Source organism: Actinoplanes cyaneus, assembly GCF_016862095.1.
GTDB lineage: Bacteria > Actinomycetota > Actinomycetes > Mycobacteriales > Micromonosporaceae > Actinoplanes > Actinoplanes cyaneus.
Genome location: NZ_BOMH01000068.1, coordinates 55,953 through 112,608 on the forward strand (window position 1 = coordinate 55,953; position 56,656 = coordinate 112,608).

Annotated in this window: 52 protein-coding genes and 1 pseudogene (2 of these 53 only partly in view); 25 read left to right on the forward strand and 28 right to left on the reverse strand. The window is 71.6% G+C overall.

All coding sequences use genetic code 11. The features are described 5' to 3' along the window. The 8 genes in view from Acy02nite_RS38355 to Acy02nite_RS38390 are tightly spaced (at most 11 nt apart) and all read left to right on the forward strand, a layout consistent with a single transcriptional unit that may run on beyond the window. Positions 1-36, forward strand: the end of a protein-coding gene (locus Acy02nite_RS38355) for a chemotaxis protein CheW (RefSeq protein WP_239175581.1). 504 nt of this gene lie to the left of the window's left edge; 36 of the gene's 540 nt are visible here — the last part of the coding sequence; its start codon lies beyond the left edge, outside the window; its stop codon occupies positions 34-36. Then, positions 33-881 (forward strand): CheR family methyltransferase, encoded by an 849-nt coding sequence (locus Acy02nite_RS38360; RefSeq protein ID WP_239175583.1) that lies wholly within the window; start codon positions 33-35, stop codon positions 879-881. Before Acy02nite_RS38355 ends, Acy02nite_RS38360 begins: the two co-directional genes overlap by 4 nt. Next, positions 874-1,341 carry a hypothetical protein gene (locus tag Acy02nite_RS38365; protein WP_203752833.1) on the forward strand — a complete coding sequence of 156 codons (468 nt, stop codon included), beginning with the start codon at positions 874-876 and terminating at the stop codon, positions 1,339-1,341. Before Acy02nite_RS38360 ends, Acy02nite_RS38365 begins: the two co-directional genes overlap by 8 nt. Further along, a complete protein-coding gene (locus Acy02nite_RS38370) occupies positions 1,338-2,387 on the forward strand; it encodes a protein-glutamate methylesterase/protein-glutamine glutaminase (RefSeq protein ID WP_203752835.1) in 1,050 nt (349 codons plus the stop codon). Before Acy02nite_RS38365 ends, Acy02nite_RS38370 begins: the two co-directional genes overlap by 4 nt. Then, positions 2,380-3,414 (forward strand): methyl-accepting chemotaxis protein, encoded by a 1,035-nt coding sequence (locus tag Acy02nite_RS38375; RefSeq protein ID WP_203752838.1) that lies wholly within the window; start codon positions 2,380-2,382, stop codon positions 3,412-3,414. Before Acy02nite_RS38370 ends, Acy02nite_RS38375 begins: the two co-directional genes overlap by 8 nt. Positions 3,415-3,425: 11 nt before the next feature. Then, complete coding sequence (locus Acy02nite_RS38380) at positions 3,426-3,794, forward strand: response regulator (protein WP_203752841.1); 369 nt, start codon at positions 3,426-3,428, stop codon at positions 3,792-3,794. Then, positions 3,791-4,060, forward strand: a complete 270-nt coding sequence (locus Acy02nite_RS38385) for an STAS domain-containing protein (RefSeq protein ID WP_203752844.1) — start codon at positions 3,791-3,793, stop codon at positions 4,058-4,060. The genes Acy02nite_RS38380 and Acy02nite_RS38385 overlap by 4 nt, the downstream gene beginning before the upstream one ends. Beyond that, the gene (locus Acy02nite_RS38390) at positions 4,061-6,193 is read left to right on the forward strand and encodes a chemotaxis protein CheA (protein WP_239175585.1); all 2,133 of its coding nucleotides are present in this window, start codon (positions 4,061-4,063) and stop codon (positions 6,191-6,193) included. It abuts the gene before it with no gap. Positions 6,194-6,367: 174 nt separating this feature from the next. Here Acy02nite_RS38390 and Acy02nite_RS38395 read toward each other — a convergent pair whose 3' ends face one another. After that, on the reverse strand, positions 6,368-6,586 hold the full coding sequence (locus Acy02nite_RS38395; RefSeq protein WP_203752847.1) for a DUF5999 family protein: 219 nt from the start codon (positions 6,584-6,586) through the stop codon (positions 6,368-6,370). A gap of 107 nt (positions 6,587-6,693) precedes the next feature. On the opposite strand from Acy02nite_RS38395, the gene Acy02nite_RS38400 reads away from it, so the two are divergent. Continuing rightward, complete coding sequence (locus Acy02nite_RS38400; RefSeq protein WP_203752850.1) at positions 6,694-7,338, forward strand: response regulator; 645 nt, start codon at positions 6,694-6,696, stop codon at positions 7,336-7,338. Here the strand turns inward: Acy02nite_RS38400 and Acy02nite_RS38405 are convergent. From Acy02nite_RS38405 to Acy02nite_RS38415, 3 genes are all read right to left on the reverse strand, one after another. Continuing rightward, positions 7,306-7,668, reverse strand: a complete 363-nt coding sequence (locus Acy02nite_RS38405; RefSeq protein ID WP_203752853.1) for a response regulator — start codon at positions 7,666-7,668, stop codon at positions 7,306-7,308. The genes Acy02nite_RS38400 and Acy02nite_RS38405 overlap by 33 nt on opposite strands. A 40-nt stretch (positions 7,669-7,708) precedes the next feature. Beyond that, positions 7,709-8,668 carry an ATP-binding protein gene (locus tag Acy02nite_RS38410; RefSeq protein WP_239175587.1) on the reverse strand — a complete coding sequence of 320 codons (960 nt, stop codon included), beginning with the start codon at positions 8,666-8,668 and terminating at the stop codon, positions 7,709-7,711. A gap of 115 nt (positions 8,669-8,783) precedes the next feature. After that, on the reverse strand, positions 8,784-10,814 hold the full coding sequence (locus Acy02nite_RS38415; protein ID WP_239175589.1) for a serine/threonine protein kinase: 2,031 nt from the start codon (positions 10,812-10,814) through the stop codon (positions 8,784-8,786). 133 nt (positions 10,815-10,947) lie between these two features. On the opposite strand from Acy02nite_RS38415, the gene Acy02nite_RS38420 reads away from it, so the two are divergent. Further along, on the forward strand, positions 10,948-11,517 hold the full coding sequence (locus Acy02nite_RS38420) for a TIGR03086 family metal-binding protein (RefSeq protein ID WP_203752859.1): 570 nt from the start codon (positions 10,948-10,950) through the stop codon (positions 11,515-11,517). Between the two features lie 363 nt (positions 11,518-11,880). Here the strand turns inward: Acy02nite_RS38420 and Acy02nite_RS38425 are convergent, their stop codons facing one another. Next, positions 11,881-12,825 (reverse strand): cation diffusion facilitator family transporter, encoded by a 945-nt coding sequence (locus Acy02nite_RS38425; protein WP_203752862.1) that lies wholly within the window; start codon positions 12,823-12,825, stop codon positions 11,881-11,883. A 214-nt stretch (positions 12,826-13,039) separates the two neighbouring features. Then, positions 13,040-13,612 (reverse strand): TetR/AcrR family transcriptional regulator, encoded by a 573-nt coding sequence (locus Acy02nite_RS38430; RefSeq protein WP_203752864.1) that lies wholly within the window; start codon positions 13,610-13,612, stop codon positions 13,040-13,042. Between the two features lie 100 nt (positions 13,613-13,712). Between Acy02nite_RS38430 and Acy02nite_RS38435 the strand changes: the two genes are divergently transcribed. Beyond that, positions 13,713-14,414, forward strand: a complete 702-nt coding sequence (locus Acy02nite_RS38435; protein ID WP_203752866.1) for an SDR family oxidoreductase — start codon at positions 13,713-13,715, stop codon at positions 14,412-14,414. Here the strand turns inward: Acy02nite_RS38435 and Acy02nite_RS38440 are convergent. Both Acy02nite_RS38440 and Acy02nite_RS38445 read right to left on the reverse strand, forming a co-directional pair. Beyond that, the gene (locus tag Acy02nite_RS38440) at positions 14,358-15,437 is read right to left on the reverse strand and encodes an adenosine deaminase (protein ID WP_203752868.1); all 1,080 of its coding nucleotides are present in this window, start codon (positions 15,435-15,437) and stop codon (positions 14,358-14,360) included. The two genes, Acy02nite_RS38435 and Acy02nite_RS38440, sit on opposite strands and share 57 nt — an antisense overlap. A gap of 142 nt (positions 15,438-15,579) precedes the next feature. Beyond that, positions 15,580-15,948, reverse strand: a complete 369-nt coding sequence (locus Acy02nite_RS38445) for an FAD-dependent oxidoreductase (protein ID WP_203752870.1) — start codon at positions 15,946-15,948, stop codon at positions 15,580-15,582. A gap of 420 nt (positions 15,949-16,368) precedes the next feature. Here Acy02nite_RS38445 and Acy02nite_RS38450 point away from each other — a divergent pair, with 420 nt between their 5' ends. The 3 genes from Acy02nite_RS38450 (at position 16,369) to Acy02nite_RS38460 (ending at position 22,974) form a co-directional block, all read left to right on the forward strand. Next, on the forward strand, positions 16,369-16,731 hold the full coding sequence (locus tag Acy02nite_RS38450; protein WP_203752872.1) for a hypothetical protein: 363 nt from the start codon (positions 16,369-16,371) through the stop codon (positions 16,729-16,731). A gap of 159 nt (positions 16,732-16,890) precedes the next feature. Next, positions 16,891-20,061 (forward strand): LamG-like jellyroll fold domain-containing protein, encoded by a 3,171-nt coding sequence (locus Acy02nite_RS38455; protein ID WP_203752873.1) that lies wholly within the window; start codon positions 16,891-16,893, stop codon positions 20,059-20,061. A 114-nt stretch (positions 20,062-20,175) separates the two neighbouring features. Further along, positions 20,176-22,974, forward strand: a complete 2,799-nt coding sequence (locus Acy02nite_RS38460) for a PAS domain-containing sensor histidine kinase (protein ID WP_203752874.1) — start codon at positions 20,176-20,178, stop codon at positions 22,972-22,974. Between the two features lie 16 nt (positions 22,975-22,990). Here the strand turns inward: Acy02nite_RS38460 and Acy02nite_RS38465 are convergent, their stop codons facing one another. Then, positions 22,991-23,962 (reverse strand): DUF2867 domain-containing protein, encoded by a 972-nt coding sequence (locus Acy02nite_RS38465; protein WP_203752876.1) that lies wholly within the window; start codon positions 23,960-23,962, stop codon positions 22,991-22,993. 54 nt (positions 23,963-24,016) lie between these two features. Here Acy02nite_RS38465 and Acy02nite_RS38470 point away from each other — a divergent pair, with 54 nt between their 5' ends. Then, positions 24,017-24,589, forward strand: coding sequence for a TetR/AcrR family transcriptional regulator (locus Acy02nite_RS38470; protein ID WP_239175591.1), 573 nt, complete (start codon positions 24,017-24,019; stop codon positions 24,587-24,589). Between the two features lie 596 nt (positions 24,590-25,185). On the opposite strand, the gene Acy02nite_RS38475 is transcribed toward Acy02nite_RS38470, so the two are convergent. Together Acy02nite_RS38475 and Acy02nite_RS38480 are read right to left on the reverse strand one after the other, a co-directional pair. Then, the gene (locus Acy02nite_RS38475; RefSeq protein WP_203752882.1) at positions 25,186-26,439 is read right to left on the reverse strand and encodes a L,D-transpeptidase; all 1,254 of its coding nucleotides are present in this window, start codon (positions 26,437-26,439) and stop codon (positions 25,186-25,188) included. A gap of 125 nt (positions 26,440-26,564) precedes the next feature. Next, positions 26,565-28,652, reverse strand: a complete 2,088-nt coding sequence (locus tag Acy02nite_RS38480; RefSeq protein ID WP_203752885.1) for a serine/threonine protein kinase — start codon at positions 28,650-28,652, stop codon at positions 26,565-26,567. A gap of 171 nt (positions 28,653-28,823) precedes the next feature. On the opposite strand from Acy02nite_RS38480, the gene Acy02nite_RS46820 reads away from it, so the two are divergent. After that, the gene (locus Acy02nite_RS46820) at positions 28,824-29,249 is read left to right on the forward strand and encodes a DUF6069 family protein (protein ID WP_239175593.1); all 426 of its coding nucleotides are present in this window, start codon (positions 28,824-28,826) and stop codon (positions 29,247-29,249) included. 5 nt (positions 29,250-29,254) lie between these two features. Continuing rightward, positions 29,255-29,878 carry a DsbA family oxidoreductase gene (locus Acy02nite_RS38490; RefSeq protein WP_203752888.1) on the forward strand — a complete coding sequence of 208 codons (624 nt, stop codon included), beginning with the start codon at positions 29,255-29,257 and terminating at the stop codon, positions 29,876-29,878. A 126-nt stretch (positions 29,879-30,004) separates the two neighbouring features. Here Acy02nite_RS38490 and Acy02nite_RS38495 read toward each other — a convergent pair whose 3' ends face one another. From Acy02nite_RS38495 to Acy02nite_RS38565, 15 genes and pseudogenes are all read right to left on the reverse strand, one after another. Continuing rightward, positions 30,005-30,889: an NmrA/HSCARG family protein gene (locus tag Acy02nite_RS38495; RefSeq protein WP_239175595.1), complete on the reverse strand. Its 885-nt coding sequence runs from the start codon at positions 30,887-30,889 to the stop codon at positions 30,005-30,007. A 436-nt stretch (positions 30,890-31,325) separates the two neighbouring features. Then, positions 31,326-31,775, reverse strand: a pseudogene (gene soxR, locus Acy02nite_RS46825) (redox-sensitive transcriptional activator SoxR); the annotation flags it as partial. Between the two features lie 85 nt (positions 31,776-31,860). Beyond that, on the reverse strand, positions 31,861-32,775 hold the full coding sequence (locus tag Acy02nite_RS38505) for an NADP-dependent oxidoreductase (protein WP_203752891.1): 915 nt from the start codon (positions 32,773-32,775) through the stop codon (positions 31,861-31,863). A gap of 269 nt (positions 32,776-33,044) precedes the next feature. Next, on the reverse strand, positions 33,045-33,878 hold the full coding sequence (locus Acy02nite_RS38510) for an AfsR/SARP family transcriptional regulator (RefSeq protein ID WP_203752893.1): 834 nt from the start codon (positions 33,876-33,878) through the stop codon (positions 33,045-33,047). 535 nt (positions 33,879-34,413) lie between these two features. After that, positions 34,414-36,219 (reverse strand): DHA2 family efflux MFS transporter permease subunit, encoded by a 1,806-nt coding sequence (locus Acy02nite_RS38515; protein WP_264653296.1) that lies wholly within the window; start codon positions 36,217-36,219, stop codon positions 34,414-34,416. Between the two features lie 40 nt (positions 36,220-36,259). Continuing rightward, the gene (locus Acy02nite_RS38520; RefSeq protein ID WP_275407307.1) at positions 36,260-36,790 is read right to left on the reverse strand and encodes a flavin reductase family protein; all 531 of its coding nucleotides are present in this window, start codon (positions 36,788-36,790) and stop codon (positions 36,260-36,262) included. A gap of 139 nt (positions 36,791-36,929) precedes the next feature. Further along, entirely contained in the window at positions 36,930-37,964 is a 1,035-nt protein-coding gene (locus tag Acy02nite_RS38525) for an LLM class flavin-dependent oxidoreductase (protein WP_203752895.1), read from the reverse strand. A 63-nt stretch (positions 37,965-38,027) separates the two neighbouring features. Then, positions 38,028-38,756, reverse strand: coding sequence for an SDR family NAD(P)-dependent oxidoreductase (locus Acy02nite_RS38530; protein ID WP_203752897.1), 729 nt, complete (start codon positions 38,754-38,756; stop codon positions 38,028-38,030). 22 nt (positions 38,757-38,778) lie between these two features. Further along, complete coding sequence (locus Acy02nite_RS38535) at positions 38,779-39,165, reverse strand: PPOX class F420-dependent oxidoreductase (RefSeq protein WP_203752899.1); 387 nt, start codon at positions 39,163-39,165, stop codon at positions 38,779-38,781. Then, the gene (locus tag Acy02nite_RS38540) at positions 39,162-40,091 is read right to left on the reverse strand and encodes an MBL fold metallo-hydrolase (protein ID WP_239175596.1); all 930 of its coding nucleotides are present in this window, start codon (positions 40,089-40,091) and stop codon (positions 39,162-39,164) included. Before Acy02nite_RS38540 ends, Acy02nite_RS38535 begins: the two co-directional genes overlap by 4 nt. After that, entirely contained in the window at positions 40,088-41,044 is a 957-nt protein-coding gene (locus Acy02nite_RS38545; protein WP_203752902.1) for an aromatase/cyclase, read from the reverse strand. The genes Acy02nite_RS38540 and Acy02nite_RS38545 overlap by 4 nt, the downstream gene beginning before the upstream one ends. Then, entirely contained in the window at positions 41,041-41,295 is a 255-nt protein-coding gene (locus Acy02nite_RS38550) for an acyl carrier protein (RefSeq protein ID WP_203752905.1), read from the reverse strand. The genes Acy02nite_RS38545 and Acy02nite_RS38550 overlap by 4 nt, the downstream gene beginning before the upstream one ends. A gap of 25 nt (positions 41,296-41,320) precedes the next feature. Next, positions 41,321-42,556: a ketosynthase chain-length factor gene (locus Acy02nite_RS38555; protein ID WP_203752908.1), complete on the reverse strand. Its 1,236-nt coding sequence runs from the start codon at positions 42,554-42,556 to the stop codon at positions 41,321-41,323. Further along, complete coding sequence (locus Acy02nite_RS38560) at positions 42,553-43,821, reverse strand: beta-ketoacyl-[acyl-carrier-protein] synthase family protein (RefSeq protein WP_203752911.1); 1,269 nt, start codon at positions 43,819-43,821, stop codon at positions 42,553-42,555. The genes Acy02nite_RS38555 and Acy02nite_RS38560 overlap by 4 nt, the downstream gene beginning before the upstream one ends. A gap of 205 nt (positions 43,822-44,026) precedes the next feature. Then, a complete protein-coding gene (locus Acy02nite_RS38565; protein ID WP_203752914.1) occupies positions 44,027-44,683 on the reverse strand; it encodes a hypothetical protein in 657 nt (218 codons plus the stop codon). 249 nt (positions 44,684-44,932) lie between these two features. On the opposite strand from Acy02nite_RS38565, the gene Acy02nite_RS38570 reads away from it, so the two are divergent. The 4 genes from Acy02nite_RS38570 to Acy02nite_RS38585 are packed head-to-tail and all read left to right on the forward strand — an operon-like array spanning position 44,933 to position 49,523. Continuing rightward, positions 44,933-46,072 (forward strand): acyl-CoA dehydrogenase family protein, encoded by a 1,140-nt coding sequence (locus Acy02nite_RS38570; RefSeq protein WP_203752917.1) that lies wholly within the window; start codon positions 44,933-44,935, stop codon positions 46,070-46,072. 27 nt (positions 46,073-46,099) lie between these two features. Beyond that, entirely contained in the window at positions 46,100-46,462 is a 363-nt protein-coding gene (locus Acy02nite_RS38575; protein WP_239175597.1) for an antibiotic biosynthesis monooxygenase, read from the forward strand. A 2-nt stretch (positions 46,463-46,464) separates the two neighbouring features. Continuing rightward, positions 46,465-48,159 (forward strand): acetyl-CoA carboxylase, carboxyltransferase subunit beta, encoded by a 1,695-nt coding sequence (gene accD / locus Acy02nite_RS38580; protein ID WP_203752919.1) that lies wholly within the window; start codon positions 46,465-46,467, stop codon positions 48,157-48,159. A gap of 17 nt (positions 48,160-48,176) precedes the next feature. Beyond that, positions 48,177-49,523 carry an acetyl-CoA carboxylase biotin carboxylase subunit gene (locus Acy02nite_RS38585; protein WP_203753056.1) on the forward strand — a complete coding sequence of 449 codons (1,347 nt, stop codon included), beginning with the start codon at positions 48,177-48,179 and terminating at the stop codon, positions 49,521-49,523. Between the two features lie 57 nt (positions 49,524-49,580). Here the strand turns inward: Acy02nite_RS38585 and Acy02nite_RS38590 are convergent, their stop codons facing one another. Then, on the reverse strand, positions 49,581-50,015 hold the full coding sequence (locus Acy02nite_RS38590) for a nuclear transport factor 2 family protein (protein ID WP_203752922.1): 435 nt from the start codon (positions 50,013-50,015) through the stop codon (positions 49,581-49,583). 165 nt (positions 50,016-50,180) lie between these two features. Here Acy02nite_RS38590 and Acy02nite_RS38595 point away from each other — a divergent pair, with 165 nt between their 5' ends. The 4 genes from Acy02nite_RS38595 to Acy02nite_RS38610 all read left to right on the forward strand — a co-directional run bounded on the left by Acy02nite_RS38595 (position 50,181) and on the right by Acy02nite_RS38610 (position 56,237). Further along, the gene (locus Acy02nite_RS38595) at positions 50,181-50,966 is read left to right on the forward strand and encodes an SDR family NAD(P)-dependent oxidoreductase (protein WP_203752924.1); all 786 of its coding nucleotides are present in this window, start codon (positions 50,181-50,183) and stop codon (positions 50,964-50,966) included. A gap of 11 nt (positions 50,967-50,977) precedes the next feature. After that, positions 50,978-52,279 (forward strand): DUF6081 family protein, encoded by a 1,302-nt coding sequence (locus tag Acy02nite_RS38600; RefSeq protein ID WP_203752926.1) that lies wholly within the window; start codon positions 50,978-50,980, stop codon positions 52,277-52,279. Positions 52,280-52,479: 200 nt separating this feature from the next. Next, positions 52,480-53,472 carry an RNA polymerase subunit sigma-70 gene (locus tag Acy02nite_RS38605; RefSeq protein ID WP_203752928.1) on the forward strand — a complete coding sequence of 331 codons (993 nt, stop codon included), beginning with the start codon at positions 52,480-52,482 and terminating at the stop codon, positions 53,470-53,472. A gap of 107 nt (positions 53,473-53,579) precedes the next feature. Then, a complete protein-coding gene (locus Acy02nite_RS38610) occupies positions 53,580-56,237 on the forward strand; it encodes a helix-turn-helix transcriptional regulator (RefSeq protein ID WP_203752930.1) in 2,658 nt (885 codons plus the stop codon). Here the strand turns inward: Acy02nite_RS38610 and Acy02nite_RS38615 are convergent. Beyond that, positions 56,232-56,656 carry the 3' portion of an SDR family NAD(P)-dependent oxidoreductase gene (locus tag Acy02nite_RS38615; RefSeq protein WP_203752932.1) on the reverse strand. Its footprint extends 355 nt past the window's final position, so 425 of the gene's 780 nt are visible here — the last part of the coding sequence; its start codon lies beyond the right edge, outside the window — the gene reads right to left on this strand; it ends in the stop codon at positions 56,232-56,234. The two genes, Acy02nite_RS38610 and Acy02nite_RS38615, sit on opposite strands and share 6 nt — an antisense overlap.

Consider the following 56,656-nt stretch of genomic DNA (forward strand, 5'->3'; position numbering starts at 1 on the left):
CTCAGCGAGATGGCCCAGCAACCGGTCGAGCCGTGATCGCCCCGGAGGCCGGCTCGATGATGACGAGGCCGTCGATCAGCCGGGCGGACTTCCAGTACATCACCGGCGTCCTGCACAAGCACGCCGGCATCCGGCTCGCGGCGGGCAAGGAGGCGCTGGTCACGAGCCGGCTGGACAAGCGGATCCGGGCGCTGGGGCTCGGCGGGTACGCCGAGTACGTACGGCTGCTGCAGGACCGCGCGGGGGAGGCCGAGCTGCGGCAGATGATCGACCTGCTGACCACGAACGAGACGTTCTTCTTCCGCGAGGAGCAGCACTTCGACTTCCTGCGCCAGGTGGTGCTGCCGGCGCGGCGCGGCGGGCGGACGTTCCGGCTGTGGAGCGCGGCCAGCTCGACCGGGGAGGAGGCGTACACGGCGGCGATGGTGCTGGCCGACACGCTGCCGCCGGGGTCCTGGGAGATCGTCGGGACGGACATCTCGACCCGGGTCGTCGAGGGCGCGCGCACCGCCCTCTATCCGATCGCGGCCGCCGAGAAGATCCCGCGCCACCTGCTGCGCCGTTTCTGCCTCAAGGGCCGCGAGGAGTACGAGGGCTTGATGACGATCAGCCGCGAGCTGCGCGCCAAGGTCCACTTCCACTGCCAGAACCTGCACGAGGATCTGAGCCATCTCGGCCACTTCGACGTGATCATGCTGCGCAACGTGATGATCTACTTCGACGCCGACACCAAGCGCTCATTGATCGGGCGACTGCAGGGAATGCTGCACGAGGGCGGTCATCTCATCGTGGGAAGCTCTGAATCGCTCAACGCCATCCCGTCGCGCCTGCGCATGGTGCAGCCGTCGATCTACACGCTGGACGGCGCGGGCCGTGGCTGACGTCCACCTGAACCCCGGCGACTACCACTTCGGTGGCGCGGACACCCGCATCCACACGGTGCTGGGCTCCTGCGTCTCGATCACCCTGTGGCACGCCGGCCTGCGGATCGGCGGCATGTGCCACTACCTGCTGCCCGGCCCGTGCCCCGGCGACGAGCCGCTGAACGCGCGCTACGCCGACGGCGCGGTCCGCCGCTTCGTCCGGGACGTGCGCAGATCAAGAACGAGCCCTCCGCAGTACGAGGTGAAGATGTTCGGTGGTGGCCGTCAGTTCCCGCACCTGAGCGTGCCGGCCGCGCTCGACGTGGCCCAGCAGAACATCGCGGCCGGGATCACCCTGATGGAGGAAGAGAACTTCACGATTTCCGTACGGGAGTTGGGCGGCACCGGAGCCCGCCGCCTGATCTTCGACCTCGCCACCGGGACCGTGTGGCTGCGAGCCGCGGCGGCGACGGCGTGACGGGGCTGATCCGCGTGCTGATCGTGGACGACTCCGCGGTCGTGCGGCAGGTGCTGTCGGCGCGCTTGCGGGAGAACCCGGGCATCGACGTGGCAGGCGCGGTCGCCGACCCGATCTTCGCCATGGACCACATGAACAAGTCCTGGCCGGACGTGGTCGTCCTCGACCTGGAGATGCCCCGGATGGACGGCCTCACCTTCCTTCGCAAGATCATGGAGGTACGGCCGACGCCGGTCGTCATCTGCTCGACGCTGACCCAGCGCGGTGCGGAGAAGTCGGTGGAAGCGCTCGCCGCGGGCGCGGTCGCCGTGATCGAGAAGCCGCAGAGCGGGCTCAAGAAGTTCATGGAGACCGACAGCGGCGACATCGTCGCGGCGGTCCGGGCCGCGGCCGCCGCCGGACGACGCCCGCGCCGCACCACCCCGATCGCGACGGCGGCGCCTGCCCGGCCGGCCGTGGTCGCGTCGCCGAGGCCGAAGCCGATGGTCAACCTGGTCGCGATCGGCACGTCCACGGGCGGCACCCAGGCCCTGGAAGTGGTGCTGACCGCGCTGCAACCCGGGGTCCCCGGCGTGGTCGTCGTGCAGCACATGCCGGAGAAGTTCACCGCCGCGTTCGCCGCCCGGCTCGACACCATGTGCCGGGTGCACGTCAAGGAAGCCCGCGACGGCGACCAGGTCGTACCCGGTCAGGTCCTCGTCGCCCCCGGTGGCAAGCATCTGGAGGTGCAGCGGATGGACACCCGTTATCGCGTACGGGTCTTCGACGGCCAGCCCGTCAACCGGCATCGTCCGTCGGTCGACGTGCTGTTCCGCTCGGTCGCGAAGGTCGCCGGCCCGGACGCGCTCGGCGTGATCATGACCGGGATGGGCGACGACGGCGCCCGTGGACTGCTCGAGATGCACAAGGCAGGCGCCTACACGGTCGCGCAGGACGAGGCCACCTGCGTGGTGCACGGCATGCCCCGGGAGGCCGTCGCGCTCGGCGCCGTGGACCGTGAGGCGCCCCTCTCCTCGATCGCGGAGGTGATCCACCACCATGGCTGAGGTCCTCATCGCGGCGGTCGCGCTGGCCGTCGGCGCCGGAGCCGGTTACCTGCTGCGCGGCCGGCGTGACACCGCACGGCCGGGCACCGCCGCCGTCCCGCCACCGGAGGTCCAGTCGCAGGACCTGGCCCGCTTCGCCGGCGCGGTCACCCCGGTCTGGTCGGCACAGATCGATTCATCGCGTACCCAGATGGAAACGGCGGTCGGACAGCTCACCGAGACCTTCGCCGGCATCGTCGAGAACCTGGACACGGTCCTGTCGTCGACCGGGGTGCTCGGCGAGGGGCCGGGCGGTGTCTTCGATCGCAGCCGGGAGCGCCTCGGCGAGGTGGTCGGCACGCTGGACAGTGCGCTGACCGGCAAGCGGGAGGCCCTCGCCGAGCTGCACTCCCTGCTCAGCCTCAACGAGGAGCTGCGCGAGATGTCCGGCGAGGTCACCCGGATCGCGTCGCAGACCAACCTGCTGGCGCTCAACGCCGCGATCGAGGCGCAACGGATCGGTGAGGCCGGCGCCGCGTTCGGCGTGGTCGCCTCGGAGGTCCGCCAGCTCGCCGACCGGTCGCAGAACACCAGCGTGCGCATGGTCGAGAAGGTCGACAAGGTGGCCCAGGCGATCGCCGGGGTCCTGGCCACGCAGGAGGCCGGCGCCGAGACCGAGGGCACCGCTGTCGCCCACGCGCACGGCGAGGTGCAGGCCGTGCTCGACGACCTGATGAGCATGCTCGCGACGATGCGCCAGTCCTCGCAGGGCCTGGAACAGGCGGCCGTCGGCATCCGCGGCGAGATCAGCGACTCACTGGTCAACCTGCAGTTCCAGGACCGGGTCAACCAGATGCTGGAACACCTGCGGGACAACATCGGCCGGTTCCCGGACGTCGCGGCGGCCGCCGCCGCGGGCGCCGCGCCGCTGGACGCGCAGGTGCTGCTCGACGAGCTCGCCGCCCGCTACACGATGGCCGAGGAGCACGACGCGCACCAGTCCGGCTCGGCCGCCAAGGTGAACGAATCCGAGATCACGTTCTTCTGAGGAGTACGACCATGGCCAAGACGATTCTCATCGTGGACGACTCCGCGTCGGTGCGGCAGGTTGTCAGCATCGCCCTGAAAGGCGCCGGCTACGAGGTGATCACCGCCAACGACGGCAAGGACGCGCTCGGCAAGATGACCGGCCAGCGCATCCACCTGATCATCTCGGACGTGAACATGCCGAACATGGACGGGATCACGTTCGTGGCCGAGGCGAAGAAGCTGCCCGCCTACAAGTTCGTGCCGATCATCATGCTCACCACCGAGTCGCAGGACGAGAAGAAGAAACAGGCGCAGGCGGCCGGCGCGAAGGCGTGGGTCACCAAGCCGTTCCAGCCCGAGCAGATGCTCAGCGCCGTCGCGAAACTGGTGGCGCCGTGACCGATGCGCCGCTGCGGCGGTTCGCCTTCGACGACGAGCTGACGATCGTCACCGCGGCCGAGCACCGCGAGCGGCTGCTGGCCGCGCTGGGCGACTCCCACGGCGTACGGCTGGACCTGTCGGGTGTTTCTGATCTTGACACTGCCGGGTTGCAGGTGCTGCTCCTGGCGCGCGACGAGGGTGCCCGGCTGGGCCTGCCGGTCGAGTTCAGCGAGCCCAGCCCGGCCGTCGCCGAAGTTCTCGCTCTGACCCGCCTGGAGCTGTAGATGTCGCTCGACGACAGCATGCGCGAAGCGCTCGACATGTTCGTGACCGAGGCGCGCGACCTGGTGCAGCAGCTCGAGGAGGGGCTGCTGGAGATGGAGGGGCAGCCGCCCGGCGGGGACGCGGTCAACGCGATCTTCCGCGCGGCGCACACCATCAAGGGCTCGTCCGGGCTGTTCGGGCTGCGGCACCTGGTGTCGTTCACGCACGTCGTGGAGACCGTGCTCGGGTCGGTGCGCGAGGGGACCCTCCCGGTCACGCCCGGCCTGGTCAGCGCGCTGCTGCCGTGCGTCGACCACATCTCGTCGATGGTCGAGGGGATCCCCGAGGGGCGGCTCGCGCCGGACAGCTCCCAGGAGGCCGAGGGCGCTCGCCTGCTCAGCGGACTGGAGCCCTACCTGTCGGAGAGCGCGGCGCCGATCGCGGTGCCGGCCGAGGCCCCGCCGGTCACCGAGACCGCCTGGCACCTCGACCTGCGGTTCGGGCCGGACTGCCTGCGCAACGGGATGGACCCGCTGTCGTTCCTGCGCTACCTGTCGTCGCTCGGCGAGATCACGCACGTGGTGACCGAAACCGATCGGCTGCCCGAGGCCGCCGCCATGGACCCGGAGACGTGTTACCTCGCCTTCGCCGTGGACCTGACGACCGCCGCGCCCAAGAGCGAGATCGAGGCGGTCTTCGACTTCGTGCGCGAGGACAGCGACATCCGCATCACACCGGCGGAGAGCAGCCTCGACGCGTACGTCAGAGCCATCCGGGCCATGCCCGAGAACGACCGCATCGGCGACGTGCTGATCACCAGCGGCGCCGTCACCGAGCAGGAGATGGCCGAGGCGCTGCGCGTCCAGCAGGAACGCACGGCGAAACTCGGCCTCGCCCAGCCGGTGCCGATCGGCGAGATCCTTGTCGAGCAGGGCATCGTGCCCCGCGACATCGTCGACGCCGCGCTCTCCAAGCAGCGGCGCACCACCGAGTCGCGCTCGTCGCAGGACACCCGCACCATCCGGGTCGACGCCGCCCGCCTCGACAAGCTGATCGACCTGGTCGGCGAGCTGGTCATCGCGCAGTCCAGCACCGGCGTCGCGGGCGCGGTGGTCAGCGAGGCGCAGAGCGAGGTGATGCGCCTGGTCGACGAGGTGCGGCACAGCGCGCTGTCACTGCGGATGGTGCCGATCGGCACGACCCTGCGACGGTTCGAGCGCGTCGTCCGGGACGTCTGCATGGAACTGGGCAAAGAGGTCTCGCTGGTGATCACCGGCGGGGACACCGAGATGGACAAGGCTCTCGTCGAGCGGATCAGCGATCCGCTGCTCCACCTCGTACGCAATAGTCTTGATCATGGGGTGGAACCGGCCGCCGAACGCCGTCGCCACGGCAAGTCCCCGCAGGGCACGTTGAAGCTGAACGCCTATCACGACGCCGGGAACATCGTGATCGAGGTGACCGACGACGGGCGCGGCCTCGACCGGGAACGGATCCTCGCCAAGGCCGTCGAGCGGGAACTGATCAGCCCGGAAGCGGTCCTGACCGATGCCGAGGTCTACAACCTGATCTTCGAGCCGGGGTTCTCGACCGCCGCGACCGTCTCCAACCTCTCCGGCCGCGGCGTCGGCATGGACGTCGTCAAACGCAACGTCGGCGCGCTGCGCGGCAGCATCGAGGTCGAGACCACCCGGGGGATCGGGACCACCATCCGGATCCGGCTGCCACTGACCCTGGCGATCATCGACGGATTCCTGGTCGGGGTCGGGCCGTCGTCGTTCATCGTGCCGCTGGACCGGGTCACCGAATGCGTCGAACTGCCGCCCGGGCAGCTCGGCCGCGAGTGCATGAACCTGCGCGGGGAGGTCCTGCCGTTCATCAGGCTGCGGCAGTTGTTCCACATCCCCGGGACGGAGGCGCGCCGGCAGAGCGTCGTGATCGTGGAGCAGTCCGGGCAGCGGACCGGCCTGGTCGTGGACAGCCTGCTGGGCGAGTTGCAGACCGTGATCAAGCCGCTCGGGGTGCTGTTCAGCCGGATCAAATGCATCAGCGGATCGACGATCCTGGGCAACGGGGAGATCGCGCTGATCCTCGACGTGGGACCGCTGATCGCCGACCACTCCGAGCGCGAGGTCGCCGCCCTGGGCGTCTGACCCAGGATTCTGAACCCGACCGTCCCGTAGTAGCGCTGTGCCGTTGCGGGCGGAACGTCCGGTCCGGAAAAGCCCGGCTCTTCTGGCCGGTCCGGACCGCTCCGGCTCGTCATCGGTCTTCCTGGCGGCCGGTCCGGACCGCTCCGGCTCGTTCATCGGTCGGCGGCGGCACGGTCAGGCCGCGGCTCGCCGGAGGGCGGCCGTCGCGCCGCGGCTGCGGGCCGCCCTGCGTCTTTTGGCCAGCACTATCGGCATCTTGATGACGGCGGCGCCGATGACGACGGCGCCGTTGCAGAGCAGGCTCCACCCGAGGTCGTCGTGAGCGACGATGACCTGCGCAGACTCCCATCCGGGCTGGTCGATGGGCGGGCACGGGGGCTGGTGTTCGCACATGCCATCAGTCTCTGGAGAATGGCGGGCGCGCACATCGAGGCCAGCCTGACTCCTCGAATACCGGCTAGCCGGTAACAGCGTTGACCCGGGGGATGAGGATGGACGGCTTGAGAGTGGCTCTCGCGGAGGACGACGTCCTGCTGCGCGAGGGCATCGCCAGTCTGCTGGAGCGCAACGGCCTGATCGTTGTCGGTCAGGTCGGCACCGGCACCGAGCTGCTGGAGCTGGCCCGGCAGACGAAACCGGACGTGGCGGTGGTCGACGTGCGGATGCCGCCGACGCACACCACCGAAGGCCTGCAGGCGGCCCGCGAGCTGCGGCAGGAGCTGCCGGAGACCGGAATTCTGGTGCTCTCCGCGCACGCCGACGTCGAGCAGGCCACCGAGCTGCTGTCCGGCGGCCGCCGGATCGGGTACCTGTTGAAGAGCCGGGTCACCGAGGTCGCCGAGTTCCTGGCCGCGATCGAGCGGATCGCCAGCGGTGGCTCGGTGATCGATCCCGGTCTCGTCGAGGAGCTCGTCGCGGCGCGCCGGCGCAACGACCCGCTCGCGGCGCTCAGTTCACGCGAGCGCGAGGTGCTCGCCGAGATGGCGCAGGGACAGTCGAACGCGGGCATCGCCCGGCGCCTGTTCATCGCCGAGGGCACCGTCGAGAAACACGTGCGCAGCGTCCTGTCGAAGCTCGACCTGCCGGAGACCGAGGACCACCACCGCCGCGTCCTAGCCGTCCTGACGTTCCTCGACAATCGATAGCATCCGGCGTACGGCGTCAGCGGACAGTTCCGTCTTCGCCAGGAACCCGATCGCCGGGCTGGCCGCGATCAGGTCCGCGTAATCGTCCCCGGCGTGCGTCGAGATCATGATCACCGGGGCGGTGAGCAGCCGCGCCAGGTCGAAGCCGCTCTCGCCGCCGAGCTTGATGTCGACGAGCGCCACGTCCGGGCGCACCGTCGCGGCCAGCCTGGTCGCGTCGGCCGTCCGGGAGGCGGTGCCCGCGACGACCAGGCCCTCGCGCTCCAGCAGCTCCCGGGCAGCGGCGAGGAAGTGCTGGTTGTCGTCGACGAGCAGGCAGCGCAGGATCACCTCACCAGGGTGGCAGGCCCGCACCGGGTCCGCATTCCGGCTAGCCGGTAGAACCCGGCAATCGGCACGTGACAGTCGTCCCCTCGCCCGCGGGACTGCGCACCTCTAACGTGCCGCCGAGCGCCTCGACCCGGTCCTTGAGCCCGACCAGGCCGGTGCCGCGGGCAGGGTCGGCGCCGCCGATGCCGTCGTCACGGACGGTCAGCGACACGGCGTCGCCGTCGGGCTCGACGGTCACCGCGACGGTCGTGGCGTCGGCGTGCTTGACGGCGTTGGTGAGCATCTCGGACACCACGTAGTACGCGCAGACCTCCACCTGTTCCGGCGGGCGTGCGTCCAGGCGTACGTCCACCTCCACCGGAAGAGGGGAGCGGCGGCCGAGCGCTCGCAGGGCGGGCCGCAGGCCGGAATCGGACAGCACCGCGGGATGGATGCCACGGGACAACTCGCGCAGCTCGTCGATCACCTCGAGCAGGTCGCCGGCAGCCGCCTGCTGATCGATCGCGGACGTGCGCAGGCGCAGCGCGAGCGCGACCAGACGCTGCTGGGCGCCGTCGTGCAGGTCCCGCTCGATCCGGCGGCGCGCCTCGTCCGCGGCCGCGACGATCCGGGCCCGTGATTTGATCAGCTCGTCGGCGAGGTCGCCGCGGGCCCGCTCCGCCTCGACCGCCCGCCGCCCGGCCGCTGTCGTGACCGCACTGACGATCACGGCCATGACCAGGAACAGGGCGAGGATCGTGAACGCGGCGTCGTTCATGTCCCGCAACGGAGGCAGGAAGAACCAGTCGTAGGCCAGAATCGCGGCGACCCCCGCCGGCAGCGCGTACAGGATGCCGGTGGCGCGCGCGATCAGCAGCACGGCCGCCAGCAGCGCGAGCCCGAGCGGGACGTCCGGGAGATGACCGCGGGCGGCCGAGCAGACCAGCGCCGAGAACGCGAACGCGCCGGCGCCGGCCGCGAGCGACAGCCCGATCTCAGCCGGGAAGGGTATCCGTGCCACCCGGGGATTCTCCATGATCGCCGGCCGCGGAACGAGGGCCACGGACGTGACGTCGACCGCCCCGACCCGTTGACGTCGTCGCACTTCGTGTGGCGAGAGCCGAGTCCCGGGGCGCTCAGTGGTAGTCGAGGTGGGCGACCGAGACGACCTTGCCGGCGCGGATCGTGAGCAGGGCGGCCCACGGGTCGAGCGCGCCGGTCATCTGTGAGAAGACGCTGCGGCTGACCTGGCACGTTCCGGCGTGCGTGGCCGGGTCCAGGCACGTCGACGGTGACTTGCGATAGTCCAGGTACTTCAGGCCGTCCGCCACGGGCAGGGTCACCCGGAGCCCGCTGTAGACCGGCACGGTGGTCTTCGCGCATTTCGGGGACGAGGCCGCGACGGCGTACCGCCGGCAGTAATCCTTTCCGGACAGGTACTCCGCCTGTTCGACGATGGCCAGCCGGTGATCCTCGTAGAGCATCCAGACGCCGGCGGTGAGCTGCGCGTCACCGGTGGTGAACACGGGCACCGGCGGGACGCTCGGGTCCGGCCCGGAGCGCAGCTGCGCGTCGGTGAACGTGACCTGCCCGCGGCCGCCCCGTTTCGTCTCCGTGCCGAGCATGACGCGGCCGCTGAGCAGGTTGCTCTCCGTCAGTTCGCCCTGCAGCACCGGGGCGCCGTCGATCGAGACGGTCGCGCCGCGGTCGGTGGTGACGACCAGGATCCGGTGGGGTACGCCGGCCGTGGTGGGCCGCCGCACCGTGGCGATCGGGTCGTCGGCCGCGGCGTCGGTGCTGGTCAGATGCGTCTCGTCGGGGCAGACCACGACCCGGTAGGCGTCCGCGAGGTAGTTCGGCTCGTCCTCGTCGGCCGTCGCGCGGAACCAGATCGTGGCGCACGACGTGTCGTTGCCCAGTGTCGCGGTGACGCCGATGTTCTGGCTCGGCGGGAACACCAGGTGCGCGTACTCGCCGCACACCATCGACGAATCGGCCTTCGCCGTGACGACCAGGCCTTTCCTGATCGCGCACGCGCCGGTCGCCTCGGTCACCGGCGTGAACGCGGCATCCGTTCGCAACGGGTCGAACAGGGCGGGCCGGTCGGTTCCGGCAGCGGCCTGGCTCGGCTTCGCCGATTCGGGGGTACGGACCTCGTCCCCGCCCCGGTGATCACGTAACCCGAGCCCGGCGGCGACCCCGGCGGACGCCACGAGAGCGCCGGCCGCGATCCACGCCACGCGACGGCGCCCGCGTGTCCGTTTCTGCCCACCGGTCGGGTAGCGGCCGGACTGCTGGGCCGCCTCTGCCTCCCGCCGCAGCTCGGGTGGCAGCGGGGGAGCGCTCGGCGCGCCGGAGACCAGGAGACGGTCGAGCAGCTCGGGCGCGGTCGGCCGGTTCTCCGGGTCCTTCTCCAGCGCGGCCCCGACGAGCTCGGCGAGGTACGGCGGCAGGTCCCCGACCCGCGGCGGCTGCGTCAGGATCCGCGCGGCGGTCACCGCCGGGGTGTCACCGGCGAACGGGGTGCGGCCCGTCCCCGCGTACGTCACCACGACGCCCCACGCGAACACGTCCACCGCCGGGCTGATCAGCCGGTCGGTCTCCGGGTCGAGGCGTTCCGGGGCCATGTACGCCAGGGTGCCGATCACCTCCTCGGCGCGCGTGTGGAAGCTGGTCGGCTCCAGCGGCCGGGCGATCCCGAAGTCGATCACCTTGGGGATGCCGAGCGCGAACAGCACGTTGCGCGGCTTGAGGTCCCGGTGGATCACCCCGACGCCGTGGATGGCGGCGAGCGCCGAGGCCACCCCGACCGCGACCCCGTGCAGGCTGCCCCCGCCCAGCGGCCCGTTCTCGGCGACCACCTCGCTGAGGCTCGGGCCGTCCACGTACTCGACCACCAGGTACGGCGTCTCGTGATCCGGGTCGGCGTCGAGCACCTCGGCCGTGCAGAACGGCGGGACCTGCCGTGCGCGGTTCACCTCGCTGCGGAACCGGGCGCGGTATTGCGGGTCATGTGCGTACTCCGGGCGGATGACCTTGACCGCGACGAGCCGTCCGTGCGGGTCCTGCCCCAGGTAGACCGCGCCCATGCCGCCCGCTCCGAGCCGGGAGAGCAGACGGTACCTCCCGATGAACTCGGGGTCGGCAGGGTGCAGGGGATCTACCACGGGGTGACAACCTACCGACCCCGGTGGCCGCGGCGTCATCCGGCTCCCGCTGCACTTTCAACTGGTTGGTTGACAGGGGCCAGCGGTGCTTGTACGTTGAGTTTCAACTACAAAGTTGAAAGAGGGGTTCCGGATGACACTGTCCGACCAGCCTGCCGAGCGGCACCGGCAGATCAGCGGGGGCTTCACCGAGCGGGTCCGGGGCGCCTCGGCGTGGGACGCGCCGGCGCCGGTTCCCGGGTGGGCCGCGCGTGATGTGGTGCGGCACCTGGTCGAGTGGCTCCCGGCGTTCCTGGCCTCGGGCTCCGACGTCCGGCTCCCCGCCGGGCCATCGGTGGACGCCGACCCGGTCGCCGCGTGGCAGGCGCACAACGACGCGGTCCAGGCCCTGCTCGACGACCCGGCCACCGCCGCGCGGCGGCTGTCCAATCCGCACATCGGTGAGGTGCCGCTGGATCGGGCGATCGACCAGTTCTACACGTCCGACGTGTTCATGCACACCTGGGACCTGGCCCGGGCCACCGGTCAGGACGAACGTCTCGACCAGGAGTTCTGCGCCCAGCTGCTGGCCGGGATGGAGCCGATGGAGGAGATCATCCGCTCGTCCGGGCAGTATGGTCCTCGCGTGCCGGTCAAGGACAACGCCGACGTGCAGACCCGCCTGCTCGGCTTCATCGGCCGCGACCCGGACTGGACCGCCTGACCAACGCCCCAGCTCAGCGCCGCGATCCCCGGCCCGGTACAGGTTCGTCGCGCGGCCGGGCGTCCCGGCTGGTGCTCATGGTCGTTATTCGGCCCGGATAACGACCATGAGCACCAGCCGGCCAACCGTGCGTCGCGTTGCGACCCGGTGCTGCGCGAGGCCCGGCGTGGTCCGCCTCCGGCACGCGGCCGCAGCACCTCGGCTGGTGCTCACGGTTGGAAAACAGCCTGAACGCAGCCGTGAGTGCCAGCCGCGGTGGGTGGGCTGGTGGTCACGGTTGTGATGGGGCTCGATAGCAACCGTGAGTGCCGGTTGCTCGGGGGCTGGGACGACCGCGCGAGCCGGCGGGCGTGGGCGGCCCGGTCAGGTGGCGGCGCGGTGGGCGGGGCCGTGGGCCTCGACGCAGTGCGGCTCGCCGGAATGGCCGGGCAGGTCGTCGCTGTGGTCCACCTGCAACGTCGTGTGGCCGATGTCGTGCCGGTGCCGCAGCAGATGCTCGAGATCGGCCCGGGTGGCGTGGCAGTCGGCGTGGTCGGCGACGATCACGTGCGCGGATAGCGCCGTCTGACCGGAGGTGATCTGCCAGACGTGCAGATCGTGGATCTCGGTCACCGCGGGGACGGCGGCCAGCTCCGCCCCGATCGCGTCGACGTCGACGCCGGCCGGGGCGGCTTCGAGCAGGATGCGGCCGGGGTCGCGGACCAGGCGGACCCCGGCCACGACCATGAGCACCACCACGATCAGCGAGGCGATCGCGTCGGCGCGGGCGAAGCCGGTGACCACCATGACCACGCCGGCGATCAGCGTGGCGACGAACGCGAACAGGTCGTTGAGGATGTGCTGGAACGCCCCTTCGACGTTGAGGCTGGTCCGGTTCGCCCGGGACATGCACCACGCGGCGCCGAGGTTGACCACGACACCGGCCGCGGCCGTCGCGACGACCAGGCCGCCGGCGACCTCGGGCGGGTCGAGCAGGCGGCGGACCGCCTCATACCCCAGCCATCCGCCGAGCAGCAGCAACGACAACCCGTTGGCCTGGGCGGAGAGGATTTCCGCGCGCTTGAGCCCGTACGTGTAGCCGCCCTGCGGCGGCCGCGCGGCCAGGCGCATCGCGATCAGGGCGAGGACGATCGCGGCCGCGTCGGTCAGCATGTGCGCGGCGTCGGAGAGCAGGGCCAGCGACCGGGCGACGACGCCGACGACGACCTCACCGGCCATGAACGTGGTGATCAGCGCGAGCGCGGCGACGAGCCAGCGCCTGTCCGCACCGGCGCTCACGCCGTGGTGATGGTCGTGCTCGTGCCCCATCGGCTCGGCCCCTTTCCCGCGCACCAACTGTAAGCCGCCCGCCCCGGGCGACGCGGTGCCCGCCCAGCGCCGGGAACAGCTCGCCGGAGTCGCAGCGACAAGGCACAGGAACCGGGCGCCGACCACGCGCTCGTCCTGACGCCGGCTTTCCGACCCCGGTCAACCCCATGTGCCCGTACGGCCGAAAGCCCTGCTCCCTGCTCGGAAACGCACGTCACTTCCCGGTGGTGAGCAGCGCGACCAGGCTGTCGGCCAGCTGATCGTCGAAGGGCCCGGGCACCGCCAGCAACCGGTACCACAGCACGCCGTAGACGACGTCGGCCACCACGTCCGCGGTGAGGCCCGGCGGCAGGTCGCCACGGTCGCGCGCCCGATCGACCAGCGTCGCCAGCGCGGCGCGGCGGCGCTGGAGGAACTCCTCGCGGAAGCGCTCGCCGAAGACCGGGTCGAGCTGAGCCTCGACCATCAGCGCGCGCAGCAGCTCCCCGATCTGTGGAGCGCGCGCGAGCGTGTAGCTGTCGTTGAGCATCTTCCGCAGGTCAGCGGCCCAGCTGCCCTCGTCGGGCATCGGGATGTAGACGTCGGCCTTGCGCGCGAGCGCCTCCATCAGGACGTCGCCCTTGGACGGCCAGCCGCGGTAGATCGTCTGTTTCCCGACGCCGGCGCGCTGCGCGATCTTCTCGATGGAGGCCGCCGCGTAGCCCTGCTCGACGACGAGTTGCGTGGCCGCGAGCAGGATCGCGTCCCGGCTCTCCTGGCTGCGGGGCCGGCCCGTCCTGCGCTCCATGCCGATGATCGTAACGCACTTTCGATACGAGACGGTGCGGTTCGGAAGTGTGTTAGCCTCACTTACGAACCGCACCGTCTCGTTTGTCAGGAGCATCGTCATGTCGAAGCGCATCCTCGTCGTCGGCGGCACCTCGGGCGTCGGCCTCGCCACCGCCCGCCGCCTGGCCGCCGCGGGCAACACCGTCCACGTCGCCAGCCGCGACACCACCAAGCTCACCGACGCGCCCGAACTCGAAGCGCACCAGGCCGACGGCAACGACGCCGCAGCCGTGGCGCGCCTCGCCGCCGGGCTCGCGCCACTGGACACCCTGGTCGTCACCCTGTCCGGCGCGGAGGGCGCCGGTGCGTTCGCCGAGCTGGACCTGGCGTCGCTGCGCCGCGCGTTCGAGGGGAAGTTCTGGCCGACCCTGACCGTCCTGCAGGCCGTCCTGCCGCACCTGGCCGAACGCGCCTCGATCACGCTCGTCGGCGCGATCAGCGCGCACGCCGCCATGCCCGGGACGGCCGGGATCGGCTCGCTCAACGCCGCCGTCGAGTCCCTGGTCCGGCCCCTCGCGGTCGAGCTGGCGCCGCGCCGGATCAACGCGGTGTCGCCGGGGCTGGTCGACACTCCCTGGTGGAACGGCCTCGCCGAGCCGGACCGGACCGCGTGGTTCGCCTCCGCCGCGAAGGTCCTGCCCGTCGGCCGGGTCTCCACCGCCGACGAGATCGCCGACGCGGTCGTGCTGGCCGCCACCAACCCGTCAATGACCGGTTCGATCCTCCACATCGACGGGGGCGCCCGGTTCGCCCACTTCTGAGCGTGAGGCGGTCACGTAGTCGTCGATCTCGGTCAGGATCGCGGCTTTGCCGTGGTCGTCCAGGAACGAGTAGCGGACCGCCTGCCGGGCCAGCTCGGCGACACCCGGGGCGTCGAGCCGGAGCAGGCCTGCCGCCACCTCGTACTCCCGGTTGAGGGTGGTCGAGAACATCGGCGGGTCGTCGGAGTTGATGGTGACCGGGACGCCGGCCGCCACCAGCGCCGGCAGCGGGTGCTCGGCCAGCGACGGCACCGAGCGCGTACGCACGTTGGAGGTCGGGCACACCTCCAGCGCGATGTCGTGGTCGCGCAGGTGGGCCATCAGCTCGGGGTCGCGGGCGGCGGCGATGCCGTGGCCGATGCGTTCGGCGCCGAGGTGGCGTAGCGCGTCCCAGATCGTCTGCGGGCCGGTCGACTCGCCGGCGTGCGGCACACTGCGCAGCCCGGCGGCCCGGGCGGCGGCGAAGTGCGCGGCGTAACGCTCCCGCGGGATGCCGGCCTCGGGCCCGCCCAGCCCGAAACTGATCAGCCCGGCCGGCCGCTGGTCCAGGGCCACGCCGAGCGTCACGTCGGCCGAGTTCATCGTCGGCTCGCCCGGGATGTCGAAGCACCAGCGCAGCTGGATGCCGTGGTCCCGCTCGGCCCGCAGCCGCGCGTCCTCGACCGCCTCGCAGTACGCCTCGGCCGGGATGCCGCGAGTGACGGAGGAGTACGGGGTGAGGGTCACCTCGGCGTACCGCACCGCCTGCGCGGCCAGCCCCGCCCCGATGTCGTAGGTGAGCGTCGCGACGTCCTCGGCGTCCCGGATCAGGTCCACCACCGACAGGTAGACCTCGACGAAGTGCGCGAAGTCGGTGAACGTGAAGAACTCCGCCAGCAGTTCCGGATCGGCCGGCACGGAGGTGGTTCCGGCGTGCCGCTCGGCCAGCCGGGCCACGGTCTGCGGTGTCGCCGACCCGACGTGGTGGACGTGCAACTCCACCTTGGGCAGCCCGGCGATGAATGCGGTCAGATCTGATGCCACGAGTAGTCCTCCCGGGTGGGAGGCGCCCTTGCGACCGGGGTCGGGCCGGGCCGAGCGTGGCGGATGATCATCCGTCGCAGCGCCTCTCGACCCGCACCGGGCATGCTAACACCGGCCCCTGACCATCGGCGTCCATCGTCCCCTAGCCTCCGGTGAGGACGGCGATCAGCTTGCCGGCCGCGTTGTCGCCGAGCAGGATGCGGTTCATCGTGATGCCGTCGGTGGCGAGGTCGGCGCTGCGGGCGAACATCGCCTGCTCGTAGGCGGCGAGCGCCGCCTCGGTGTCCTCCGGATGCGCGGCGAGGGCCGTGCCGAGCTCGGCGCCGTCCTGCATGGCGAGGTTCGCGCCCTCGCCGTTCGGGGGCTGCAGGTGCGCGGCGTCGCCGAGCAGGGTCACGCCCGGCACGCGGGGCCAGCGATGATCGATCGGCAGCCCGAAGTGCGGGCGGTGGACCGGCTCGGTGTCGCTCTCGGTGATCAGTGCGGCCAGTTCCGGCGCCCAGCCGGACACCTCGGCGGCGAACCGGCCGGTAGCGCCGGGGGGCGGTGAACCAGTCCAGCGGTCGAGTCACCCAGGTAGGCGTGCAGGTTCCCGTCGCTCTCGCGATGCACCAGGAGGACTTTGCCGCTCGTGGCGCGGTCGAAGGCGAACAGCGAACCGCCGCCGACGAGTTTCGCGGAGAGGCCGGGCGCACTGCTCGTGCGGCAACGCCACGATCGACAGTGAGTGCCACCCGGCGGTGTCCGGTCCCGGTGCGCCGGCGTCGACCGGAGCCCGCTGGATGATCGTGTGAGGACCTTGACCGAAGGTGCCGGAGAAAGGCGATCGGCGGACGGAAGGGTAAGCGCGGCGTACATTTTGAGCCGGGCGCTCGCCATTGTATTCGTCAGATTGTTCCGGGCGTTCCCATTTCGATGAAAGGGAGCTTCGATGAAAACTCGAAAGTGGAGCGCGGTGCTCGGTGGCGCGCTGGTCGTCGGGTCGTTAGGGCTGGTCCAGGGGCTGAGCGCGGCCTCGGCAATGGCCGCTGACGCGGGTGCGGTGACCATTTCGGCGCACGTCGCGCAGGTCGGCGGAAAAGAGTATCAGCAGGGTTATCGGGACGGGATCAAGGACGGCGGGGAAGCGGGGGAGGCCGCCTGCAAGAAAGTGAACGACGACGCTGGTCTGAGCCTGCACAGCGGGCAGGGTTTCGCGAATGACCAGGCTCAGCAGGAGGCGGATTATCAGCGGGGCTACGACGTCGGCTACCAGAAGGCGTACGACAAGGCGTTCGAGACCTTCTGCTCCTGAGAGTGGCGATCGCGGAGGGGGCGGCCGGGCTACCCCCTCCGTTGGGTCGATCCGGGAAAATCTTGCGAACACGTTGGTTCCTGTTTCTTTTCGTTGACATCACACATGTAACTGGCTCAATGTGAACGTGTTACGTCGTCAGGCGAAGGGAAACACTCGATGCCACGATCGCCGTGGAGAGCGCTGCTCCTGGCCGTCCTCTTGACTCTCTCGTTCACCGCCGTGCCGACCGGCGCGAACGCTGCCGTCACGGTGCACGGCCTCAAGGGCGAGTACTACGCGATGTCCGCCCCGGGCGCCCGCGACTTCGCCCAGCTGGGCGGGGTCTCGCTCGACCCGAACATCGACCTGTCCGATCTGACCGGCACCTTCCAGTCGTTGCTCGGCCGCACCGAGCACACGACGGCCCGCTGGACCGGCAAGCTGACCGCCCCGGCGACCGGGGACTACACGTTCTTCATGATCGGCGACAACGGGTTCCGGTTCTTCCTGGACGGGCAGCCGGTGATCGACCACTGGGTCGGTGACTGGGACGTCGAGCAGACCAGCGCGGCAGTGCATCTGGTCGCCGGGGAGGCTCACGACGTACGCATCGAAATGTTCCAGGATGTCGGCGGGGCGAACCTCTTCCTGCGCTGGTCGGGCGCCGGGCTGTCGAAGCAGCTCGTGCCGGAGAGCGCTTTCACCCCGCCGGACGGCTTCCAGGTCTTCCCGGTCGCGCTGACCGTCGGGGCTGACGGCCGCAAGCTGGTCGCCGACTTCGACGCGACGGTCGACGCGATCGCGCAGACCGCCGCACACCTGAAGATCGAGGCCGACACCACGCCGATGCCGATCTCGTCGATCAGGAAGACCGGGAAGAAGCAGCTGACCGTCACCCTGGCCGAGCCGATCCAGGCCGGGCAGAAGGTGCGCGTCACCTACGACGGCACGGGCGGCCTGGTCGTCGGCGGCGAGACGGTGCCGCAACTGGTCCGTTCCGCGATCAACAACTCCACGCACCGCCTGACCACGGTGTGGGGCGACAAGCTGAACGAGCAGCACCCGCTGCCGGAGTACCCGCGTCCGCAGCTCACCCGCCGCGACTGGCTCAACCTGAACGGCCCGTGGGAGTTCGCCGGCGCCACAGCGACCGAGCAGCCGGTCTTCGGCAGGAAGTTGCGGGAGCGGATCATCGTGCCGTTCCCGGTCGAGTCGCAACTGTCCGGCATCGAGCGGCGCGAGTCGCACATGTTCTACCGCAAGCTGGTGACCATCCCGAAGGGCTGGAGGGAGCGGGTCAAGCTCAACTTCGGGGCGGTCGACTACCAGGCCAAGGTGTACGTCAACGGCAGCCTGGTCACCGAGCACACCGGCGGCTACACGGCGTTCACCGCGGACATCACCGACGCGCTGCGCGGCCGTGGCCAGCAGGAGATCCTGGTCGAGGTCACCGACGTGACCGGGCCGGACCAGCCGAAGGGCAAGCAGTCGCTGAACCCGGGCGGCATCGTCTACACCCCGTCGTCGGGCATCTGGCAGACCGTGTGGCTGGAGCCGGTCGCCGCCGCGAGCATCGACACCATCGTGACCACTCCGGACCTGGCCACCAACTCGCTGAAGCTGACCGTCACGTCGGCGTCCGCGAAGGCCGGCACCACGGTCACGGCGGTCGCAAAGGACGCCAAGGGCCGCAAGGTCGGTACGGTCACCGGCCTCGCCGGGGCGCAACTGAGCCTGCCGATCGCCAAGCCGCACCTGTGGACGACGGACGATCCCTATCTGTACGACCTGGACGTCACGCTCGGCCGCGATCGGGTGGGCAGCTACTTCGGGATGCGCTCGGTCGCCGTACAGCAAATCGGTGGCTTTCCGAAGTTGACGTTGAACGGCAAACCGGTCTTCTCCCTGGCCACCCTGGATCAGGGCTTCTTCCCGGACGGGCTCTACACCGCGCCGAGCGACGACGCGCTGAAGTTCGACCTGGTGGAGACGAAGAAGCTCGGCTTCAACGCGGTCCGCAAGCACATCAAGGTCGAGCCGGCGCGCTGGTACAAGCATGCCGACGAGCTCGGTCTGCTCGTCTGGCAGGACTTCGTGTCGGCCGACATCACCGGCACCGCCGGTCAGCGGGCCTGGTACGACCAGGGTCGCGAGATGATGAGCCAGCTGCACAACAGCCCCTCCGTGATCGGCTGGGTGGTGTTCAACGAGGGCTGGGGCGAGTGGGACCGCACCGCGACCGGCCAGATCGCCGAGCAGGTCAGGGCCGCCGACCCGTCCCGGATCGTGAACGCGCACAGCGGCGTGAACTGCTGCGCGTCGAAGGGCGACTCCGGCAAGGGCGACGTCATCGATCACCACGACTACAACAACACCGACCCCGCCTACCCCGACGCGACGCGGATGGCGATGGACGGCGAGCACGGCGGCTTCACCCTGCGCACCCCCGGGCACATGTGGCCGGGCACGCCCGCGGTGATCTACAGCGGGGTCGCCGACAAGGCCGCGCTGACCGCCAAGTACGTCGACAACACCGAGCGCTTCTACCTGGAGGCGGCCGGGGCCGAGCTGTCCGGTTCGGTCTACACCCAGATCACCGATCTGGAGACCGAGCTCAACGGTCTGTGGACCTATGACCGGCGGCAGATCAAGGTCGATCCCGCTCCCGTACGGGCGGTGAACCTTCGCGTCATCGCGGCCGGCGCCGCCGCGCAGGCCAAGCCGGCCCCGCCCGGCCACGGCGACTGGAGCCTGGACGAGGGCACCGGCACCGTGGCTCGCGATTCCGGCGGGTCCAGTGATCTCACGCTGACCGGCAACACCGCGTGGACGGCGGGCGTGTCCGGCTCGGCGCTGAAGTTCGACGGTGACGGCGACTCCGCGGACACCGCCGCGCCGGTCGTCGACACCACGAAGGACTACACGGTGTCGGCCTGGGTGACGCTGGACAAGGTGCCGGGCAACTACGCGACAGCGGTCAGCCAGGACGGCCGGCGGGCCGAGAACCCGTTCTACCTGCAATACGGGCAGGGCGCGTTCGCGTTCAGCACGCCGGGCGGCAACCGGGCGCGGCTCGCGGTCACGCCCGAGCTGAACCACTGGTACCAGCTGACCGGGGTCCGTGACCACGCCACCGGCGAGATCCGGCTGTTCGTCGACGGCAAGCGGGTCGCGACCACGACCGCCGGGCCGGATGTGGTCAGCACCGGGCCGCTGTCGGTGGGCCGGGCGAAGTACGCCGGCAACAAGACCGACTACTGGTCCGGCAACGTCGATCAGGTCCACGCCTTCGGCCGGGCGCTGACCGACGCGGAGGTCTCCGCCCTGTACGCCGCGGAAGTTCACTGAGCCGGTGCGGCGCGGGCCGGTCGGCCCGCGCCGCAACGCTTTTGCACCCGGCTTCGTTGCGTTGCCGGTGCAGGTCGTCTCAACCACTCAAGGGCCCTACCGATAGTGCCCGACATGTCGCACAGAGTGAACGACCAGCGTCTCCAGACGCTGCACGCCACCGGCCTGCTCGACGCGGCGCCGGTGCCGTCGCTGGACCGGCTGACCTCGTTGGCCGCGCGCCTGCTGAACGCCGGCGGGGCGCTGGTCACCCTGATCGACGCCGACCGTCAGTGCTTCGTGAGCCAGCACGGTCTTCCGGACCTGCCGGGCGACACCCCGCTACGGCAGTCCTACTGCAAGTTCGTGGTGTACGACGAGGCCCCGCTGATCGTCGCGGACGCGCGCCTCGACGACCGACTGCGCGACATCGCCAGCGAGATGGCCATCGCGTACGCCGGCTACCCGCTCTGCGCCCCGGACGGCAGCGTGCTCGGCTCGTTCTGCGTCGTCGACTCGCGCCGCCGCGACTGGACCGCCGACGAGACCGCCATCCTCGCCGACCTGGCCGCGGCCGCGTCGGTCGAGGTCGCGCTGCGGCTGGCCTGCGCCCGGGAGACCGCCGCCCGGCAGCGGACCGAGGCGATCCTGAACGGCACGCACGACGCGTTCGTCTCCACCGACCGTTCCGGAACCGTCCTGGCCTGGAACGCGGCCGCCGAGCGGATGTTCGGCTACCCCGCCACCGACACGCTGGGCCGCCCGCTCGCCGGCCTGGTCTTCCCGGACCGGTTCCGCGACCTGCAGGAGATCGCTGACCAGCCGCTCCCGGTGACCGTGACCGGCTGCTCCGGGCAGGAGTTCCCGGTGGAGATGACCGTGCAGTTCGTCGACGAGGTCGTCTACTACGCGTTCGCCCTGGACAGCGCGTTCCTGCAGGCGTTGCTGGACAGCCTCGACACCGGCGTGGCCGCGTGCGACAACCAGGGCCGTCTCACCTACTTCAACCGCAGCATGCGCGAGATGCTCGGCTGCAAGGACGCCGCCGCCGACCTGGCGACCGAGGAGTGGGCCGAGCAGTACGGCATCTACACCCCCGACGGCCGGCGTCGCCCCGAGCGGATGCCGCTGGGCCGCGCGCAGGCCGGCGAGATCGTGCGCGGGGAGCAGGCGATGCTGTGGCGCGACGGCGAGCGGCGCTTCCTGGTCACCAACGCCCGCCCGATCGACACCGCCGACGGCCGGCAGCTCGGCGCCGTCGCGGTCGTCGCCGACATCACCGAGGCGCACCGGGCCGAGGAGTTGCGCCGCGCCCGGCACGCCGTCGCCCAGGCGCTCTCCGTCGCGACCACTGCGCAGGACGCGGCGATCCGGGCGGTCGAGGCCATCACCGACGAACTGGGCTGGCTCTGCGGCGAGTACTGGCAGGTCTCCGAGGACCGGCGGCGAATCGAACGGCTGAGCTCGCACACCACCGGTGACCGGGATCTGTCCACGTTCAGCAGCGACCGGCCGCTGACCTTCGTACGCGGGGAGGGTCTGCCCGGGCTGGTCTGGCACCGCAACAACGAGGTGTGGTGGCACACCGGGGTCATGCCCGAGGACATGGTGTCGCCGGGCCGCCGGGAGCTGCACGAGGTCGGGATGCGGGTCGCGGTCGGTGTGCCGGTGCGCTCCGGCCGTCGTACCCTCGGCGTGCTCGCCTTCTACACCGACGTCGACTTCCCGTACGACTCGGACACCGCCGGCATGTTCGATGCCGTCGGCGCCCACCTCGGGCACTTCCTCGAACGTCGCTGGGCCGAGGAGATGTCCCTGGCGCTGGCCGAGGCGCGGCGCAGCTTCAACCGGGTCGTCGAGCAGGTCAACGACTACGTCTGGACCGTCGAGGGGGTCGGCGGGGAGCCGCCGCGGGTCGTCTGGGCCAGCCCCAACACCACGACCGTGTTCGGGGTCGTCCCCGACGGCGTGCCGAGCCCGACGCTCATCGAGCGGCTGCACCCGGACGACGCCGACCTGATGGTGGCCTTTCAGGAGGCGCTCGCCGACGGCGAAGCGGCCGAGCTGGAATGCCGCATCCTCGGCTTCGACGGTGTGACCCGCTGGGTCTGGACGCGGGCCCGGGCGCGCTGGTCGGACGGCCGGTTCTTCGTCGACGGGCTCAGCACCGACGTAACCGAGCGGCGCGAACTCGCCGACAAGCGGGACGAGCTGCTCGAACAGGAGCGCCGGCAGGTCGAGCAGCTGCGCAGCCTGGACGAGATGAAGGACGAGCTGGCCGCGGTCGTCATCCATGAGCTGCGCAACCCGATCGGCGTGATCCGCGGCTACAGCGAGACGCTGCTGGAATCGACGGGGCTCGGTGATCGGGAGCGCCGTTACGCCGACGTCATCGAGCGGACCACCCTGCACCTGCAGGGCCTCGTCGACGACCTGCTGGACCTGGCACGGCTCGCCGCCGGGCACATCAGCGTCGACCCGGGCGCGCTGGCCGGTGACGAGCTGATCCGCGACGTGATCGAGAACCACGCGCCCGGTGCGGCCGCCAAGCACCTGACCGTCGTGCAGCGGGTCGGACCGGGGCTGGCGCTGCACGCCGACGGGCGCCGGCTGCGTCAGGCGCTGGACAACATCATGTCCAACGCCATCAAGTACACGCCCGACGGGGGAGAGGTCACGGTGACCGCCTCCCGGGACGGGGACACGGTCGTCGTCGCGGTCAGCGACACCGGCATCGGCATCCCGGCCGAGCAGTACCCCCACCTGTTCAGCCGCTTCTTCCGGGCCAGCAACGCGACCCAGGCCGGCATCAAGGGCACGGGTCTCGGCCTGGCCGTCACCAAGGCGATCGTCGAGGCCCACGACGGGACGATCGCCGCGGGCCCGGCCATCGGCGGCGGAACGACGTTCACCCTGCGGCTGCCGGCGCTCTGACCGGCGGCCGGGCAGATCAAGCCTTCGCTGTACGCGGGGAGACCGCCCCGCCGCGGTCGGCCTCCACCGCGCGCCGCAGCATCGACCGGACCACCGCGGGGTGGAACAGTCGCACCACGGTCAGGTAGACGCGACCGGCCCGGGTGGTCGCCGTCGCGTGCGTGGACACGGTGACGGTCACCCCGTCGTCGTCCGGCTCGGCCAGCACACTCGCGCGGAAGTTCAGATGCGACGCGTCGGTGCCGAGCAGCACCTCACGATCGGTGCGGGCGAGGGTGGCGAAGGCGGAACGGTCACCGCGCTCGATGCCGAACGGGGTGACCAGCGTGTTGCGCAACCGCATCAGAGCGGCCACGGCCCGGGGCGGATCGCGGAAGACCCGGTCCGCCCAGGTCTGCGGGTCGGTGGCGGCGCCCGGGTGCACGCGGGCCGTGTACGCGTCGGCGAGATCCGGCCCGGGCAGGGCGGAATGCAGCAGCCCGGCCCGCGCGGGCACCGGAACGGCCCGGATCGGGCGGCTCAGCCTCGTCATCAGCCGCGCCCGGAACGGGTGCCGGGCGGGCGGGACCACCGCGCCGGCAGCGGCCCGCTCGGCGTTGTCGAGCAGCTCCTCCAGCAGCGTGTCGTGGCATGTCCGCACGATCGCCGCCCAGGCCGGTCGCATCGAGCCGCGCAGGCTGACCGCCATCCGGTGCCGCAGCACACACGCCTCGGCGCCGCGGGCCTCGACCTCGAAGACGTGGGTGCCGCACACGCCGATCCGCTCGTCGAAGGTGAACTCCACCCGGCGGCCCGGCTCGTGACCGGTGACGTGATAGCGCACCCGCCCGTGGCCACCTGTGGCTCCCGGGCCGAGCGGACGATCGAGGCGCATCGGCATCCAGGCCGGGGACGGCCAGAGCCGATCACCCGGCCGGCCCAGCCCGTCGAGCAGTTGCCCGACGACGGCTGCCGGGGCGGCGATGAGGCGTTCGTGCACGTTCTCCACGGCGATCCGCCTTCCGTACGGTGGCGTATGTTTTCCGTACTGTAGCGTATGGACATGGCGTCAACGCGGCTCAGTGCCGACGACTGGACAGCGGCGGCCCTGGAAGCGATCGGTCGCGGTGGCCTCGCCGCGGTCGCGGTCGAGCCGCTCGCCGCCCGGCTCGGCGCGACCAAGGGCAGCTTCTACTGGCACTTCGCGAACCGGGACGCGCTGATCGAGGCCGCCCTGCACCGCTGGGAACGCGATCACACCGATGCCGTGATCACCCTCATCGAGGCCCAGCCCGACGCGATGTCCCGGATCCGGCTGCTGATCACGACGGTCATCGCGTCGACGACCGCGCCGCACGCCGACGGGATCGAGCTGGCCATGCTCGCGACCGCCGACCATCCGCACGTGGCGCCGGTGCTGGCCCGGGTGACCGAGCGGCGGGTGGCGTACACGGCCGGGCTCTTCGAGGAGCTGGGGATGACGGCCGGCGAGGCGCGGCTGCGCGCGTTGATGGCGGTCAGCGCCTACCTGGGGTTCGGGCAGCTCGCCCACGCGGCGCCGGCCACGGTGCCGGCCGGCCTGGACGAACGGCGCTCCTACGCCGAGCGGCTGATCGCCCTGCTCACCGCCCGCTGACCCCGCCGCGCCCGCTGACCCCCTGCGTCCGCTGAACCCCGCCGCTCATCGCGCCCGCCGCGCCGCTCGGCGCGTCCACTGATCCTGCCGCTGCCGCTGCCGCTGCCGCTGCCGCTGCCGCCTGCCGCGCCCGCTGGTCGCGCCCGCTGGTCGCGCCCGCTGCTCGCTGCTCGCTGCTCACTGCGCCCGCTGGTCGCGCTGCTCGCCGCGCCCGCTGATCTTGCCGCTCGACCGGTGACGCCTTCCGCCGCTCGACCGATGACGCCGCTCGGCGCGGAGCGCGGCCGAGGCGCGACAAGTGCCCGATCGCGGGGGATGCGAGGGCTGAGGAGGTGGTGCTGGCACGAGGTCCCGGCTGGTTCTCACGGTCGTTATGAGGCACGAATAACGACCGTGAGAACCAGCCGGAAAGAGCGACGGCCCCACCGGCGCTCGCACCGCGTTCGTCGCGAACGCCACCGGCCGAGCGCGCAAGCCATTGCCCGGGGCGCCCGCTACCGGACAGCGCGCGGGCCGCTGCCCGGGGCGCCCGCTACCGAACGAGCGCACGGGCCGCTGCGCGGACGCCCACCCCGGTCGCGCTCGGATCGGGAGGGTCAGTTGCCGTACTTGTCGAAGGAGACGGTCCAGTCGCCGAGACCGTTGGTGAGGCCGAGGGTGCGCGGGCTGTTCTTGACGTCGACCACGTCGCCGACCATGAAGTTCTCATACACCCACTTGGCGTCCTCGACGCTCAGGTTGATGCAGCCGTGCGACTTGTTCGCCACGCCCAGCTGGTGGTTCCACGGGGCGGCGTGCAGGAACTCGCCCGAGTACGAGATTCGGGTGCAGTACTGCACCTTGTCGTCACCGTAGTAATACGGGTTGTTCGGGTCGGTGACGCCGTAGCTCGACGAGTTCATCGTGTGCCACAGCTCCTTGGAGAGCACGACGTGCGGGCCGCCCGCGGTCCAGAAGTTGATCTCCTGACCCTGCGCGCCCTTCGTGGTGCCGCCCATGCCGAAGCTGCTCTTCATGGTGCGCACGACCTTGCCGTCGATCATCACCTTGGTGATGTGCGTGCGGCTGTCGGCGATCGCGATCAGCTGGCGGCCGATCTTGAAACTGGCGGAGGCGTTGCGGTCACCGTAGACGCCCTTGCCCAGCTCCTTGCCGAGGACGTCGACGCTCACCTTGATCGAGCTGCCGGCCGTCCAGTACTTCGCCGGGCGCCAGTGCACGATGGTGTTGCTGACCCAGTGGAACTTGCCCTCCACCTTCGGCGACGTCGTGATCTCGATGGCCTTCTCGGCCAGCTCCTTGTCGACGGTGTGGCTGAACGCGACGATGACCGGCTGGCCCGCCCCATACGTCCCGCCGGACTTCAACGAGTTCAGCCCGTTGGCCTGGAAAGTGATCCGGGCGATCTGCTTCGGCTTGATCGTGGTGAACGTCGAGGCCTGCTCGGAGGCCGTGCCGGCGCTGTCAGCGGCCTTCACGACCACCTTGTACGTCTTGTTGTAGTCCAGCTCGCCGGTCGAGGCCCAGGTGCCGTCGGACTGCAGCGCGCCGGCGACCTTCGTCTTGCCGGTGGTGACAGTGACCGACTGCAGCGTGCCGGACTGGGCGGCCACGACGATCGGCTTGGTCAGCGCGACGCCGGTGGCCTTGTCGGCCGGCGTCACCGTCAGCTGCACGACCGGCGCCGACTCGACCGGGGCGGACGCGCCGGGCGCGGCCTGGTTGTCGGCCACCGGGTTGGTCCAGACGGTGCCGCCGGAGTCGGCCGAGGCGTGGGCGGAACAACCGGCGGCCGTGGCCGTGGCGGCCACACCGAGCGTGCCGATGATGACCTTGCGTCGCTGAATCATGGCTCTCGCATTCGAGGGGGGTGCCGCCGATGGTTGCACATATAGAAGACGTGGTGGGGGCCGGAAAGGTTGACCGCCGGGTCGATCAATCTTGCGACAACCCCGAACGCTGTCAACCCGTGCTGTCACGGTGTATAGACCTCGGCCACGCCGGTCACGACGCCGCCGGCCGTGGTGATCTGGGCCAGGCCGCCGCCTTTGAGCCGCTCGGCAAGCTGGTCAGCGCCGATCTTGCAGGTGCCGACGGTCACCGGGTCACCGCCGCAGCGCTCCGGGTCGTCGAACGTGCCGGTGAGCTTCGGGGCGGCCGACGTCGGCAACGTCACTGTCATCCGGCTGTCCTCGGTCACCCACTCGCGGTCGCACGGCGCGTCCGAGGAGGGCTTGACGGCGAACGTCTTGCAGTACTGCTCGCCCGACAGGAACAGGACCGGCTCGACGACCAGGGACTTCGACTTCGGGGAGAAGGCGTGCACCTTGACGGTCGACGTGCCGTAGTCATGCCGTACGTCGAAGAAGGTGACTTTGGTGGTCGCGGTTGCCGAAGGCGCCGCCGTGGAGGAGATCGGCCGGATCTCCGCACGGGCGACGACCGCGGCAGCGGGGTCGAGACCGTCCTTCTCCGGCGTGACCCCGAAGGTCACCTTGCCGGCGAGCAGGCTCGGGTCGGTCAGCTCGACGTTCAGCAGGGCGGATCCGTCGATCGCGACGTTCGCGCGCGAGCCGAGCACGGTCAGCGCGACCGCATGCACCTTGCCGACGGCGAACAGGTCGGTGGCCTTCTCGCCGAGCGTGGTGGTCTGCACGGCGCCCTGATGCCGGAGCCGGACGCGACTCGAGCAGAGATCCAGCCAGTACGCTGCGTCGCCGGCCGCGCGGAACGCGACGGTGGCGCAGGACTTCGCTCTGGTGACGGTCACGTCCAGGTGGATCGCCTGGTCACCGGCGAACGTCTCGGTCGTGCCCGGGCACTCGATGCCCACCTCGGGTGTCGTCATGACCAGCCCGCTGGTGCCGAACGAGCAGCGCCCGTCGTTGACGTCGGTGAAGCTCTTCCACTGGCCGGGGCGGTTCAGCGCGTCGACGACCCAGGGGCCGCGCACCGCGCCGGGCACCGGCATCGCCGGCTGCACGGGCAGGACCAACTGCTCCGCCTGCGACGGTGGCAGCGGCTCCGGCTGGGGCAGGCCCCGTGAGTAGAGGCCGGCCACCGCCATGAGCGCCGCGGCCACCGCGGTGACGGCGATGATGGTGCGGGCGCGGCGGCGGGGCTTGCGGGGCACCTCCGCACCGCGGTGATGGCCGCCGGAGACGTACCGCCCGGACTGCTGCGCCGCCTCCGCGGCCTGGCGCAGCTGCGGGTCGAGCGTGTCCCCGCGGGTGTGCGACCGGCTGCCGGTGTGCTGCTCGAGCAGCAGGTTGAGCAGCTCGTGGGCGGTCGGGCGCTCCTGCGGGTCCTTGGCCAGCGTGAGCGCCACCAGACCGGCGAGCGGCTCGGACAGGCCGGTCAGGTCCGGCGGCTGGGTCAGGATCCGGGCCGCCGTGGCGCCCGGCGAATCCGCGCGGAACGGGGTGCGGCCGGTCCCCGCGTACGCGATCACGGCACCCCACGCGAACACGTCGGCGGCCGGCGTGATCTCCCGGTCGATGCCGTCGAAGCGTTCCGGCGCCATGTAGGCGACAGTGCCGACCATCTCGTCCGGGCGGGTGTGCTGGCTGGTCACCTCGAGGGCCCGCGCGATGCCGAAGTCGATCACCTTGGGGGCGCCCATGGCCAGCAGCACGTTGCGCGGCTTGAGGTCACGGTGGATGACCCCGGCGCCGTGGATCGCGGTCAGCGCGGTGGCCACCCCGACGGCGAGACTGTGCAGCTGACCGGCGCTCATCGGGCCGTCGCGCTGGATCACCTCGTCCAGGCTCGGGCCGTCGACGAACTCCACCACCAGGTACGGCGTGCGGTGCTCGGGGTCGGCGTCGAGGACCGCGGCGGTGCAGAACGGCGGAACCTCGCTCGCGCGCCGGACCTCGCTGCGGAACCGGCCGCGGAACTCCTCCTCATGCGCGTACTCCGGCTTGATGACCTTGACCGCGACCCGCAGGCCGTCGTCGCGACGGCCGAGGAACACCGCGCCCATGCCGCCCTCGCCGAGCCGGGCGAGCAGTTCGTAGCCGCCCAGCGACCGCGGATCGCCGGGGCGTAACGGGCTCTTCATCGGGGCCATCCGTCCAAGGTCATGGTTCCGGAACGGCTCACAGCGTACGGGGCGCGGGCATCATCGCTCGATCAGGCCGATGACATGTCCGGCCGGGCTCACCGGGTTGACCTCAAGCGCTCTTGAGGTTGGAGGATCCTAGCGACTCATCTCGATCGCTAGGGGGAAAACATGACGGTTGCAGAGCAGTCGGCGGGCACCGGTACGCGGCGGGTCGCGGCCCGAGCGCTGGTGGCCACCGGTGCGGCGCTGGCCGCCATCCTGGTCTATGTCATCGCCGATCCGGTGCTCGGTCTCGACCTGACCGTGCCGGAGGCGCCCGGATCCAGCGCACGGGTGTCGCTGGAGATCGGCCCGGTCGTGATCACCGCGGTGCTGGCCGTGCTGGCGGGCTGGGGGCTGCTGGCGCTGCTGGAACGGATCACCGCCAAGGGGCTCACGATCTGGACCGTGATCGCGCTCGTCGTCCTGGCCGTCAGCCTGCCCTACATGCCCGGCTTCACGGTCACCGAGCGGATCACGCTCGCGGTGATGCACGTCCTGCTCGCCGCGATCCTCATCCTCGGGATGCGGCGCACTGCCACGCGTGGACGCTGAGCCCGATGCTCGTCGAGGTCTGGTCGGACATCATGTGTCCGTGGTGCTACCTCGGTAAACGCCGGTTGGAGACGGCTTTGAGCCGGCTCCCTGGCGGGGAAACGGCCGAGGTGCGCTGGCGAAGCTTCGAGCTGCGCCCCGCGTACGGACGTGAGCCGTCCCGCACCCTGGGCGAACTCATGTCGGCCGACCGTGGGATGCCGGCCGGCGCCGTACCGAAGATGTTCGCCTGGATCGAGCGGCTCGGCGCGGACGAAGGCCTGGAGTTGTCGCTGGCAGGGGTGCGGCCGGTCAACTCGTTCGACGCGCACCGGGTGGCGCACCTGGCCGCCGCCCGCGGTCGTCAGCCCGAGGTGGTCGACCGCCTGTTCCGGGCGCACCTGTCCGAGAACGTCGACGTGGCGGATCTCCTGGTGCTGGCCGACCTGGCGGCCGAGGCGGGACTGGACCGGGCCGAGGTCGCCCGGGTGCTCGCCGGTGACGATTACGCCGACGATGTGCGGGCGGATGAGCGGCGAGCCCGCGACCTGAACATCACGGCGGTTCCGACCTTCGTGGTCGACGGCGGTGCTCGGCTCTCCGGATCCCCGCCGGTCGGCGAACTGCAGGCGCTGCTCAGCGGGGGATAGGCGGGGCCTGCGGCTTCCCGCCGCGGGCCCCGCCCACCTCACTCGGCCGGCAGCGGTTTCCAGCCGGTGCTGCCCTGCCACCTCACTCGGCCGGCAGTGGCTTCAAGCCGATGCTGCCCGCCCACCTCACTCGGCCGGCAGCGGCTTCCAGCCCGTGCTGCCCAGCCACTGCTCAAGGGTGAGCAGCCCGGGGAACTGCTTGCGCAAGGTCGGCAGATCCGCTGTGTAACCGATCCGGTTCAGCCAGTCGTAGGCGGTGGCCTGCCACGGATTCGTTTCCTTCAACTCCTCCATCGAGATCGACTCGAAGCTGGTCGGAATGCCGGTGTGACGCTGGAACACCTCGGCGATCTGCTCGCCGGTGAGCTCGTCGCCGGCCAGCTCGACCTTGGCGCCGATGAACTCCTCCGGAGCGTCGAAGGCGTCAGCGGCGAAGTAACCGATGTCGTTGGCCGCGATCATCTGCAGCGGGACGCCGGGCGCCAGCCCCCGCCGGTAGACCAGCCGGTCACCGGCCATCTTCGGCGGGAACATGTCGGTGTTCAGGTTCTCCATGAAGTACGCCGGGCGCAGGAACGTCACCGGCAGGTCGTGCTCGCCGATGCGCTCCTCGATGCGCAACTTGGACTCGCGCCAGTGCACGCCCTCGGGCCGCTCGGCGCCACCGACCGAGCTGTGCACCATGTGCTCGATCCCGGTCTCATGGGCGATGTCGGCGACGAGCTTGCCGTGACGCTCCTCGCCGGGGACTCCACCCTCGCCGAGGGGGGTCTGGACGCTGAACAAGCCATACATCCCGGCCATGGCCTTGCGCAGGGAGCCGGCGTCGTCCAGGTCACCCTGGACCAGGGTGGCGCCGCGCTCCCGCAACGCCTGTGCCGCCGGCTTGCCCGGATCACGCACGAAGGCGTGCACCGGCCAGCCACGGTCCAGCAGATAGCGCGCGGTGGAGCCGCCCTGCTTGCCGGTCGCTCCAAGTACGAGGATCGTTCGTCGGTCGTCGGAAGGCACAGCCCCACCCCTTCATCCGGTCAGCTCCGGGCCAACGATGGCGCAGCGCACTCGAATGCCGGTGGAGAAGTCGTCCAGCCGTGGACCGTCAGTTCCCGCAGGCGGCCTGGCTCGACGGGCACACCCACTCCGGCCGGAAAGCCCGGTGATCGACAGCCTCCGCCGAGGGCCGGGCGGCCCCCTGCCCGTCGGCCCTCGCCGTGTCCGGCCCGCCGGTTCCCGCCACGCCTTGCCCGTCAGCCTTCGCCGCAGCCGGCGGGCGGGTGCGCTGGTCGCAGCCGGCGGCAGGCCGTGTCGTGCGCTGGTCGCAGCCCGCGGCAGGCCGCGTTGTGCGCTGGTCGTTGCCTGCGGCAGGTCGCGTCGTGCGCTGGTCGCTGCTCGCGGGCGGTCGCGTCGTGCGCTGGTCGCCGCCCGCCGGGGGCCGGGTGACGCGGCGGGAGACGAGGCGGCGCGGGCCGGGGCCCTCCGCCGCGAGCATGTCGCCCGGATTGGACAGGCGGCAGCGCTGCAGGGACAGGCAGCCGCAGCCGATGCAGTCGGTCAGATCGTCACGCAGCTGCAACAACTGCTCGATCCGGTCGTCCAGCTCGCGCCGCCAGGTGGCCGACAGCCGGGCCCAGTCGTCCCTGGTCGGTGTGCGGCCCTCCGGCAGGGTGGCCAACGCGTCGCGGATGGCGTCGAGCGGGATGCCGACACGCTGCGACACCCGGATGAACGCGACCCGGCGCAGCGTGTCCCGGTGATAACGGCGCTGGTTGCCGCCCGTCCGGCGGCTGCTGATCAGGCCTTTGGACTCGTAGAAATGCAGGGCGGACACGGCGACGCCGCTGCGTGCCGCGACCTCGCCGACGGTGAGTTCCTTGCTGGTCTCCGCGGTCTGCACCATTGCGCAACGATACCGATCGCTATCCGGGGTGGGTGGGTGTCGTGGACCGGTGGGCGCCCGCTCGGCGGGCCCCCACCGGTGAGGGTCACTCGTTGACGAGCACGACCTTGCCGCGGACGTGCCCGGACTCGACGTCCCGATGGGCCTGTGCGGCCTGGGCGAACGGATACGCCGCCTGGAGGTGGATGCGCAGCTTGCCCTCGGTGTGCAGCTCGGCCAGCTCGGCCAGGCGGGCCGCGGTGCGGGTGCCGCCGAGCATGCGGACACCGAACTGCTGGGCACCGCGGTAGTCGCCGATCGTGCCGACGCGCTCCTTGTCCTTGACCAGCTCCAGCGACGGCGCGATGGCGTCGCGGCTGGCGGCGTCGAAGGCCGCGTCCACACCCTCCGGCGCGAGCGCGCGGACCCGATCGACCAGGCCCGGCCCATACGCCACCGGGGTGGCGCCGAGCTCGCGCAGATAGTCGTGGTTGCGCTCGCTGGCCGTCCCGATGACCTGTGCCCCCCAGGCGCGGGCGAGCTGGACGGCCATCGTGCCCACACCGCCGGCCGCGCCGTGGACCAGCACCGTGTCGCCGGCGCCGACCTTGAGCTCGCTGAGAGCGATGTGCGCGGTCTGGCCGCACACCGACAGCACGCCGGCCTCGGCCCACGGCATGCCGGCCGGCTTGATGATGATGTGGTCGGCGCTGATCGTCACGAACTCGGCGACCGCGTCCATGGTGGTGAAACCGATGACCTCGTCGCCGACGGCGAAGCCGGTCACGCCGTCGCCGACCTCGTCGATCACCCCGGCCAGCTCGTTGCCGGTGGTCTGCGGGAAGGTGACCTCGACGAACCCCTGCGCGTCGCCGCGGCGCACCATCGTGTCGAAGGGCTGGACGCCGGCGGCCTTCACCCGGACCCGGACGTCGCCCGCGCCGGCGTGCGGCTCGGCGACGTCGACGATCTCCAGGACATCGGGGCCGCCGAAGCTGGAGAAGACAACCGCTTGAGACATTGTGCTCCCTCGTGGACTCAAGGCCCGGCGCGTCCCGCCGGACCGTTCAACCCTGCAACCCCAACCTGACTTGAGGTCAAGGCGCCGGGCGCGGGAACGACCTGCCTTCGCCGGCGTTCCCGCGCCCGGCCTGCGCTCCTGCCTGGCCCTACTGCCTGGCCGTCTTGCCTGGCCGTCTTGCCTGGCCTTCCTGCCTGGTCTTCCTGCTGGCCTTGTTGCCCGGCCTTTCCGACCTGCCTTCGCGGGCCGGGAGACCCGGCCCGCGAAGGTCACAGGACGTGCGCCTGACGTCGCGGCGCGACGTCCAGCTGTGTGGCAAACCGGTTCACCGGGCCGGCCCGGTTGTCCACCCGTGGGTTGAGCACCTCTTGCTGGAGCCGCTGGACCTCCGCCGCCGGCTCGATGCCGAGCTCGTCGCGGAGGATGCGGCGCAGATCCTGGTAGGCCTGCAGCGCCTCGGCCCGCCGGCCGGATCGGTACAGCGCGGTGATGAGCTGGCCGTGGAACCACTCGTTCAACGGGTACGCCACCACGAGGGACCGCAGCTCGGGCAGCAGCTCGCGGTGCCGGCCGAGGCGTTTCTCGGCCTCGATGCGCAGCTCGATGGCCCGGATCCGCAGCTCGTCGAGGTGCGTGACGTGGGCCTGCAGGACGTTGCCGATCGTGATGCTGGCCAGGGCCGGGCCGCGCCACAGATCGAGTGCCTCGCGCAGTCGCGCCGCGGCCTGCTCGGCGTGCCCGTCGTCGAGCTCCGCGCGTCCCTGTTTGACCAGGCGTTCGAAGACCTTGATGTCGACCTCGTCGGGCTCCACCTCGATCGCGTAGCCCCGAGGGCGAGTGAGCAGGAGGACGCGTGATTTCGGGATGAGGCCCTCGCGGACGAACATCCGCCGAGCGTGGTAAACATATGTCTGCAATGTGGTGAGTGCGCTCTTCGGCGGCTCGTCGCCCCACAATTCCTGCACCAGCAGATCGATGCCGGTTATCTCATTCGACTTCAGCAGCAGCAGGGCGAGAACCTGGGCCAGCTTCGAGGCTGTCAGTGCGCACCTGCGGCCGTCGTCAGCGATTATTTCCATTGGTCCGAGAAGGTTGAATCGCACGGTGGAACTCCCCCGTCGTTTCCCCGAATGCGGTTGCCTGTCCACCGATCCGCAAATATGTCCGATCTTCCGAACGCGGCCGGGGTGGCGGCGGTCATGTGATGGCGCGACGATGGTTGTCGATCGCGCGAGCCGTGCTCATCCTGCTCGGCAGCGCGGCCGGCGGCTGGCTCTGTCATGACGGTGCTCGAACATCGGATCCCCCGTTGGTTATCGACAGTTGCGCCTGCATCCTACTTGGACATTGTGTTCGTGGTTTTGCCCGGACATGCCGAATGGCGATCGTGTAAATGACAGATTCGCGCCCCGCGAAGTTTGATCTCCACGGCGGCGGCGTCCATCTCATGAATCCGCTGGTGGGGTACAACTATAGATGTCTGTCTAACAAGATCGACACCGCGGTTGCCGTCGGAGGAAGTGAGGAACATTACGCCGCCGACGGTATTCTTCCCGCTCGGAAATTTGATCGCGCAAAAGAAGCAGGGCCGACCACATGGGTCGGCCCTGCAGATCGGCTCTTTAGGCCCGGGAATTCCTATTTGTCGGCTGCGGTGTCGACCCGTCCCTCAGTGCCCTTCGATGAATCGCCGCCGCCGGCCGCACCCGTCGAGGAGCTTTCGCCACCACCGTTGCCGTTCCAGGAGTCGCCGCCACCGCTGCTGCCGGCGCCGGCCCAGGAGTTGCCCCCGCCGCTGCCGGTTCCGGTGCCGCTCCAGGAGTTGCCCCCGCCGCTGCTGCCGGTGCCGCTCCAGGAGTTGCCCCCGCCGCTGCCGCCTGTGCCGCTCCAGGAACTGCCGCCGCCTCCGCCGCCCCACGGGTTGGCGCCGGCGGCCGGCTTGCCGGGGAGCCAGCGCGCGACGACAGCCGCGCCGATCAGCGCCACCACCGCGGCACAGAGCGAGCTGACGTGCATCGCCGACACGAACGCGTCGTGGGCCGCCTGGACCAGGGTGGCCCCGTGGGTCGTGTCCTGACGCGCGACGGCCAGCGTCGCCTCGATCGACTCACCGGCCTTCGCCGCCGTCGCCGCGGGCAGGACCGTGAGCTTGTCCTCAATGTCGAGGCGGTAGACGGCGCTCAGCGCGGAACCGAGCACGGCGACGCCCACCACCTGACCCACCTGGCGCATCGTGTTGTTCATGGCCGAGCCGACAGCGGCCTTCTCCCGCGGCAGCGACATCATGACCGACACCGCGGCCGGCGGCATCACGTGCGCGATGCCCGTGCCCAGGAGGAAGAAGTCCGGGAGGATCGCCCAGATCGGCGTGTCCGCGTCGACCAGGGTGAGCGCCGTCAGCGCCACCGCGACGGTCACCAGGGCCAGGGAGCAGACCAGTTTCGGCCCGAACCGCCGTACCGTGGCGGCACTCAACGGCCCGAAGATCGCGAGCGCGGCGGCGAGCGCGAGGGTGCAGGCGCCGGCCCGCAACGGCGTGAACCCCCGGACGGACTGCAGGTAGAACGCGCTGAAGAACAGGAAGCCGGACATCGCGAACGAGACGAACCCGACGGCCGCGATCGCCGCCGAGAAGCCCGGGTGTCGCAGCAGTCGAACTTCGAAGGCAGGATTCGCCGTACGGCGTTCGTGCCACACGAACAGTCCCAGCACCACGAGCCCGGCCAGGATCGGGCCCCAGGCCACCGGCTCGGTGAACGATCCACGGCTGCCGCCCTCGATCACGCCGTAGACGAGCAGGACCAGCCCGGCGATCGAGAGCAGGACGCCGGGGACGTCGAGTGGCCGCTTGGCGGGCGCCTTCGACTCGGGCACCGCCACCCCGATCGCGATCATGACGAGCACCACGATCGGCACGTTGACCAGGAAGACCGACCCCCACCAGAAGTGGGCCAGGAGCAGACCGCCGGTGATCGGGCCGAGCGCGATGGCCACGCCGATCGCGGCGCTCCAGATGCCGATCGCCTTGGCCCGTTCGGTGATCGGGAAGACCGCGGCGATGATGGCCAGGGTGCACGGCATGACCGCGGCCGCGCCGACGCCCATCAGCGCCCGGGCGGTGATCAGCTGTTCCGGGTTCTGCGAGTAGGCGGAGGCCAGCGAGGACAGTCCGAAGATGACCAGGCCGGTCAGCAGGACCCGTTTGCGCCCCACCCGGTCGGCGATCACACCCCAGCTGAACAGCAGGGCGGCGAAGACGATGGTGTACGAGTTGAGGGTCCACTCCAGTTCGCCGTGGGTGGCGCCCAACCCCAGGACGGGATCGGAGAGCGTGCGCAGCGACACGTTCAGGATCGTCGTGTCGATGATGACGGCCATCAGGCTGCCGACGAGTACCGCAAGGATGCGCCAGCGGCGCGGATGTCCGAGGTCGGTGTCCGCCACGGTGTCTGGTTCCTCTCTGATGTCGCGCTCCGCGGGTCGCCTACTCGCGCGAGACGGTGGCGACCGTGCCGAAGCGACGGTCGAAGTAGATGGCCGGAGTTCCCTTGTCACCGAGCAGCACCGTGTCCACCCGGCCAACCATGATCATGTGATCGCCGACGTCGTACCGGCTGGCGACCAGGCATTCGACGGCGGCCGCGGCACCGGCCAGCACGGTCCGGTCCTGATCGGTGCGGACGAACTCGCCGGAGGCGAACTTGTCGGCCGCCTTGCTGGCGAACCGGTGTGCGACGTCGGCGTGGTGGGCCTGGAGGATGCTCACGGCGAAATGGCCGGTCCGGGCGAACACCGGGTAGGAGTTGGCGCTCTTGGCCAGGCACACCAGAACCAGCGGGGGATCGAGCGAGACCGAGCAGAACGAGCTGGCGGTGAACCCGTAGGGCACCCCGTCCTCGTCGTGCGTGGTCACGATCGTCACCCCGGTCGGGAACCGCGCCATCGCGTCCCGGAATGTCGCCGGCTCCACCGTGCCCTGTGCCTCGGCGTCGTGGTGCGGACCTGCTGAAATCACGTCCCTCTCCTCCTGGTGGCCTGCCGGCGTGCAACCGGCGTGGCAGCGCGGCAAGGTGCTCGGAGGGCGAACGCCGCCCATCCTGTTCGCCCGATCTCGAAAATCGGTCGAGAATGCGTCGAACGTCGACGTGTGCGGGTCAGCCGGCGGTGCCGGAGCGTTCCAGGGCCTCGGCGGCCTGCCGGACGATGGCGAGGCGCCCGTCCAGATCGGTCGCCGCGGCGGAGACCATGATCCCCAGCGTGGTGACGCCGGCGTCGGCGTACTCACGCATGCGGCCCGCTATGCGGTCGACCGGCCCGATCAGCGAGGTGGCGTCGATGAAGTCGAACGGCACGGCGGCCGCCGCACCGGCCCGGTCGCCGCCCGCGAGCCGATCGCGCAACTCGGTGACCGCCTCGGTGAACCCCAGCCGGTCCGCCATCGCACAGTAGAAGTTGCGCTCGCGGTCGCCGATCCCTAGCAGGTACACGAAGTGTGCCCGCAGCGCGTCGGCGGCCGGCCGTGGATCGCCGGCCACCGAGGTGGCCAGGCAGGGCAGCACGTCGAACCCGTCCAGCTCGCGACCGGCCCGGGCCCGGCCGGCGCGGATCTCGTCCACCGCGGACTTGACCGCGGCCGGGGAGGCGAACACGCCGATCCAGCCGTCGGCGATCTCGCCGGCGAGCCGCAGATTCCGGGGGCCGACGGCGGCCAGGTAGATCGGCAGATCGGCCCGTAGCGGCTCGGTGAACAGGTGCAGCGGCGCCGGCGAGCTACCGGTGGCGGGCAGGGGGTAGTAGGTGCCGTCGTGGCTGACCGGGCCGCCGCGCAGGGCCGCGCGCACGATCCCGACGTACTCGCGGGTCCGGCCCAGCGGATGGTCGGACGCGGCGCCGTACCAGCCGTTCGCGACGTCCGGGTTGGACACGCCCAGGCCCAGCCGGAACCGGCCGCCGGAGAGGCTGTCGAGCGTCGCCGCGGTCAGCGCCGCCATCGCCGGGGTGCGGCCCGGGATCTGCATGACCCCGGAGGCCAGCGCGATCCGCTCGGTCTGCCCGGCCACGTACCCCAGCACGCTCGGCGCGTCGGACTTGTAGCCCTCAGGGGCCAGGGCGATCGCGTACCCCAGACGCTCGGCCTCCCTGGCCAGCTCGCCGGCGCCCTGGTAGACGAGGTTCACACCCAGCTTCATGTTTCTCCGTCCTTTCCTGGGACGGCTGCCGGCCGGCGATGCACGCCGACCGGCAGCGAGCGGTCAGATGAGGTGTGCGCCGCCGTCGGCCAGCAGCACCTGGCCGGTCACGTACGTCGATCGGATCAGGCCCAGCACGACCTCGGCGACGTCATCGGGCAGTCCGACGCGCCGCAGCGGGGTCTCCTGCCGGACCTTCTCGGCGATCTGCGTCATCTGGCTGGTCCACGGCGTCTCGATCAGGCCGGGGGCGACGGCGTTGACCCGCACCTCCGGCCCGACCACGTTGGCCAGCAGCCGGGTCATGTGCTCGACCGCGGCCTTGCTGACCGCGTACGGGATGGAACTGCCGGCCGGCCGGCTGCCGGCGACCGAGGAGATGTTGACGATGCAGCCGGCGCCGGACTCCCGCAGGTGCGGGATCGCGGCGACGGCGGTCTGCCAGGTGCCCACGACGTTGACGTCGAGGATCTCGTGCCACACCTGCGGGGTGACCGCCTCGAGATCCGGGTGGGGGATGCGCCGAGTCGTGCCGGCGTTGTTCACCAGCACGTCGAGCCGGCCGTACTCCTCGACGGCCGCCTGCACCAGCCGCCGGGCCCCGTCCGGGGTGGCGATGTCGGCCTGGACGTATGTCGCCTCGGGCAGCGTCGCGGCCAGCTCGCGGCCGGCCTCGGCGCTGCGCGCGGAGTTGACCACTACCCGGGTCCCGGTCGCGGCCAGACGCCGCGCGATCGCGGCGCCGATGCCGGACGACGATCCGGTCACGATGGCGACCTTCTTGTCGGTCACGTCTTCTCCTCGGTCATGGGTGTCAGCTCGTGCCCGGCACGTCGCGGGCGTTGCGGCGGCCGTCGAGGCCCCACGCGGTGATCCGCTGCGGGACGATGCGGATGTACGCGTCCGGCCCGTCGACCGCCTCGGCCCGGCCCCGGATCTCGATACCGCGTGGCTGCCACGGCGGCAGCACGTCGTCGATCACGATCGCGGCGCGACCCGAGCGGGCCACGTCACGGAACTTCTTGCTCTGGCCCATGCCGGTGCCGCCGATCTCGATGGCCTGGCGCTCGGCGTCGAAACGCCAGCCGACCGGTGCGACGTGGGGCATGCCGTCGGATCCCACGGTGGCGATCCGGGCCAGCAGGGTGGGACTCGGGCCGGACTGCAGGTATTCGCGCTCGGCGTCGGTGAAAATGGTCATGCCAGGCATGTTGGTACGAGCCCGTCGTTGTATTCCACCATCTCGCCGAAGATCGACACCACGTCGAGCGGACGGCCGAGATCGCCCGGACCCAGCTCGGCGTAGGCACGATGAAGATTGCCGACGATCCGTTCCGGATCTATCAGGTGACCGAAGTCACCGGTTCCCGACTCGCGGGCGACCTCCAACGGGGTAAGGCCCGCGGCCGCACCGTCCGCGGCGAGGCGCTGGATCCATTCCAGATAGTCGGTGGTGGTGTCGAAGACCTCCGGACCGGCCACCGGCCCGTGCCCGCAGACGATCGTGCGGGCGCCGAGCTCGCGCAGCCGCCGCACCGCGACCAGCGCGCCGGAGACCGATCCCATCAGGTTGAACGGCGTCGACCCGGAGAGGACGACGTCACCGGCGAAGAGCACCCGCTCGTCGGGCAGCCAGGCCACCACGTCGTTGGTGGTGTGCGCCGGCCCGACGTGCAGCAACTCCACCCGCCGGTCTCCGACGTGCACCGCCGCCCGGCCGGCGAACGTGAGCGTCGGCAGGGTGACCCGCACGTCGCCCCACTGCACGTCCGGCCAGAGCCCGGTCAGGGCCATCCCGGTCGCCGCCATCTCGGTGCGGGCCAGCTCGTGTGCGACGACCTGCGCGGCCGGTCCGAACAGGTGGTTGCCGAAGTTGTGATCGCCGTGGTGGTGGGTGTTGACCACGGTCCGGCGCGGGCCGGGCCGGAGCGCGTCGACAGCGTCCCGCAGCCGCCGCGCACGACGCTCGGTGGCCAGCGTGTCGATCACCAGTGCGCCGTCCGGGCCGGCCACCACCCCGGCGTTGCTCACGCACCAGCCACCCGGCGGCTGGACGTACGCGTACACGCCGTCGGCCACCTCGGTCAGCGAGGCCTCCAGCTCCGGGCCGGCCACGGACGGGATCACGGGACGGTTCCCTCGGTGACCGGCACCCGGGCGCCCGCGTACGCCCCGGCGTGGGTGAGGGTCGCGCGGCTGTTGGCGCCCAGCGCGTCGCGCAGGAACCTGCGGGCGTCGGCCACCGTGGCGGACGGCCCCAGCACTGTCGTGATCGTGGCCGGGTTGATCGCCACGGTGTGCCGCGCGATGACCACCGTGCCCTCGACCCCGGTGTGGAACTCCCAGCTGCCGCTGTGCCCGGTGAGCAGCGCCGGCGGCACCAGCTGCTTGTAGACGATCTGCTCGGCCGGGAAGCACAGCCGGATCGAGCGCGTGGTGTGCGCCGAGCCGTCGGCGGTCACGGTGTCCATCTCCATGTCCTGCACGCCGGGCGGCTCCTCGCGCAGCGTGACCCGGCTGACGTGCGGCAGCCGGTCCGGCCAAAGGTCGGAGCGGTTCACGAACTCGTAGGCGTCCGCCGCCGCGCCGGGCAGGCGCACCAGGTCCTCGAACGTGAACACCAGGTCGTCGATCGGGTGCCCGCCCTGCGCGACGCGGCCCAGCGCGGCCAGCTCGACCGGGCTGTTGTGGTCGACCGCCCGGGTGATCCAGTCGAGCGCGGCGGGGTCGTCGCCGACCGCGGTGAAGTCGTGGTCGAGCACGATCTCGGTGCCGCCGGGCACCTCCCGGAAGTGCCAGGCGCCGCCCATCGACCCGATCGGCGCCTGGCTGCGCTCCTGCGCGAACGTGATCGTCCGCGCTCGCGGGTCGAGGGTGCGCCGCGACGTCCAGGTCTTGACCTCGCCGTTGGTGGTCGCCCAGATCTGGAACCGCTCGCTGTGCCCGTCGTGCTCGAGCAGCCGGACGTGCACTGTGGGTTCGAAGATGACCGGCCATCGGGTCACGTCCGCGACCAGCGCGTACAGGGTGTCGGCCGGTGCCGCGACGGTCAGCGTGTGGCGGGTGACGCGGCCGGTCATGCCGTGGCCAGCCGGCCGTTGACCAGGTCGAGCAACTCCTGCGGGGTACGGGCGTCGTTCACCTCGTCGTCCGGCAGCTTCACGCCGAACTCCTGCTCGATGCGCGCCGCGGTCTCCATGAGCGCGAGCGAGTCGTACCCCAGGTCGTCGAATCGCCGGCCGGCGCTGTCGGTGACGGTCGCCGTGGCGTCGTCCTCCCCGGCACAGCTGACAAGGATGCGCTGCAGGTCGTCGATGGTCATGATGGGCATTGCGGGCTCCTTGGATAGCGAATGGTCAGTCACGGACGGCCCGGACGACGACGGCGGAGTTGAACCCCCACCGGCCGCGGGCGAGGATCAGAGCGGTCGCGACGCGCGCGGCCCGCGGCTCGTGCAGGACCAGGTCGAGGCCGTAGTCGCCGGGAACGTCCTCGGTCCCGGCCGTGGCCGGCAGCACCCCGTCGCGGATGGACAGCAGTGCCGACACGACGTCGAGCGGGCCGCCACCGGAGAGCAGCCGGCCGGTGAGCGCCTTCGGTGCCGTGACCGGGACGCCGTGCGGGCCGAAGATTCCGGTGATCGCGGCCGCCTCGGCCCGGTCCAGCCCGGCCAGGCCGGCGGCGTCGGCGAAGACCACGTCCACCTCGGCCGGGGTCACGCCGGCGTCGGCCAGTGCCAGCTCGGCGGCGCGGCGTAGGCCCGGCGGCCGGGGCGAGCCGGGCGGCGGGTCGAAGGTGGAGGCGTAACCGGCGATCTCCCCGTAGATCTGGCTCTCGCCGCGGGCGCGGGCGGCCTCGGCCCGTTCCAGCACCAGGATCGCGCCGCCCTCGCCCGGGATCCAGCCGGCCGCCGCGCTGTCGAACGGGGTGTACGCGCGCGCGGGGTCGGTGACCTGGCTGACCCCGCCGCTGGACAGGTGCGACACCCAGCCCCACGGGTCGAAGGCCGAGTCCACCCCGCCGGCGACCACGAGCCGGGTGCCGCGGCGGGCGGTCCGCCGGGCGTGGCCGATCGCGTCCAGCCCGCCGGCCTGGTCGGCGACCAGGGCGCTGCTGGGCCCGCGCATCCCGTGCCGGATCGAGATCTGGCCGGTGTTGACCGCGTAGAACCAGGCGAACGACTCGTACACGCTGACCAGCTGCGGGCCCTGGGCCCAGAGCTTGTTGAACTCCCGGTGGGTGAAGTCGAAACCGCCGGAGGCGTTCGACGTGACCACGCCCATCTCGTAGTCGACCAGGCTGCCGGCGTCGACCTTGGCGTCGGTCAGGGCCCAGTCGGCGGCGGCCAGCGCGAAGCGTGTCGACACGTCGGTCTGAGGCAGCAGCCGGCCCGGGATGTGGTCCTTCGGCTCGAAGCCGCTGATCTGCCCGGCCAGCGCCGCCGGGTAGGCGGAGGCGTCGAACCGGGTCAGCGGCGCGATGCCGGAGCGTCCCTCCAGCGTGGCGTCCCAGTACTGCTGGGCGCCGAGGCCGTTCGGGGCGATCACCCCGATGCCGGTGACGTAGACGGGTTCGTGGTGCGGGCCGGTCATGCCGTCGCTCCTTCCGGGCGGCGCAGCACCATCGCGCTCTGGAAGCCGCCGAAGCCGCTGCCCACGGTGAGGACGGCGTCCAGCCGTCGCTCCCGGGCGGTCAGGGGTACGTAGTCCAGGTCGCACTCCGGGTCGGCCGAGTGCAGGTTCGCCGTCGGGGGCACCACGCCGTGCTCGATCGCCAGCAGCGACGCGGCGATCTCGATCGAGCCGATCGCGCCCAGCGAATGCCCGACCATCGACTTGATCGAGCTGATCGGGGTCCGGTACGCGTGGTCGCCGAGACTGCGCTTGAACGCCGCCGTCTCGTGGCGGTCGTTCTGCTTGGTCCCCGAGCCGTGCGCGTTGATGTAGTCGATCGCGGTGCCGTCCAGGCGCGACTCGTCCAGTGCCGACCGGATCGCCTCGGCCATCTCGCGACCGTCGGTCTTGAGCCCGGTCATGTGGTAGGCGTTGCAGCGGGTGGCGTACCCGGAGATCTCGGCGTACACGTGCGCGCCGCGGCGGCGGGCCGACTCGTACTCCTCCAGCACGAAGACCGCGGCGCCCTCGGCCAGCACGAATCCGGTGCGGGACGCGTCGAACGGGCGGGAGGCGTGCTCCGGGTCGTCGTTGCGCGGGGTCGTCGCCTTGATCGCGTCGAAGCAGGCGACCACGATCGGGGTGATCGGGGTGTCGGACGCGCCGGTCACCATGACGTCGGCGCTGCCCTCGCGGATCAGCTGCACGGCGTGGCCGACCGCGTCGATGCCGGAGGTGCAGCCGTTGGAGACCATCGCGGCCGGCCCCTCGGCGCCCACGGTCCAGGCCACCTCGGCCGGCATCACGCTCGGCACCAGGTAGTCGTACATGTGCGGGGACAGGTAGCGGTGGTCGACCTCCCAGGCGGCGCCGTCGCCGGAGAGCACCCGGTACTCCCTCTCCAGGCTGGTGGCCGCGGCGACCGCGCTGCCCAGGCTGACGCCGACCCGGTGCGGGTCGGTGGCGGCGAAGTCCAGACCGCTGTCGGCGACCGCGTCGCGGGCACAGACCACCGCGAACTGGGCCGCCCGGTCCATCCGGCGGATCTCCCGCGGGGTCAGGCCCTCCGATTCGGCGTCGAAGTCGATCTCCGCGGCGACCTGCGAGCGGTAGGGCGAGGGGTCGAAGAAGGAGATGCGGCGGGTGGCCGTGCGTCCGGCGGTGAGCAGGTCCCAGAACTCCTTGACGCCCCGGCCGCCGGGTGCCCGCACGCCGATCCCGGTGACCACCACACGGCGCGTCATTGACCGCCTCCAAAGGCAGAATAAACTGTCGTACGAAGCATGTCTGCGCATTCCTTTCGCCGATGTGAAGGCGCGTTCTGTATTGCGGCCGTGTTTCCGGCTCGGGCAACTCTCGAATGTCGCTCGAATGTCACTCGGATTTGACTGGAACAGGTGTCGCCGGGCGGGCACCGACATTTCCGGCGACGCCCGCCCGGCGGTCACGTCACTTGGTCGCGGTCGTGCTGGTGAGGGTCACCGTCGCGGCCGGCTCGCAACGGAACGGCCGCAGCGTGCCGGCCGGGTCACCGGCCGACGCGCTGGTCCGGGTCCACGAGAACGACGGGTTGTCGGTGCCGGTGCCACCCGTGGCCGTGGTCAGGACACCGGTCTTGACCTTCGACAGCAGCAGCACGTCCAGCTCGGGCAGGTCGAAGACGGTCGCCGCCGGGAACGGGCCGGCCGCCTTCAGCACCAGGACGTCGCCCTGCCGCTCGACGGACGCGCCACTGACCGTGCCACCGGTCAGCCACCAGGCCACCGGCACGGCGCCGGTCGGCAGCTTGAAGCGCACGGCGACGTCCTGGACCTGGGACTGGATCGCCGGGTTGGGCGTGATGGCCGGGGTGTCGAGCGTCACCTTGAAGAACTGGCCCTTGGCGACCGTCGCCGGCGCCGAGGTGGTGAAGGTGAGAGCGTAGGGCACTGTCGTCTCCCCGCCGGGGAAGGTGACGTAGCAGCCGTAGTTGACGGTGACCGGGGTGGCCGCCGCCGCAGTGGTCTCCGTGGCGGCCTGCGCGGACACCGCCGGCAGCACACCGGCGAGCGCGAGCACGGTGGTGGCCGCGACGCGGGTGGCCCACTTCGACTTCAGGGTCATCATCTGCCTCTCAGATTCGGTATGGGATCGCACGGCCGGCGCGGCGGGTCGGGCACCCACCGGAATCACCTGCCGTGCGCCGGGCAAATGTCTATCCGCCGCCGATAGAGCGCCGCTCGCACGCGACTCGAAAATGCGTCCATCGAATGTCGCGCGAGCCGCTGTCGAGCCTTTCTCGAGCGGACCGGGCGATTCTCTCCGGGCACCTTCCCGCGCCGGAGAATCCGTCGCCGCACCCAGGAGGTAACCAGCGTGCTGAATCACCCGCTGACCGATACCGATCTGCCGAGCGCGGCGACCGGGATCGCCGCGATCGCCGCCCGATGCGCGAACGACGCGGAGGACAACCGGCGCCTGGACCCCGAGGTGGTGAGCGCGGTCCTGGCGGCCGGCTTCGCCAGGCACTTCGTCCCGGCCGCCTGGGGCGGCAACGCCGGCACCTTCACCGACCTGACCGACGCGGTCGTCACCATCGGCTCGGCCTGCGCCTCCACCGCGTGGTACGCGTCGCTCACCGCCAGCCTCGGGCGGATGGCCGCGTTCCTGCCGGCCGAGGGGCAGGCCGAGCTCTGGTCCGCCGGCCCGGACCCGCTGATCGTCGGCGCACTGATGCCGGTCGGCACGGCGCAGCCGGTGGACGGCGGGTGGCAGCTCAGCGGCCGCTGGACGTTCGTCAGCGCCGTCGACTACTCCGACTGGGCGCTGGTCTGCGCGATGGCGGCGACCGGGGCCGCGCCGCAGGCCCGCTTCTTCGCGGTGCCGCGCTCCGGCTACCGCATCGAGGACACCTGGTTCAACGTGGGGATGCGCGGCACCGGCAGCAACACCCTGGTGATCGCCGACCAGTTCGTGCCGGCCGCCCGGTCGTTCACCCGCGACGAGGTCGCCGCCGGTGGCGCGGGTGGCTCGGCGGCGCTCTGTCACGCCGTACCGCTGAAAGCAGTCAATGGTCTGTCCTTCGCGGCACCCGTGCTCGGCGCCGCCCGGGGCGCGCTCGACGCCTGGACCGGCTACCTCGGCGAGAAGGTACGCAAGGCGGCGCCGCGACCCGGGCTTACCGCCGCCGGGCCGGCCGGTCACGAGCTCACGCTGGCCCGGTCGTCCGGCGAGATCGACGCGGCGGAACTCCTGCTGCGCCGGGTCGCCGCGGTCGCCGACACCGGCACTGTCGGCCCGCTCGACGTGGCCCGCAGCACGCGCGACTGCGCACTCGCCGTCGACCTGCTGGTCACCGCGGTCGACCGGCTCTTCCGGGCGGCCGGCACCTCCGGCCAGTCGTCCACCAACGCCATCCAGCGGTTCTGGCGCGACGTCAACGCCGCGTCCAGCCACGTGGTGCTGCAGTTCGAGCCGGCCGCCGGCGCCTACGCGGCGCTGCTGCTGAAGCTCTGACCACCGTTCCGACCACCGAGGAGAGCAATGATGATCGACGTTTCCCGGCCCGATACCGGCTTCGTCGCCCTGGTCACGATCCGGCTCGGCGACCCCGCTGCCGGTCAGCCGCTGCTGGACCTGCTGGCCGGCGAGGTCGAGCAGTGGGTCCGCTTCCAGCCCGGCTTCGTGTCCGCGAACTATCACGTCAGCATCGACGGCACCCGCGTGATCAACTACGCGCAGTGGTCGAGCGAGCAGGCGTACCGGGAGTCCTTCAAGGCCAGCCCGAACAGCGGGTCGCTGCGCGAGGCGATTCTCGCGATCCCCGGCGTCGAGGGCCTGGAGATGACCGGTTACACCCTGGCCCGGTCCGTCGCCGCCGCCTCGGCCGCAGCCGGGACGGTGTAACGATGGACTCGGCCGACTGGGTGATGTGCCGAGGCTGCCGGACCCTCGTCTACGGCAAGCGGTTCGCGCGCGACCTCGGCGTCTGCCCCGAGTGCGGCCGCCACGCGCCGGTCAGCGCCCAGGAGCGGCTGCGGCAGCTGTCCGACGGCGGGGAGTTCGAGCGGCTCGACTTCGTCGCCCGCAGTGAGGATCCGCTCGGCTTCGTCGACACCCGGCCGTACCCGTCACGCCTGGCCTCGGCACGAGCCCGGACAGGCATGGAGGAGGCGGTGCTCTGCGCCCGGATCACCATCGAGGGCCTGCCGGTGATCGCCGCGGTGATGGACTTCCGGTTCATGGGCGGCAGCCTCGGCAGTGCCGTCGGCGAACTGATCACCCTCGCCGCGGAGACGGCGCTGGCCGAGCGGACCCCGCTGCTGATCGTCTCGTCCTCCGGCGGCGCCCGGATGCAGGAGGGCGCGCTCTCGCTCATGCAGATGGCCAAGACCAGCGCCGCCCTCGCCCAGCTGGACGAGGCCGGCATCCTCACGCTGTCGCTGATCGCCGACCCGACCTTCGGCGGGGTGGCCGCGTCGTTCGCGACCCTCGCCGACGTCATCGTGGCCGAGCCGGGCGCCCGGCTCGGGTTCGCCGGCCGCCGCGTCATCGAGCAGACCATCCGCCAGCAACTGCCACCGGAGTTCCAGACCGCGGAGTTCCTGCTGGAACGGGGCTTCATCGACCTGATCGTGGCGCGCCGTCGGCTGCGCCCGGAACTGGCGAGACTGCTGCGGGTCGGCAGCCGGCCGGCCGGTGGCCGCTCCGGGTCCGGTGACCCGGCGCCGGACGCGCCGGTGATCCGCGACCCCCGGGACCTGCCCGAGGCCGACCCGTGGGCCCAGGTCGCCCGGGCCCGCAAGCTGGACCGGCCGACCACGCTGGACTACGCATCGATGATCTGCGCCGACTTCCAGGAGTTGCGCGGCGACCGGGTCGGGGGCGAGTGCGCCGCGGTCGTCGGTGGCACCGCCTGGCTCGACGGACGCGCGGTGATGCTGATCGGCCAGCAGAAGGGGCACACCCCGGCCGAGCTGATGCGGCGCAACTTCGGGATGCCGTCGCCGGCCGGTTACCGCAAGGCGGCCCGGCTCATGCGCCTCGCCGACAAGCTGGGCATCCCGGTCGTGACGCTCGTCGACACCCCGGGGGCCTACCCGGGAGCCGATGCCGAGGAGCAGGGCCAGGCGGTCGCCATCGCGGAGAGCCTGCGGCTGATGGCCTCCCTGCGGGTGCCGGTGGTGTCCGTCGTGATCGGCGAGGGCGGCAGCGGCGGCGCGCTCGGGCTCGCCCTCGCCAACCGGGTGCTGATGTTCGCCGACAGCGTCTACTCGGTGATCAGCCCGGAGGGCTGTGCCGCGATCATCTGGGACGATCCGTCGGCGGCCGCGGACGCCGCGGCGGCGCTGCGGCTCAACTCGCGGGACCTGCTGCGGCTCGGCGTCGTCGACGGCGTCATCCCGGAACCGGAGGGTGGCACCGGCGCCGCGCCGCTGGCCGCCGCCGACCGGCTGCGGCTGGCCATCGGGCAGAGCCTGCGCGAGCTGGACGGGCTCAACGGCGCCGAGCTGTGCGCCGACCGCCGGGCCCGGTTCCGCCAGTTCGGCTCGTCGCTGACGGTCGAGGCGGAACTCTGGACGATGAGCGAGGAGGTGCGGTGAACCCGGCCACCGAACCGATGTTCGCCAAGGTGCTGATCGCCAACCGGGGCGAGATCGCTCTGCGGGTCGCCCGCGCGTGCCGGGAGCTGGGCGTGGCCACCGTCGCCGTGCACTCCGTGCCGGACCGTGACTCGGCGGTGGTCCGCTTCGCCGACGAGTCGGTGCAGATCGGGCCGGCCGCGCCGGGGAAGAGCTACCTCAACGCGGCGGCGATCCTCGAGGCCGCCCAGCGCACCGGCGCCGACGCCGTCCACCCCGGGTACGGATTCCTCTCCGAGTCGCCCGACTTCGCCGAGGCCTGCGAGGACCTGGGCATCGTCCTGGTCGGCCCACCGGCCGGTGTGATGGGCCGGCTCGGCGACAAGGCGACGGCCCGGTCGCTGATGCACGCGGCCGGGCTGCCCCTGCTGCCTGGTGGCCTCGACCCGCTCGGCCCGGAGGAGGCCGCCGCGCTCGCCGGCCGGATCGGCTTCCCGGTCATCATCAAGGCCTGCGCCGGTGGCGGCGGTCGCGGAATGCAGGTCGTGCACGACCCGGACCGGTTCGCCGAGGAGTTCCGGCGCACCCAGGCCACCGCCCAGATGCTGTTCGGTGACGGCCGGGTGTACGTGGAGAAGTACCTGTCCGACGCCCGCCACGTCGAGGTCCAGGTCCTCTGCGACGGGCGCGGCAACGCGATCCACCTGGGCGAGCGCGACTGCACGGTCCAGCGCCGGCACCAGAAACTGATCGAGGAGACGCCGGCCCCGAGCCTGCCACCGGGCCTGGCCGAGCAGATGGGCGCCTCCGCGGTCGCCGGGGCGCTGGCCGCCGGATACGTCGGCGCCGGCACCTTCGAGTTCCTGCTCGCCCCGGACGGGGAGTACTACTTCATGGAGGTCAACTGCCGCATTCAGGTGGAACACCCGGTGACCGAGATGGTGACCGGCATCGACCTGGTCCGCGAGCAGCTGCGGATCGCGGCCGGCAATCCGCTCGATCTCGAGCAGGACGACGTACGCCTGCGTGGTGTCGCTCTGGAATGCCGGATCAACGCCGAGGACCCGGCCAACGGCTTCGTCCCGACCCCCGGGCTGATCGAGCAGTTCATCCCGGCGGGCGGGCCGTTCGTCCGGGTCGACACGCACGTCCACGCCGGGTACACGGTGCCGCCGAACTACGACTCGCTGCTGGCCAAGCTCGTGGTCTGGGCGCCGCGGCGGGACGAGGCCATCGCCCGGATGCTGCGGGCGCTGTCCGAGTTCACGGTGACCGGCGATCGGGTCCGGACGACCGGCGACTTCCTGGCCCGGGTCCTCGACGACGACCGGTTCCGCGGGGCCACGCACACGACGGCGCTCGTCGACGAGTTGCTGCGGCCCTGAGCGCATGCCTGAGGGCGGCCGGGACGACACCTCGTCCCGGCCGCCCTCAGCCGTTGCTCAGAACAGCTGGTCGTGCTCCACCCGGCGGGAGCGGTTGAGCAACTCGCCGTCCTCACGGACCAGCACGTCGTGCACCACGCAGCTGGGCGCGATGATCGGCTGCTTCACGCCCGGCCGGACGGTCACCACCAGGGCGTAGACGGTCGAGCGGATCGTGCCGTCCTCCTGGGGCTCCAGGTTCACGTGGTTGAACCAGTGGCGGCGCTGCACCGGGTCGCCGGCGAACCGCTCGTGGAACTCGTGCAGCTCGCGGACGATCTGCTCACGCCCGCGAGCCGGCTCCCGGCCCGGGGTGTGCCGGAACTCGCCGTCGATGGTGAACGTGTCCGCGTACGCCTCGAAGACGCCGCCGTCCAGCAGCTGCATCTGACGCGCGTAGAACTGCTGGACCTCGGCGTACAACTCGGTGCGGGACTGGGTGCTGCTCGTCATGGGCTCACTCCGGATCGTCGGTCGATGTGTCCACCGTGCCGAGCCCCGCTCGAACCCCGCTCGACAACGCATGGACGCCCGCATGAGCCTCCAGGCCCGCTCGACCGGGTTTCGAGCCACGGCGGACACCATCGGAGACCTGATGGCCGATGCGATGGAGGATTCATGACGCAACAGACCCGGCGGGTAGCCCTCGTCACCGGCGCGACCAGCGGAATGGGCCTGGACATCACCCGCCGCCTGGCCGGCCTGGGCATCAGTGTCTTCATCTGCTCCCGGAACGCCGAGGCGGTCGCCGGCACGGTGAAGGAGCTGACCGGCGAGGGGTTCGACGTGGACGGTCAGAGCTGCGACGTCTCCGTGCCCGAGCAGGTGCGTGACCTCGTCCACGCCGCGGTGGAGCGGTTCGGCCCGCTCGACGTCCTGGTCAACAACGCCGGCCGCAGCGGCGGCGGCGTGACCGCGGAAGTCCCCGAGGATCTCTGGTTCGAGGTCATCAACACCAACTTGAACAGCGTCTTCCTGGTCACCAAGACGGCGCTGACCGACGGCGGCATGCTCGCCAAGGGCAACGGCCGGGTGGTCAACATCGCCTCCACCGGCGGCAAGCAGGGCGTCGTGCACGGCGCGCCCTACTCGGCCTCCAAGCACGGCGTGGTCGGCCTGACCAAGGCGTGGGGCCTGGAGCTGGCCAAGAGCGGCGTGACCGTCAACGCGGTCTGCCCCGGATTCGTGGAGACGCCGATGGCCGAGCGCGTCCGCGAGCACTACGCCGGCATCTGGGGCGTCGACGAGGCGGAGGCCCACGCGCGGATCACCGCCCGGGTCCCGATCGGCCGCTACGTCGAGCCGCGCGAGGTTTCCGCGATGGTGGAGTACCTGATCAGCCCGGATGCCGCGGCCGTCACAGCGCAGGCGCTGAACGTCTGCGGCGGCCTCGGCAACTACTAGGGAGCGCCGGTATGAGTCAGGACGATCGCGAACTGCGCGATGTTCTCGAGCTGGTTCGTGACAACGCTCTGCATCTGCTCTCCGGGGTGTCGCAGCCGCCGAGCGCGCTGCGGTTGCAGGCCGGCGGGGTGAGCGTCGAGCTGGAGTGGCCGGTGACGACCGCGCCGGCTCAGCCGGCGCCACCGGCGGCCCCGGTCGCCGTCGCCCCTCAGGTGGAGGCGGACGGGTTGTCGTTCGTGACCGCGCCGATGGTCGGCGCGTTCTTCCGGGCGCCGGAACCGGGCGCCAAGCCCTTCGTCGAGGTCGGTGACACGGTCGTCGCCGGGCAGCAGGTCGCGATCGTCGAGGCGATGAAACTCATGATCCCCGTCAACGCGGAGCTCGACGGCCGCGTCGTCGAGGTGTTCAAGGACAACGGCGAGCCGGTCGAGTACGACGAGCGGCTGTTCGCCCTCGCCCCGCTCGGCTCCGGAGAGGAGTCATACGTGGAGATCAACACCGAGACCGTCGTTCAGGAGGTCTTCCTGGACGACTTCAGCGACGGACTGCGCACCGAGGGGGACGCCGCCAGGTGGCGGCTCCGGCCGGTCGGGTCGCTCCCGGCCGGCGACGGGGTGGTGCACACCACCGGCGACGGCATCGTGATCGAGCCGCCCGGCCGCGACCCGGAGACCGGCGAGCCGGCTTTCGCACCGTCCGAGGGCGGCGTGACCGAGCACATCCGGTGGGCCGCCTTCGCCGGCCGTGTCGCCTCCACCGGCGTGGCCGGGTTCGACGTCCGTCCCGGGCAGGTCCTGACGGCCGGCACCGAGATGGCCGCGCAGTTCTTCGGCACCGGCAAGCACCACCTCGGGGACACCGTCACCGATCCCGGCTCCGACCTGCGCCTGGGCATGGCCGGTATGATCTGCGTGGACATGGAGTCCGGGCTGGTCTTCGACTTCGTGCTGACCCAGAACACGGTCTACGCGCTGTACGAGCGTCTGCCGCGGCCCGATCGCAGTCACGCGACCTTCTCGTACGCGGTGCCGGTCGCGGACCGCAAGCCGGATCAGTTCCACCGGTTCGAGGTCGGCCTCGACCCGGATGCCGGGACGGCCCGGTGGAGCCTGGACGGCGCCGAGGTGCTGACCGCCGACCGGCTGGGGACGCAGTCCCTGGACGCGCGCTACCTGAAGAAGTCCGGCGGTGGCGCCGAGGAGCTCGTCGTGCCGCGGCAGGTGGTGCTCGGCTTCGGCCTGTTCACCGACGGCGTCTTCGGCCAGGGCATCCGCCTCGGTGTCCGCCGCGCCCGGGTCGCCACGGCGGGCTGATCGGCCGACCGGGGTAAGCCCCGTGCCCGCCGTGCCCGGTCGTGACGGCGGGCTGATCGGCCGCCCTGGGTGCGAGCTCGGCGTCGGCCCTGCCCGTGCCGTGACGGCGGCTGATCATCCGGCCGGGGCGCGAGTGATGAGTTCTCGCGCCCGGCCCCGTCATATCTGCGAAGGACATGACGAGGCGAAAGGATGACGGCATGAGCGCGGACACATGGCTGGGCGAGCGGGGCGTGGGCGGAGCCGGCGAGCCGGAGTTCACCGGGCTGGCCGAGCGGCACCGGCGGGAGCTGCACGTGCACTGCTACCGGATGCTCGGCTCGTTCGAGGACGCCGAGGACACCGTGCAGGAGACGTTCCTGCGGGCCTGGCGGCGGCGCGAGACGTTCGAGGGGCGGTCCACATTCCGGGCCTGGCTGTACCGGATCGCGACCAACGCCTGTCTGGACCTGCTCGCCAAGCGCCGCCCGGAGCCCGCGACCGGCGGCGAGGTCCTCTGGCTGCAGCCCTACCCGGACCGGTTGCTCGACGAGTTGCCGGCCGGTGACGCGGACGAGCCGGAGACCCTGGCCGTGGCGCGGGAGACGATCGAGCTGGCGTACCTGATCGCGGTCCAGCACCTGGCGCCGCGCCCGCGGGCCGTGCTGATCCTGCGCGACGTGCTCGGCTGGCCGGCGAAGGACGTCGCGGATCTGCTCGGCGACTCGGTCAACTCGGTGAACAGCGCGCTGCAGCGGGCCCGCGCCGGCATGCGGGAGCACCTGCCCGAGCAGCGGCAGGACTGGACCGGCGGCCAGGAGGACGCCGGGACGCGGGAGCTGGTGCGCCGCTTCACCGAGGCCAGCGTGGCCACCGACATCCCGGCGCTCGCCTCGATGCTGCGCGACGACGTCCGCTGCTCGATGCCGCCCACGCCGGGCCTGCAGATCGGCCGCGACGCGGTGATCGGTGACTGGACCGCGGACGGCTTCGCGGGCATGACCGGCCTGCGCGCGGTTCCGGCCGCCGCGAACCGGCAGCCCGCGGTCGCCTTCTACCACTGGCGGGAGCAGGAGGGGGCGTACCTGCCGCTGACCCTCGACGTGCTGCGGATCAGCGGCGGCGCGATCAGCGAGATCGTGACGTTCCACGCTGACCGGTTCGCGCGGTTCGGGCTGCCGGAGCGACTGCCCGCGGACGGCACGGAGTCGTGAGCGCCCCGGCCGGCCCGGCGGTGGCGCCGGAGGACTGACCCCGGGGGAGACCGAGCGGGAGGGAGCCGGTGTGCGAGGCTGACCGCCGACGGATCATGGGGGCGGTCGTGGGCGAGCCACTGGTGGGGCGTGCGGAGGAGCTGGGCCGGATCGCGACGGCGCTGGCGCGGACAGCGGAGCCGGCGGGCGCCGCGCTGGTGCTGCGCGGTGCGGCCGGCATGGGCAAGAGCGCCCTGCTGGCCAGGGCCGGCGACCTGGCGCGGGAGCGGAACATCAGGGTGCTGTCGGTGACCGGCGTGCAGGCCGAGACCCGCCTGCCGTTCGCCGCCCTGCGCCAGCTGCTGGATCCGCTGGGGCCGGTGGCGCTCGACGACGCCGAGCCGCCCGCCGCCGGCCTGCGGGCGCTGGAGCTGCTGAGCTCCGCCGGGGAGGCCGGCCCGCTCTGCCTGATCGTCGACGACGCCCAGTGGATCGATCTGCAGAGCTGGGAGGCACTGGCGTTCCTCGCCCGGCGCCTGCCGGACGAGCCGCTGGTCCTGCTCTTCGCGGTCCGCGAGAGCGACGAGGCCGCCGCCCGGCTGGCCGGGTCGGGGCTGGCCGAGACCCTGGTCGGCCCGCTCGCCGGCGACGCCGCGGAGTCGCTGCTGGACCTGGTCGCCGCCGACCTGTCGCCGGCGTTGCGCAGCCGAGTCCTGGCCGAGTCCGGCGGCAACCCACTGGGCCTGATCGAGCTCGCGGCCACCGCCGGGCAGTACGCCGGAGCGGGCTCGCTCCCGCTGACCGCGCGGCTCGAACGGACCTACGCGACGGTGGTCGCAGCCCTGCCGGCCGCGGCCCGCTCGCTGGTGCTGGTGGCCGCGCTGGACGACAGCGAGCAGCTCGGCGAGGTGCTCGCAGCGGGGGCCGAGCTGACCGGTGGCCCGGTCTCGCCGGCGACCCTGCAGCCGGCGCTGTCAGCGGGCCTGCTCACCACCGACGGGGTCACCGTGCGGTTCCGGCACCCGCTGATCCGGTCAGCGGTGCAGCAGGCCGCGGGCGTGGCCGAGCGGCTCGCCGCGCACGCCGCCCTGGCCCGGGTGCTGCCGGCGGAGAGCGACCGGAGCACCTGGCACAGCGCGGCCGCCACGGTCCGCGCCGACGACCGGCTCGCCCACCGGCTGGCCGAGCTCGCGGCGCGCGCCGGGCGCAGCGGCGCGGCCGACACCGCGGCGGTGGCCTGGCAGCGGGCCGGCGAGCTGACGGCGGACCCGCGCACCCGGGCGGACCGGCTGATGTGGGCGGTGACCGCGATGATGAAGCTCGGTGACCGGGAGCGGGCCGAGAATCTGCTGCGAACTCTCGGCGAGCACGACTTGGACACCGGGCAGCAGGTCCGGTTCCTGTGGATGCGCGAGGCGATGCTGGGCGAGGGCTGGTCCGGCAAGACCCGGCACGCCCGGCTGCTCGACGTGGTGCGCCGCCTCATCGACCAGGGCGACGACGAGCTCGCTCTCGACGCGCTCGGGATGTTCTCGCTGCGCAACTGGTGGGATCCGCCGCCGCCGGAACGCCGGACGGACATCGTCGCGCTCGCCGAGCGGCTGGCGATCCCGCCGGACGACCCGCGGCTGATCCGGGTGCTCGCGCACAACGCGCCGACCGAGCGGGCCGCCGAGGTGGTGGCGCGGGTGGGGGAGCGGCTGACGGCCCCGCCCAGCAACCCGGACCGGCTGTTCGAGCTCGGGGACGCCGCCACGTCGATCGGCGACCATCCGGCAGCCACGCTGCTGCTGGCCGACGCGGTGGCCGGCTCGCGCCTCAACGGGCACGTCAACACGCTACTGGCCGCGCTGAGGTCGCAGGCCTGGGTCGCGGCGCACGCCGGGGAGGTGCGGCTCGCCGTCATCGCCGGCGAGGAGGCGCAGAAACTCGCGCTCGAGATGAAGAACTTCGTCGGGGCGATCAGCGCGAAGCTGTGCCTGGCCCTGGCCGAGGCGGTGCGCGGCAACGACGCCGCGGCGGCAGCCCACGCCGACGAGTCGGAGCGGGCGTTGCATTCCGGCGGACGGCACCCGTTCCTGTGCGTCATCGCGACGGCCCGCGGGGTCGCACTGCTCGCCGCCGGGAAGCCCGTGGACGCGTTCGAGCAGCTCACGCGGGTGTTCGACCCGAACGACGCGGCCTATCACCCGTACGTGCGGCTCCTCGCCCTCGCTCATCTGGCCGAGGCGGGCAGGCTGGCCGACCGGTTGCCCGAGCTGGAGCCGATCGTCGACGAGTGCCGGGCCCTCGCCGCGACCGCGCCCTGGCCGGTCCTCACCGTTCACCTGCGCTACGCGACGGCGCTGCTCGCCGCCGAGCCGGAGCCGGCGTTCCGGGAGGCGCTCGCCGCGGACCTCGCCGACTGGCCGTTCGAGCGGGCCCGGACCCAGCTGGCGTACGGCGAGTGGCTGCGCCGCCATCGACGCCCGGCCGAGGCGCGTCCGGTGCTGCGCGCCGCGCTGGAGACGCTGACGGCGCTCGGCGTGACGCCGTGGGCCGAACGCGCCCGGCGCGAGTTGCGGGCGACCGGCGAGACGGTGCGTGCCGCGCAGGACCGGACCGCCCCGCTGACCGCCCAGGAACTGCAGATCGCCCAGCTCGCCGCGCGCGGGCTGAGCAATCAGGAGATCGCCCGCCAGCTCTACGTCTCGCCGCGCACGGTCAGCACGCACCTCTACCGGATCTACCCCAAGATCGGCGTGCGGTCCCGCGGCGGTCTGGCCGACGCCCTGCGGGACTCATAGGCTGGTGGTCATCCCGCCGTCGATCAGGACGTCGGTTCCGGTGACGTTCCCGGCCCGGTCACTGGCCAGCAGCAGGGCCAGGTCGGCGACCTCCCGCGGCCGGGTGAAACGGCCGGTGGCGGTGCCGCTGACCGCCTTCTCGGCGACCTGATCCGGGGTCACGTCGCTCGCGCCTCCGATGGTCTCGGCGACGCCACCGGCGCCGAGCCACAGGTCCGTCTCGACCGGGCCCGGGCTGATCGTGTTGACCCGGACGCCGCGCGGGCCGACCTCCTTGGACAGCGCTTTCGAGAAGTTCAGCAGGGCCGCCTTGCTCGCGCTGTAGTCGATGACGAGGGGGTCCGGCAGGGACGCGTTCACCGAGCAGATCGTGACGATCGAACCACCATTGCGGAGCAGTTCCGGAAGGGCCGCGCGCG

Excerpts from the sequence above, each read along its gene's own strand:
- Acy02nite_RS38595 (WP_203752924.1), top strand. The coding sequence starts at position 50,181 with ATGACGCAACAGACCCGGCGGGTAGCCCTCGTCACCGGCGCGACCAGC.
- Acy02nite_RS38450 (WP_203752872.1), top strand. The coding sequence starts at position 16,369 with ATGAAAACTCGAAAGTGGAGCGCGGTGCTCGGTGGCGCGCTGGTCGTC.
- Acy02nite_RS38605 (WP_203752928.1), top strand. The coding sequence starts at position 52,480 with ATGAGCGCGGACACATGGCTGGGCGAGCGGGGCGTGGGCGGAGCCGGC.
- Acy02nite_RS38545 (WP_203752902.1), bottom strand. The coding sequence starts at position 41,044 with ATGACCGGCCGCGTCACCCGCCACACGCTGACCGTCGCGGCACCGGCC.
- Acy02nite_RS38525 (WP_203752895.1), bottom strand. The coding sequence starts at position 37,964 with ATGAAGCTGGGTGTGAACCTCGTCTACCAGGGCGCCGGCGAGCTGGCC.
- Acy02nite_RS38535 (WP_203752899.1), bottom strand. The coding sequence starts at position 39,165 with ATGACCATTTTCACCGACGCCGAGCGCGAATACCTGCAGTCCGGCCCG.
- Acy02nite_RS38600 (WP_203752926.1), top strand. The coding sequence starts at position 50,978 with ATGAGTCAGGACGATCGCGAACTGCGCGATGTTCTCGAGCTGGTTCGT.
- Acy02nite_RS38375 (WP_203752838.1), top strand. The coding sequence starts at position 2,380 with ATGGCTGAGGTCCTCATCGCGGCGGTCGCGCTGGCCGTCGGCGCCGGA.
- Acy02nite_RS38460 (WP_203752874.1), top strand. The coding sequence starts at position 20,176 with ATGTCGCACAGAGTGAACGACCAGCGTCTCCAGACGCTGCACGCCACC.
- Acy02nite_RS38425 (WP_203752862.1), bottom strand. The coding sequence starts at position 12,825 with ATGGGGCACGAGCACGACCATCACCACGGCGTGAGCGCCGGTGCGGAC.
- Acy02nite_RS38560 (WP_203752911.1), bottom strand. The coding sequence starts at position 43,821 with ATGACGCGCCGTGTGGTGGTCACCGGGATCGGCGTGCGGGCACCCGGC.
- Acy02nite_RS38565 (WP_203752914.1), bottom strand. The coding sequence starts at position 44,683 with ATGATGACCCTGAAGTCGAAGTGGGCCACCCGCGTCGCGGCCACCACC.
- Acy02nite_RS38420 (WP_203752859.1), top strand. The coding sequence starts at position 10,948 with ATGACACTGTCCGACCAGCCTGCCGAGCGGCACCGGCAGATCAGCGGG.
- Acy02nite_RS38395 (WP_203752847.1), bottom strand. The coding sequence starts at position 6,586 with ATGTGCGAACACCAGCCCCCGTGCCCGCCCATCGACCAGCCCGGATGG.
- Acy02nite_RS38390 (WP_239175585.1), top strand. The coding sequence starts at position 4,061 with ATGTCGCTCGACGACAGCATGCGCGAAGCGCTCGACATGTTCGTGACC.
- Acy02nite_RS38480 (WP_203752885.1), bottom strand. The coding sequence starts at position 28,652 with ATGAAGAGCCCGTTACGCCCCGGCGATCCGCGGTCGCTGGGCGGCTAC.
- Acy02nite_RS38455 (WP_203752873.1), top strand. The coding sequence starts at position 16,891 with ATGCCACGATCGCCGTGGAGAGCGCTGCTCCTGGCCGTCCTCTTGACT.
- Acy02nite_RS38475 (WP_203752882.1), bottom strand. The coding sequence starts at position 26,439 with ATGATTCAGCGACGCAAGGTCATCATCGGCACGCTCGGTGTGGCCGCC.
- Acy02nite_RS38435 (WP_203752866.1), top strand. The coding sequence starts at position 13,713 with ATGTCGAAGCGCATCCTCGTCGTCGGCGGCACCTCGGGCGTCGGCCTC.
- Acy02nite_RS46820 (WP_239175593.1), top strand. The coding sequence starts at position 28,824 with ATGACGGTTGCAGAGCAGTCGGCGGGCACCGGTACGCGGCGGGTCGCG.
- Acy02nite_RS38550 (WP_203752905.1), bottom strand. The coding sequence starts at position 41,295 with ATGCCCATCATGACCATCGACGACCTGCAGCGCATCCTTGTCAGCTGT.
- Acy02nite_RS38505 (WP_203752891.1), bottom strand. The coding sequence starts at position 32,775 with ATGTCTCAAGCGGTTGTCTTCTCCAGCTTCGGCGGCCCCGATGTCCTG.
- Acy02nite_RS38430 (WP_203752864.1), bottom strand. The coding sequence starts at position 13,612 with ATGGAGCGCAGGACGGGCCGGCCCCGCAGCCAGGAGAGCCGGGACGCG.
- Acy02nite_RS38575 (WP_239175597.1), top strand. The coding sequence starts at position 46,100 with ATGATGATCGACGTTTCCCGGCCCGATACCGGCTTCGTCGCCCTGGTC.
- Acy02nite_RS38380 (WP_203752841.1), top strand. The coding sequence starts at position 3,426 with ATGGCCAAGACGATTCTCATCGTGGACGACTCCGCGTCGGTGCGGCAG.
- Acy02nite_RS38590 (WP_203752922.1), bottom strand. The coding sequence starts at position 50,015 with ATGACGAGCAGCACCCAGTCCCGCACCGAGTTGTACGCCGAGGTCCAG.
- Acy02nite_RS38555 (WP_203752908.1), bottom strand. The coding sequence starts at position 42,556 with ATGACCGGCCCGCACCACGAACCCGTCTACGTCACCGGCATCGGGGTG.
- Acy02nite_RS38470 (WP_239175591.1), top strand. The coding sequence starts at position 24,017 with ATGGCGTCAACGCGGCTCAGTGCCGACGACTGGACAGCGGCGGCCCTG.
- Acy02nite_RS38490 (WP_203752888.1), top strand. The coding sequence starts at position 29,255 with ATGCTCGTCGAGGTCTGGTCGGACATCATGTGTCCGTGGTGCTACCTC.
- Acy02nite_RS38585 (WP_203753056.1), top strand. The coding sequence starts at position 48,177 with ATGTTCGCCAAGGTGCTGATCGCCAACCGGGGCGAGATCGCTCTGCGG.
- accD (WP_203752919.1), top strand. The coding sequence starts at position 46,465 with ATGGACTCGGCCGACTGGGTGATGTGCCGAGGCTGCCGGACCCTCGTC.